Consider the following 56,669-nt stretch of genomic DNA (forward strand, 5'->3'; position numbering starts at 1 on the left):
AGATGCATATGATGAATATGAGATAACTTTTTATCAAGAAAAAAATTTAAATAGAAAAACAAAATACGTTGGATAATAGCGGTTTTTGAAATTGGTTTATTTGTCTTAATTTAAAGTTTGTTAGTATTTTTGATTTTCTGTGTTTAACTGAAAGTTTTTGGCTAATAAATCCCCAACTACTTAAACCCTCAAAACATTAACAAATTAAGATTTATTTTCTCATGCTAAACTTAATTCAGTATCTATTTAAAATATCTTTTTAAAAGAAAAATTAAAATTATTCTTTAATACTTTTCTCAATCTCCTTAAAATAACTCACCAATTCAGTTTTTTGAGCTTCCGATAAAACAGCTTCTTTATGAATGATTGTATAACTTGAAAGAGGCATTTCTCCTTTTTCAATTAATTCATAACATTCTTCTAATTTATGTGCTTGTTTTTTCGGTGTGTAAGTTCCAAATTCAGAAAAATTCAGATGTTTTTTTCCGTCTTCAATATGGTCTTTTAAATACCAACCGATAGGTTGAATATTAGAATACCAAGGATAAACACTTTTATTAGAGTGGCAATCATAGCAAGCTGCTTTCATAGTTGAAGCAATTTCTGTTGGTGGATTGTGTATGGTCAAAAAATCTTGATTGATATCCGTTTCTGGATTAGTTTTGTCAATTTGGAAAAACTGTAAGACAACTAAAACAACTAAAAGAGCAATAAGAATTTTTTTCATGACTTTGACTTTAAATATTTAATTAAAAGTACAACTTTTTTGACCAAATTAAGAATAGGATTTCAATTTTAAGCGCATCTTAAGGTTTCTTCCATTTTTCATAACCCAAAATTCCTTTTCGAATTTCTTTTTGCCAATTCGTGCCAAATTCTTTATTTAGTTGGTCAAATACTTGTGCATTTAGTTTTTCATATTTTTCCATATTTGCAGGTGCTAAACAGCCAAAATCATGGAATTGTATGTTATATTTTTTTGCAAAAGCTATATCTTCTTTAGTGATTACAGATGCAATTCCACCAAGAACATAAATAGTTGGGGTTTCATTAATAACTAAATCAGCATTTATAACTTCTTGAGCTGATGAATTTATTCCTAAAAATAGAATTAAAAAGGTGTAAATTATGTTTTTCATCTTATTTGTGTTTCTGATTACTGCCAACTGAATTCTGCCAACTAAATTTTCTGTCTTTCCAAATTCTATCAAACACAATTGTTAACGGTGACATGAATAATAAAACCCATACTGGTGCAGCATAAAAATGATTAAAAGTAGTTAAATAGAAAGCAGTTATAGCTAAAATTAAAGCAAATACAATTCTTCCTTTTTTGTTATTTGGAGTTGTCATTGGATCGGTTATCATAAAAAAAGTAAACAACATTAGAGTTCCATTAGTCATTTGATGCAACCAAAAATCTATTGGCCAACCTAAATATAAGATGTTTCTAATGAACAGCAAGCTTCCAAATGTTCCGATGAAAGTTAATGCTATGTCAATTCGTGAGACTTTTTTAATGACTAAAAAACCAAGAGAACCAACTATAAATAAATAAATAATATTGCTTCCCCATTGTCCTGGTGAAATCCATGCGTGATGTGTTAATAAAATAGTTCCAACAACTCCAATATTTGCTGGATTGAAAATGTGCTTTCCGTTGTATTTGATTAAAAATTTGGATCCAATGGCTATGAAAGTCGCAAATAAAACCCATTCTAAAGCATCAACTTTTAGCAATAAACATAACCCTAAAGAAGTAATCAAGGCACTTTTCCAAGAACTATAATTCTTGTTTGTAAAGTGCGTAAATACTAATTGAAAAAATAAACAAGAAGTTATCGTAATTCCAATTTGAACTAAATATTCTTTTGGAAAATCATTAGCAAACAAAACCATAACCAAGAAGCTTCCCAAAAATAGAATTTGAAAATGTCGAGCATCACTTAGTAAGGATAATGTACTAGTTTTAGGAAGTTCTATGGCTTTTGTATTCATGGCTTTAGAATAAGAAGTTTTTGATAACAGCTAGTTTTGGTAATAACGTTTTTCTTTTATAAATCAAGAATGTAATCATTGCTAAACCAGAAATTAATAGCAAGGTTGGTAATGTTTTGTTAGGTTTGTTTCCTTTTGAAAAGAAAAATAATCCTCCTTTTTTAGTTTCACTTTTTGTGGTTTTATAGCCTAATTTTGCTCTAATTTCATTAGTGTAATCTTCATAATTATCAATGTCCCAGTTGGTTAAATTAGCTAAAGTTTCCAATTCATTTTCTCTTCTGTTTAAAACATTATTGTAATAGTTTCTGCCTTCAGAGCAAGTATTCATGTCTACATTTACACTATGTTGCATGATATATCTTCCTTGAAAAGATTGTTGGTCCATTGTTTCTTGAAATTGCAAATCCATTGGAAAATTTTCTCTATCATAACGTACATGCAAACGCGTGAAGAATAAATTTCCTTCATAATCACTTCCTTGATAACCTTGTGGTGTTCTGTAATTGGCAAAGAAAACTCCAGCGTCTTTTAACTCAGCATAACTTGGTGGAGTAGTGGAACAAGGATCACATTTTTGGTAATTTTGAGAACTCAAATCCCAAGCATATTCGGTGAAAACAGCATTTTTTCCATATTTTTTATATTGTTTAGTGAACATGTCTTTGTAAAATTCCTGAAACTTTGGTTTCATAAATGTTGGAATATTCTTATCTGTTGGAATTTTTACTGTTCTATAATTGGTACTTTCTACTCTTCCGTTTTTGGTAAAAGCATAGATGATTAAATCTTGTGCACCATTTGCATTTGCCATTCCTAAACGAATAGGTAACATAAACCTCTCACTTTCAAACGAAATTTGGATGGGACTTAATTCATTTCGGCCTAATTTTTTCATTTCTGCTAAATTGACTTTCACCACAAAGAAGTTCATTTTAGATTTGATGTAAGGTTCCAATACTTCTTCCGCTTTTGCTGGAATTTTATAGTCATTTTGAAGCAACCAAGTTTTTAAACCTGCCGATTCTTTTGCGGATAAAATAAGAATGTCATATTCACCAACAATGTATTTTGCTTCGATGGTAACTCCTAATTCTTTATCTTTTTTTTGTTCTGCTCTGCTAGAATTAAATGCAACACTTTTCATGACAACCATTTCATCATACATAACTCTTGGCTGGCAAGGATGTTCGTCATAATATTCTACTAATCTTGGTTCAGAATATCTATTCAGTTTGTTGAAAATGTCTTTTTTTACCACTTTGATGTCGTTTTCTTTTAATACTGTTGGTACAGGAATTACAATAGCAAAATCTTTCACATCACCTTTAAAATCGCTATTCATGGTAACTGTGTTTTTATTTCCATCTCGCACAAGAATTACTTCTGAAGCCTGATTGAAAATTTTGTTGTCACCTGTGGAAACATAAAACCCACAGAACGATTGTAGTAATGGTAACATTGTAAATGCTATCAAAACAAGGATTACTTTCTTTTTCATGATTTATTTTATTTGATTTCTGTCATGCTGAACTCGTTTCAGCATCTTTTTAGTTAAAATTTGAATGAGTTTATCTTGGCTAACACAATTAAGTGTTTGCAATTATTGATTTTACTATTTATTGAGATTTACTTTTTAACGGAAATAATGACTACACCATTTTTACCTTTATCACCATAAATGTATTTGGCTTCTTCGGGCAAATAGACTTTAATGGAATCTATTTTTTGATTGGTTAAAGGGGCATATTTGCTGGTTGGTTTTTCACCAAAGAGTGATTCTTCTGAAAATTCTTCTCCATTGATGATGTAAATTGGATTTTTCAATTCAACCATTTCTTCCATTTCATCTGAACTTAAATCTTCTCTTTTTTTATTGGATAATTTACCATCAATAAGCACTAAATCATCATTTTTAGTGGTTTGCACATAAGATGAACTGAGTTTTTCTTCTGCTTTTTTATACTTCATATTAGAACTACGAGCAGCATATATTTTTCCTTTGCTTGGGTAAAAAACATTATTTGAACTTGCAGAATTATAATATCCTTTATCAACCGCTTCTTTTTTACTCATTAATTGAACGTCAGCTTTTATTTCATCGGCAGCAAAAGATGTTTTAGCAGATTCCGAAATTTTATAGTCGTTTTTAATTATTGCAGGAACATCATCATGACTTTCGTCTTTTGATTCAGAAATAATGGCTTTAGGTTCTGTTGTATTTGCTTGAATATCTGATGTATTTACAAAAGTTTCAACTTCAGGTGAAACTTCTATGGTCTCTATTTTCTCTTCATCAAGTTTGTTTTCAATATTGTCTTGAACTTTCTCAGTTGTTGGTTCAATATTCATTTTAGGTTCAATAGGTTCAGTTAATTCTTTTTGTGTATTGAACAATTGAATTCCAACTGTAAAAAATAACAAGAAAGAAGCTGCAATGGCTAATTTTTTCCATAAGTCGCTTTTCTTTTTGATTATTTTGGTGTCGAGTTTTTCTTCTACACGATTCCACACTTTATCCATCCCAGGGAAAAATGTTTCTTCGGTTTTATTAGAAGCGTTTTTTATTTTTTGATATATTTTTTCTTCGTTTTTCATCTTGTGCTGAATTTATTTCAGTATTATTTAGCTTTTTGGTAGTAAAAAGTATTTACTAACTCCTTCAATTTTGTTTTAGCAACGTTTAATTGTGATTTGGATGTTCCCTCTGATATTTTGAGTTGTTCAGCAATTTCTTTATGTGAAAAACCTTCAATAACAAATAGATTAAAAATCGTTCGGCAACCTTCTGGAATTTTCTCCACTAGTTTCAACAAATCTTCTTCTTCTAAATCCGTTACTTCATCTGTAAAAGGCTGTGATTGCATATTGGTATCTTCCAAATAAAGATTGAAATTCAAATTCTTTTTTAATTGCAACAAACATTGATTTACAGCAATTTTTCTGGCCCAACCTTCAAAGGCTTTATTTTCTTTTAATTGATCAATTTTTGTAAAGATGATGTAAAAAACATCGGCCAATACTTCTTCAATTTCTTCTTCTTTTTTGAGATAGCGTTTGCAAGTATAATACAACTTGGTTGCCATCTGTTCATATACTAAACGTTGGGCTTCTCGTTGATTTTTTTTGCAGGCTATGATTATTTTTTCATCCATCATAAAAGGTTGCTTTCTTATAAGAGCATAAAAAGTTATAAAAGGTTGGAATGGAATTAAATTATTTTCAAAAAAAAGCTTATCGATAATGATAAGCTTTATAAAGGTAATGATTTCAGTGGTTTATTGTTTAATAAATTTTATTTTTTGAGTTTGATTAATAATGGCAAAATAAATTCCATCATTCAATTGACTGACATCTTCATTTACTTCAAGTGTTGCATTAATATCTTTTTGTAAAATAATTCTACCAGATAAATCAACAATTCTTAAAGATGTAATTTCAGATTGACTTTTTATGTTTAATTTAGATGAAGTTGGATTTGGATATACAGAAAAGAGTGTATTATTAAAAGATTGATTGCTTAAAGTTGCACTTCCCCAGTTTGAAGAACTTCCTGTAAGGTTAAAATTTGTTAGCGTTCCATTTGCTAAATTCATTTCATCATTTAAAGTTGTTAAACCTGTATTATTTCCATAAGGAACACCTTGATTGAATTTATAATATACTTTTAAATTTGTTTCACTTTGAGGATTTGCAATTTCACCATTGTTTGACATGATAGCACTAATTTCTGTTGCAGAAAGCGCTTTATTCCATAGACTTGTTTCATCAATGTAGCCATTGTGATACCAATTATAAGCTTGATATGGTATTAAGCCTATTTTAAAAGTTGATGCATTAGAAGCAGGAACTGATCCAGCTGCAGCTACATTTCCTACTTGATTAGTTCCTGAATATAATTTTAAAGTCGAGCCATCGTATACTAAGAAAAAATGATTCCATTGGTTTAAAACCAATCCATTATAATTAATAGAATAAGCTGTTCCACTAGAATTTCTAAATCTTGCTTCAACTTCGGTTGAACTAAGTTGAATTAAATAAAAATCAAAGTTCGTTTCGTTTCTGTATCCAGCAAAACCATCAAAATTAGGAAATCCAGTAGAATTTAATTTTGGGTAAACTTTGCATGACAGAGTTATAGCAGTCGAATTGGCTAAAATATTTCCAGAATTTGCAACATTAACATAATCATTAGATCCGTCAAAGTCTAAATAGTTGTCTTGAGAAAAAGAATAATTGAAACCAATTAATAATAAGGAAAGGAGTAATTTTTTTATCATAATATTATAGTTTAGAATAGTTTACGATAAAATTATAATAATTAATCTTTCATTTAACAAAATTGCTTCATTATTTTTTAAATTTTAACAATTAAAAGTTTTATTCTTTAAAAACCATGTCAATACACATCACTGATGCTAAAATCAATGGCCTTACAATATCATTTTCAGGAACATGATTGAAAATTTCTAATACATAATTGTCAGCACTTGTAAAGAATTCTTTTCCAATTCCAGCCCATTTTTTAGAAACATGTGCTAACTCTCTATTTTCTTTCATAAATTTAAAATCCTAACCAGTCCATTTTCCTTGCAGCGTACATAAATGTCTGTCGTTAGCATCATGAATTTCAAATTTTCCACCAAAAGAAAAGAATTTTTGTTTAAAAACACCAATTAGTCTTTCATTTTCGTCAAAAATTTCTACATCAGAACGAAATAAGGTAACTCCTCTTTTTACAGAAATTATCTTTTTCCCTTGATTATCTGAAATTACTACATGAAAAGGAGTCATTCTCTTATAATCTGTAAATCGGAAAAGTTTAGTAAAAAAACCTAGATTTGGTTCTCTGCATGTCATGAGTTGTGAACCATTATCAGGATTGAAAATATCAAAGTTATTGGATGCTTTGAACATACCGATATGTTCTTTAATAAGATATAGGTTTCGATTTAGGATTGGATTCATATAGTGATGATTAATTTGTAAATATTTGATTCTAAAAGGTCAGTGTCATTATCTTCGCACAATAAAAATTCTAATTGTTTTTCAGTTTCCTTAAATAATGTGATGCCTTCAAATTTATGTTCATTTGTTATTAAAATTGTTTCTTCAACTGAAAGAGTATCCAATTTCATTTTTCCGAAGAAAGTTCCTAATATTTCTCCATCATCATAAGTTGAGGTTGTGTTCTCCACTGAAGCCAAAAAGTAAATGGTTTCCTCTACTAAAATGGCATCAGTAAAAGAAGCTTGGATATTGTTTATTTTGGGTAACTCAATTTTTTTAAATTGGATTTCAATTTCTTTGTCTTTATTTACAATAAAAATCCCATTTGAAGCATTTTTTGCATTTCCTCTTTGAAATAAGTAAAACGTTTTATTAAAATTAAAAACACCTTCAATATTTAACTCATCATCTTCTATTTGAAACTGAGACTTCAATTTAGTATATAGTTTAGATAAATCTTTTTCTTTTATATTTTTTTTTGATAAATGATAAGTTTTTAATGATGCTCTTTGTTTTGTAGAGCCAGAACCAAATAGGTATAGTTTGTTTCCTTCAAAAGTTATTGATTCAAAATCAGGTTTGTCTTTTTTGAGTATATTTTCAGCAGGATCTTCAACTAAAGCAATTTTATTTAATTCATTGGACTCTATTTTGTATTCATATAAATAAGAACTATTATCTGAAACTATATAAAGTAAATCATTATGATATAAAAGTCCAGAAGCAGAACCAATACCGATAATTTGAAAAAACAGTTGCAGTTGAAATTTTTCCATACTTTTACAAAACACTTTATTTAAGTAACAAATATAAATGTAATTATTATGAAAACGTTGAAATCGGATGACTTTAAAGTAAAGGATATTATTAAATTAAGAGAAATTCCAACTTTAATAAACGTAGAAACTTCTGAAAAGAAGAAAGAAAAAGAATTACAAAAAGTGCGTGAAAAGTTGAGCAAATTACAAGACAAAATGTACGCTCATAACAAATACGGTGTTTTGATTTGCTTACAAGGAATGGACACTGCCGGAAAAGATAGTTTAATTCGTGAGGTTTTTAAAGAGTTCAATGCACGTGGAGTAGTGGTTCACAGTTTTAAAACACCTTCATCCAATGAATTGGAACATGATTTTTTGTGGAGACATTATTTGGCTTTACCTGAAAAAGGAAAATTTTCTGTTTTCAATAGAACACACTATGAAAATGTTTTAATTACAAGAGTTCATCCTAATTATATCCTAAATGAAAATATTCCTAATATTGAAAAAGCAGAAGATATTTCTGATGAATTTTGGGCTAACCGTTTTGAAAGTATCAATGCATTTGAAAAACATTTAGCCAAAAATGGTGTAATTATTATGAAATTCTTTTTGCATTTGAGTAAAGAAGAACAACGTCAACGATTACTTAGAAGATTAGAAACCGAAAAACACAATTGGAAATTTTCTCCTGGTGATTTGAAAGAGAGAGAATTGTGGGATAAATACCAAGAATGCTATGAAGATATTATGAATAAAACATCAAAAGAACACGCACCTTGGTTCATTGTACCAGCTGATAATAAGGAAACAGCAAGATACATTGTTGCAAAAACCATGTTAGATGAATTGAATAAATACGAATTTCATTATCCAGAATTAGAAGAAGAAGTAAAAGATAATATAAAGATGTATCATGATAAATTAAGTACAGAAAAATAGGTTATAGGCAATGGGTTATAGGTAATGGGTAAATTAGTTTTCCAACTGCCTTTTACCTAAAACCTATTACTAAAAAAAAACTATCTTTGCCGCTTTAAAATTACCAATGAATTTATCAACTTACACCAAAGAGTTTTCTTATAATTTGAAGTTGGCCTATCCTATTATATTAGGAATGTTAGGCCATACGGTTGTTGGTATTGTAGACAATGTGATGGTTGGAAAATTGGGTCCTGATGAGTTGGCTGCTGTTTCTTTAGGAAATAGTTTTGTATTTATTGCCATGTCACTTGGAATTGGATTTTCAACAGCCATAACACCTTTAGTAGCAGAAGCTGACGGCAAACACAGTGTAGAAGATGGAAGAAGTGCTTTTCATCATGGGTTGTATTTATGTACGATTTTAGGAGTAGCATTATTTACTTTGATTTTCTTTTCAAAACCTATAATTGCATATATGGGACAACCTGCTCATGTTGTGGAATTGGCAAAACCTTATTTAGATATTGTTGCTTTTTCATTAATTCCATTGATAATGTTTCAAGCTTATAAGCAGTTTGCTGATGGAATGAGTGAGACCAAATATTCCATGTGGGCAACTATTTTAGCGAATTTTGTCAATGTTTTTCTAAATTATTTATTGATTTATGGTGTTTGGTTTTTTCCAAAAATGGGAATTGTTGGTGCTGCCATTGGAACTATAGCTTCACGATTTGTGATGTTAGGTTACATGCATTATATGATGAACTTAAAAGAAAAATTTCATCCTTTTTTCAAAGGTTTTGATTTAAAGAAAATTAAGAGAGAAGTCAATATTAAAATAATAAAATTAGGAACACCTTCTGCTTTTCAAATGTTTTTTGAAGTAGCACTTTTCACAGGAGCAATATGGCTTTCAGGAAGTTTAGGAACTACAAGTCAAGCCGCAAACCAAATTGCCTTGAGTTTAGCTTCCTTTACCTTCATGTTTGCCATGGGATTGAGTGTTGCAGCCATGATTAGAGTTGGAAATCAAAAAGGATTAAACGATTATAAAAAGCTTAGAATTGTAGCTATGTCTATATTTTTATTGGCTATTTTATTGGAAATCGCATTTGCTTTATTTTTTATAGTTTTTCATAATTATTTACCAGCTTTATTTGTTGATATGGGTAATCTCACAGATTTGGCTAAAAACACTGAAGTTGTTAAAATTGCGGGACAATTATTGTTGGTTGCAGCTGTTTTTCAAATTTCAGATGGGTTACAAGTAGTAGTTTTAGGAGCTTTGAGAGGTTTACAAGACGTAAAGATTCCTATGTATATGACTTTTATTTCTTATTGGATTATTGGTTTTCCTATTTCTATCTATTTAGGAATTTTTACCGAATTAAAAGCAACCGGAATTTGGATTGGATTATTAGCAGGATTAACGGCAGCAGCTATATTTTTGTATCTTCGCTTTAATCACATGACTAAAAAATTAATTGAAAACTATAAATCATAAACGATAAACATATAACATTTTAAACAATGGAAAGACCAAAATTTATATTAGGAGACAACACAGATTTTCCAGATGACATTTTTATAGTTCATTTAGATTATCCAAGATTTTTAATCAATTTAAAAGATGATGAGGTTGAGTTTTTGGAAGAAATTGATGATGAAGACGAGCGTGAATTAGAATCAGAAATGGAGCATCTAATCACGCTTGCAGGAGAATTTTATGATAGAGAAATGGAAAAATATGAAGAATAAGTTACCTTTTAAGGAACATAAATTTTATTTTTAATAGCATAAAGAACTAATCCTATTCTATTTTTTACATTTAGTTTTGCAAATAAATTATCTCTATATCCATCTATTGTTTTTGGACTTAGACACATTTTGTCAGCAACTTCTTTATAGGTCAATTCAGTACAAATAAGTTTTAAGAATTCTATTTCATTTTCTTTTAAAGCAATTTCTTCTTGGGTTTTTCCTGTTACTGAGTTCATCAATGCATCAGTTACAATATTAGAATGATACACACCTGTTTCAATTATTTTTAATAAGGCAATTTCAAGCGTTTGTTTATCAACATCTTTAAGCAAATAGCCTTTTGCACCTGCTCTTATCATTTTAAGAATAGTATTTTCATCTTCTTCCACGGTTAAAGCCAATACAGCTACATCAGGGTGGTTTTCAGTAATCCATTTAGTGGTTTCAATACCATTCATAATTGGCATATTAATGTCCATAAGAACAATTTGAGGGATGTTTCCTTTTACTTTAAATTTTTCTACTAATTCAGTACCGTTTTTACATAAATAACTGACTTCAAAGGATTCAAATTTATCAACTATGCCAGCAATTGCTTGAGATAGTAAGGTATGGTCTTCAACAAGAACTACTGAATGTTTTTTCATTATTTACTTTATATTATGAACAATTTCTAATTGTGTTCCTTTATTAATTTCTGATTTAATTGTAACTTCAGTATCAATTAAGCTACCTCTTTTTTTCATATTACCTAAGCCAATTCCGTTCATAGAATCTTGAGTAGAATCAAATCCAATTCCGTTGTCAATTACTGATATAATTAAAATATCTTTTGAAAAACTCATTTTTACATCTAATTTTGAAGCTCTTGAATGTTTAATTGTATTGGAAAAAAACTCTTGAAGAATTCTAAAAATAATGATTTCAGCTTTTGGATCTAAATTTCTATATTCTCCTTCAATTAAAAATGTGGATTCAATATAATTCAAACGATTAAATCGATCAACTTCCAATTGAATGGCTTGATTTAATTTAATATTTGTAATAAAATCTGGATTGATGACTTTTGACAAAGCTCTAACTTCATTTAAAATTCTTGATAAATTGTCATTGACTTCTTTGATGTTTTCTGGGTTATCAGCAACACTCTGAAGTTGTATTTTGGCTAAAGTTAATAATTGACCAATATTATCATGAAGCTCCCAACTGATATTTCTTAGGGTTTGTTCGCGTATTTCAACTTGAGATTCGGCAATTTCTTTCTCGTATTGCTGTTGGGATTCTATTTGTTTCATCAACAATACATTTTTCTTTTTCTGAAAAATTATAAATAGAAAAACCATAATAACACAAACGCTAAATAAAACAATGATTGCTAAAAATAGTCCCGCTGTTCCTTGCTGCTCCATATAAAACCAGAAATTATTATTATATTGTAAATGAATACCAGTAAAAAATTCACCATATAAATATAAGGAATAGTAGGTGAAGTTTTATAATAATTTCTAATAACATTAAAAGGAATATTTGGAAGATACATTAATAACAAACCAATACTAATCCAAAAAACCATCATTTTATTAACATGAATGATTTTATCGGAATTTAAAATTTCATATAAATAGATTAATATTGATGTTATTATTACAGCAGCACCAATAATGTAAGTATTAGAAAAATAATCTGTAAAAAAATCATCAATAAAAACTAAATTAATCAAATAGCATAAGTAATAAAAGGCTAATAAAATTGAAATTATTTGCCTGTTTTTAAGACTTTTGATAGCGTTTTTAAATAATAATGCATAAAAAGTAAAAGAAATAACTTGGAAAATATTATAAAAGAAAACATTATAAACAGAGATATTTTTACTGTAATATCTAGCAGTAAAATCGTTAATAACAATATACCAAAGCAGAAATAAAAAGTATTTTAAATACGTATCTTTATACTTATAATAACACAATGACCCTGCAATCGCTGTGACTATTTGAAAATAAGTAAAAAAGTCTTTTAAATCTGCTAAAGGTATATTTTTAATTTCCATTAATGTATATTTTTATTCTACAGGAGGAGGTGTTAGCTGAAATTCATTTAAAATTAAACTAGTTTTTTCAGTTTCATCTATTTTTGGATTCGTTGGACGTGAGTCTTTTTTACACAAAAGACCATCAATCGCTTTAAATTTTCCAATTAACTTGTTCTTTCCTGAAGGCTCAATATAAAAAGGAATGTTCCTTAAATTTGGATATTCTCTTCCCCATTCATTTGGTTCAACTTCCATTGTTGGTGCAAAAAAGAATGTTTCTCTATTTTTATAAGCTTCTGATTTGCTACTGTTTTTTAATGAGTCTGGATAAGCGGCAAAGTAAACCCTTATACCAGATATTTTTTTATCATTTAATCGTTCTACTTCCTCTAAATATGCAATATATTGTTTCAATGAATCTAATTCTATAAATGCAAATAATGTTGGATCATATTCTCTTTCTGGAATTGAAAAGTTTTCTTTAATTAATTTGCCTATTGTATCTTGATAAGTATCTTTCATTTCAACAGCTTGTTCAACTGAAATTATTTGAGAAGGTTCTTTAATACTTCCTAAATTTTCTTCAGCACTCTCTGGTTTACAAGAATTTAAATAAAGGAGCGTTGAAAAAAGAATCACTGTTGCAATAGTTCTAATTTTCATCATCGTAATTTTGTTTTGGTTGTGTTAACAAATTTAATTTAATTGTATTTAATTAATAAGGGAAAAACACCCTTTTTTGCGAGGTGTTTTTTCTTTTGTTTAAAAGGTTTTTTTCCTACTAGTTTTTATTATAAGAGCCTCATATTTGTACTATATATTTTGAATATATAGGTTAGTTAAGTTTGTTTTGGATAGAAAGCCTCAGTGATATCATGACTTCATTGAGGTTTTTTATATTTTAAAATACTTATCTAACAAATTCTTAGCTGCAGCAAAAGGTGATAATTCATTATTTTGCACAGCTTTTTTTTGTTCATCTAATAATTTTAAAATTTCTGGATGACTGTAAAAATTGTTTTTTAACTGCTCGTTTATAGTTTCTATCATCCAAAATTGATTTTGATCTTGTCTTTTCTTTTCAAAAAAGTGATTTTCTTTAACCAAAGTAAAATAGTCAGAAATAATCGACCAAATAGCATCAATACCTGTTTTTTCGTAAGCACTACAAGTAGTTACTTTTGGATTCCAACCACTATTTTTTGCAGGAAATAAATGCAAAGCTCTGTTGAACTCTGTTTTAGCTAATTTAGCTTTCGAAATATTATCACCATCGGCTTTGTTGATTACAATAGTATCAGCCATTTCCATGATACCACGTTTTATTCCTTGTAATTCATCACCAGCACCAGCAATTTTTAAAAGTAAAAAGAAATCAACCATACTGTGAACAGCTGTTTCACTTTGTCCAACACCTACAGTTTCAATAATTATAGTATCAAAACCACAGGCTTCACATAAAATAATGCTTTCACGCGTTTTTCTTGCAACACCACCAAGACTATCTCCAGAAGCACTTGGACGAATAAAAGCATTTTCATTTTTAACCAATTCTTCCATTCGAGTTTTGTCACCTAAAATACTTCCGTGACTTATGGAACTACTTGGATCAACTGCTAAAACGGCCACTTTTTTACCTATTGAAGTTAAGTAAGTTCCAAAAGCTTCAATAAAAGTACTTTTTCCAACACCAGGAACTCCAGTTATTCCTATTCGAACCGATTTATTAGCAAAAGGCAAACAACCATTGATAACTTCATTGGCACGTTCTAAATGTTCAGGATTGGTGTTTTCAACAAGTGTAATAGCTCTGCTTAATGCAATTTTGTCTCCTTTTTTAATGGCTTCAATCAATTCACTAGCAGAAGGAATTACTTTTCTTTTTTGTTGAATTCTTTTGGCAACAGCATTGCTTAATGAATCGGGTTGATTCACTCCGTTAACTTCTGATAATGCTGATTTTTTATGTTGATTTTCCAAAAATAGTCTCTTTGTGTAAATGTACAATTTTTTTGAAAAAAAAGAACTTTCCATTACATAATCAAATAATGCTTTTAACTTTGTAATTCATATAAATCTAATGGATAATCTACTTTTAATTTTCATCTGTTTATTAATAGGTGTCTCTTTTCAATATGCAAAATCTTTTCCTAAGAATATGCATGTTGTTTTAAATCAGTTTGTTATTTATGTTTCTTTGCCAGGATTAACCTTATATTATATTCCAAAAATTGAAATTTCAACCGCTTTATTATATCCATTAGGAATAGCTTGGTTGGGTTTTGGGCTCTCTTTTTTATTTTTTTATAGTTTAGGAAAATATCTAGGTTGGTCAAAAAAACTAATTGGTTGTTTGATTTTAACAGCTGGTTTAGGAAATACTTCTTTTGTTGGGTTTCCAATAATTGAAGCTTTGTATGGTTCAAAAGGTATTGAAACTGCTATTGTGATAGATCAACCAGGAACATTTGTGGTGATGGCAACTTTAGGAATTATTGTAGCAACATTATTCTCTAGAGAAGCATTAAGTCCAAACGCAATTGTAAAGAAAATTCTATTTTTTCCACCTTTTATTGCTTTCGTAGTTGCGGTATTATTGAATATTTTTAATGTCGATTTTCCTGTTGATTTTCAATCTGTTTTTCAAAGAATAGGTAGCACCGTAACTCCAATTGCCTTAATTGCTGTTGGATTACAATTGAAAATTGAAAGAAAAAGTAAACATTGGAGTTTTCTTGGTATAGGTTTACTATTTAAATTAATGGTTACACCTGTTTTTTTCTTTATTTTGTATAAGAAAATATTAGGAGCATCAGGTTTAATGATTGATGTATCAATTATTGAGTCAGCTATGGCACCAATGATAACAGGAGCAATTTTAGCTTCAACTTATGGACTAAAACCAAAACTAAGTAGTATGATGGTTGGAATTGGAATTCCTTTATCGTTTATAACTATAGCTTTTTGGTATTGGATTTTATTAAATTTTTAAAACAACAAAAATGGAATTAAAGAAAAATATATACGATTTATTAAAAAACATTGTTGGTGAATCTTACATTTTTACTGACGAAGAAACAAGAAATCATTACGGTCATGATGAAACAGAAGATTATGTTTTTCCACCAAGTGTAGTTTTAAAACCAGCTAATGCAAAAGAGATTTCCGAAATTCTCAAAGTAGCTAATGAATTTTATATTCCTGTTACTCCAATTGGTGCAAGAACTGGACTAAGTGGTGGTGCATTATGTGTACAAAAAGGAATTGGTCTTTCGATGGAACGATTGAATAAAATCATTGAAATTGACGAAAAAAATCTTCAAGTTACGGTTGAACCAGCTGTGATTACTCAAGTTTTACGTGAAACTGTTTTAGAGAAAAACCTATCTTATCCAGTAGATCCAAGCAGTCAAGGAAGTTGTTGGATTGGTGGAAACGTAGCCGAAAATGCTGGTGGAGCAAGAGCTTTAAAATATGGAGTAACCAAAGATTATGTTTTAAATTTAGAAGTCGTTTTACCTAATGGAGAGATTATTTGGACAGGAGCAAACACGTTAAAAAACTCAACAGGTTATAATCTAACACAGTTAATGGTTGGAAGTGAAGGAACACTTGGAGTGATCACTAAAATTGTTTTAAAACTCATTCCTGCCAATAAACATAATGTATTATTGTTAGTTCCTTTTTATAAATCTACACAAGCTTGTGAAGCCGTTTCTGCTATTTTTAGAGCTGGAATTGTGCCAAGTGCTTTAGAGTTTATGGAACGAGATGCTTTAGAATGGACCATGAGATATGTTGATGGAGTCAGTGTTCCAATTAAAGATAAAATTCAAGCTCATTTATTGATTGAAGTGGATGGAAATTATCCTGAAATATTAATGCAAGAAGCCGAAAAAATCCTAGAAGTTGTAGAAAATTACGAAATTGATGAGGTTTTGTTTGCAGATTCAGAAGAACAAAAGAATGCTTTATGGAAAATGAGAAGAGCTGTTGGTGAAGCAGTAAAATCCAATTCTATTTATAAAGAAGAAGATACAGTTGTTCCAAGATATGAATTGCCAGCTTTGTTAAATGGCATAAAAGCAATAGGCATTAAATATGGGTTTCAATCGGTTTGTTATGGTCATGCTGGTGATGGAAACTTACATGTAAACATCATCAAAGGAGATTTGTCTGATGAAAAATGGAACAAAGAAGTACCAAAAGGAATCAGAGAAATTTTTGAATTAACTGTTGCTCTAAAAGGAACACTTTCTGGTGAACACGGAATTGGTTATGTTCAAAAAAATTACATGGACATAGCTTTTTCAAAATCACATTTAGAATTAATGGAAAGCATTAAACGTGTTTTTGATGCCAATCATATTTTAAATCCTGGGAAGATTTTTCCAGATGAAGAAGTTTAATTAAGATGAAATTTTTAGAATTTATTTTAGCTATTATCTTAATTTACTTTGGAATACTACTAATCAATTATTACCAAAGATTAAAAAAAGAAAATAAAATAGGAGGTTTGTCTTTTAAACTTCAAACGGCTGGTATTGGTTTTATTATTATAGGAGTAACTTTGATAATTAGACTATTTGTGTTTTTAGTTGAATTACAAAAAGGTTGATTTAATTCATTGTATTTAAATACTCTCTCAAAATTTGAAGTTCTTGGTCTTCTTCCTTAATTGTAAGAGAATAATCTTTAATAATAGCTTGTGTTAAGTTTTCGGCTTCAGAAATTTTAGTATTTCTGTGTTGAATTTTCTTAGTCAATCGAGCAATGTATAATAAGACAATTCCTAGAATAAATCCTAAAATGGCCATAAATTGAAACTTATTCTTATCGTTATTTTGTATAGAATCTCCAATAGATTTATCAATATTCTGAACCAATAAAACTGATTTTGAACTGGCAGAATTATTTGCAATTTGTTCCACTGAAACTTGCAAAGACGAACCCGTTTCTTGTTGGAAATTTGATTTGTAGTCTTGAATAATTTCGTTTTTTACAACTTCATCTTTCACTATAATTTGTGGAAAAAAGAAAAACAACACAGAACCAATAATTAAGATTATCCCCAAAATAAGTGTCACAAATCGTTTGGTTGACAAATAAGCACTACCAAACCAGCGACCAATTTTTGAACCAGACAATTCGTTATCTAAATTTGTTAAAAGATTCATTCGTTCTTTCAATACAATTTGACGATTTGATTTTTCTTCAATGAATTTTTGTAAGTCTAGTTTATTCATTTTAAATTGAATTTAGTTTAAAATTTCTGAATGAAAGTATATTCAAATATAAAAAATCCCCAACTACTTTTAGCAATTGAGGAATATTTTTTAATTTAAAGGTACTTTATTAACCTTTAATCTATACTTTTTGTTCTTTATTGAAATAAACTAAGTAATAATACATTTGTTTTTCTTCATCCCAACCTTTTTCAACGAATTTTTGAGCTGAATCAGAATTTACGAAATCCAATTTAATTTGAACGTTGGTGTCTAAATGAATGGTGTTTTTTAGCTTCTTACGAACATCAGTTACAGCTGCATTGGCAATTGGAAAATCAGTTACATCTTCAATGCTATACTTTTCACCTTTATCTACTTTATAGTTTTTAAATTCTGGAATAAATTCAGGGTTTTCCATTACTTCATTTAAGAAAGCTGTTTCTTCAAAAGCATCATTTTTTGCAAAGTGATTGATGGCTCTATTCATAAACAAAACTTCTTGTTGCTTGTCTTCTGCTGGTAAAACAACATCTTTAGCAAAATCTTGACAGAATTTTAAATATTTCTTAGTCATGAAGTTTTCATCTTGAAAAGCATCTACTGATAAGAAATGTTCTAACCAATAACGAGCATCATATCTATTACTATCAACAGTCAATATTTTATAGCCTTCTTCTTTTTTATAATTGAAAATGATACAACCTTTATCTAACTTATTTAAGTTGATTCCTTGTTGTAAAATCATTTCAAGATTACTACCGTTTTCTTCAAACTGTAAGAAATCTGTTTGTATTTCACTTTTGAAAACTCCAATGGCATCCACCACATTATTATCAATCGATACATTTGATAAATAGGCTACATAAACCTCACCGTTTTTAATATGAGGATGATTAGATTGCTCAAATAAGTGTTTTGTTATTTTTTTAGACACATTATGTACTTCACTTGGATTGGTGAAAATCTCAGTAGCTAAGTTGAACATATCGTTGTATTCTAAATCAACTTCATGAGCAAATTGAAAATAATTTTCTTCTTTTTCACGAAAAGGTTTAAAGAAATATTCTTTTAATAAAGGCATAATTTCATCGTTCAAACCATAAGGGTTTTCAGATAAGAAAAGAGCTTCGTTACGGCTTTTATTTCCCACTCTATGAATGGAAAGATTGTCTATATGTGCGTTGAAAAGGTTTATCATTTGTTTGTTTAGAAAATAGATGAAGGAAGAAAGATAAAAGACACTTTCTTAAGTCTATTTTATTTTTAATTAATTATTTCTTTGTTCTTGCTTCTTGTTTCTTTGTTCTGAAAGGATTAATTCCAATTTTCTTCAAAACCAAAATCTTCAAAGCTATCATCACCTTCAAACATATCTAAATCGTCTTCGTCATAATCATCTTCATCCATTCCACCTTCAGCCTCAAATAATTTATCTTCAGCTTCTAAAGGAACTTCACCTTGAGAGAACAACAAAGCAGGATAAATTAATCCTTCTTCTTTTTCATCTTCTACAACGGCTAATTCTACATAGAATGTCCACATGTTTAAGAAATCATAAACATAAATAATTTTTGTATGGTGTTTGTCCAAATTATCCTCAAGAATAAATTCATTCATGGTTCTCACTTCACCTTCGATTTCTCCAGTATCAAATAAAGGAATTTCAAATTCTTGATTCCATTCATCATCACACATATAAAAGGAAGCCATTTCAGTTCCATCAAAACCAAAAGCGTTCGTTATTGCGTTGTGTAAATCTTCTAAAGTGTCTGTTTGTTCTATAGCAATATCTCTAAAAATATCTTCTTTAGTATCTAATATAGCTCTAAATTTATAAATCATTTGTTTGAAATTTTATGAATTGCAAAAGTAAGTATTATTTAAGAAAGTACTTTTGTCAAAAATGGATTTGTTGATAAGATTTTAGATTTTTGTCTTTGCTATGCTATCATGAATTTCATCAACTTTCATAAGAGCAGCACTGCTATACCAAAGTGTCAATTCAGCTTCAAGAAAATTTCCTTTTACGGCAGGATCGGTTTTAACCCATTCTTCAGCTTCTTCGATTGTTGAACAATTAAAAATAAAAATACCTCTATAATTTCTCTCATTTTTAAAAAAAGGTCCAGCCATAACTAATTTGTTTTCTTCTACAAGTTTATTCATGTTTTTCATGTGACCTTCAAAAGCAATTTTCTTTTCATTTTCAGTTGCATCGTTGTTATTTCCCGATTTTAATAGACAAAATACATATGTTTTCATGCCATAGTCATCAGCTCCAAGTTCTTTGGCAAGTTTTTCATCAAACTTTGATTCTGTTTGAGCAAATCCATTGGATACAAACAATAGGGTTAGAAGTAAAGCTAGTTTTTTCATGTTGATTTTATTTTTGAGTAATACATTTTCTGATTATTGTTGTAAAAGTACTAATCAAAAATTATAATTAGAAAAAACTTAATTTTATTTATTAAAAAGTAAAGCCAATTTTAATTCCACCCCATTTAGCAGAGTCTCCACTTTCAAATTCTCGAGTAATTGCTGAACGAGAATATTCAAAATATAAGGTTCTTGTTTTTAAAACGATTCCATAATTATGTTGAGCCGTAAAACGTTCAATGGAAGATGCTGAAATAGTATAAGGACTTTTTCTGTTAAACAAACCACCTTGAAGCGTTGCATCATAACCAATAACATTAACAACAGGTTGTGTGTAAAAATAGAGTTGAAATTTATTTTTGTTGGAATTAGAAGTGAAAGGTGAATTTATAAGTCCTATTGTAGCATTTAACCCAAAAGAAGCATTTGTATAAAGTGTTCCAACTTTTAAATTAGTGTCAGATTGTAATGAAAATATGTTTTTAAAACGAATTAATTGCTTTTCTAAACCTATTTCATAATTTAAAACTACATCATTTTTTATTTGATTTCTCCAACCTTGAGGAATGGTATTTCCGGTTGCTTCATGAATGGCAACTTGCATTTCTTTTCCAAATGCTCCTGGACCAATTATTCCCAAATTAAAAGAAGAATAACCTCTATATTTCTTTTCAATATTGGTAGAAATCACAAAGCTTTTTAGCATAATCGCTGCCGCAAAAGGCCTGTCACTATACTGAATTTCTATACTTTTATAGTTATTGGGTGTAAATCCAATGTGTTCAATCGATAATCCAAACTTATTTTCAGTGTTTTCAGGAATGTAAAATAAATAATTCACAGGATTTTTTTCTAGAAAAGGTGAAACTAATTCAAAATTATAACCTTGAGTATAATTCTTATCGGTTGAACTAAAATAGTCATTATCATAGTTAAACCTAAAATAACTATCGCTTTTAATATCTCTAAATGAAGCCATATTGTTTATCTTTTGTGCCAATAAACAATTAGGAATAATAAGTAATAATAGGAGTTTTATAGTATTTGTTTTCATATCATTATTTACGAGAATATACTGTTTTAAGTTTTCCAATATGTCATATTTACAATTCATCCTAAAAAATCAACAGTTCAGAAAAGGTAAATTTTTATTGGAAAGTATTTGCTTCAATTTTGCTTCATCAAACGAACTAATAGTAAAAAGATGAAAACAATTTTGACTTTATTAATCACATGTATAACTTTTGTAAGTTTTTCTCAAACTACTTTAAAAGGAAAAATTATAGATGAACAAAAAAATCCAATTATTGGTGCCAATGTATTTTTAAAAGGAACTTATGATGGAACTATTTCCGATGAAAATGGTGACTTTTCTTTTGAAACAAAAGCAACAGGAAGCCAAATTCTACAATTGAGTTTTTTATCTTATGAAACTTCAAAAATTGAAATCACTATTGAAAATTACAAACCTAAGACCTATATTTTAAAAGATGATTTAAACACTTTAGATGCAGTTGTTGTTTCTGCAGGAACTTTTAAAGCAGGTGATAATAGTAAAGTTACGGCTTTAAAACCATTAGATATTGTTACAACAGCTGGTTCAGCAGGAAATATAATTGGAGCTTTACAAACATTACCAGGAACACAAACTGTTGGAGAAAGCGGTCGTTTGTTTGTTCGTGGTGGAGAATCTAATGAAACACAAACTTATATTGACGGAATTCGTGTGGCTCAACCTTATGGAGCAACAGCTAACAATGTGCCAACAAGAGGACGTTTTTCTCCTTTTTTGTTCGATGGAATTACATTTTCAACAGGTGGTTATAGTGCAGAATATGGTAATGCTTTGTCAAGTGTACTTTTAATGAATACAATTGATGAACCTTTACAAAATGAAACAGATATTTCAATAATGACTGTTGGAGCTGGTTTAGGTAAAACTAAGAAATGGGAAAATAGTTCATTGACTTTTAACACAAGTTACATCAATTTAGCTCCTTATCAAGCGATAATTCCTCAAAATTTTGATTGGAACAAACCCGTTGAAGCTTTTTCAGGAGAAAGTATTTTTAGAACAAAGATTAAAAAAGGATTGTTAAAAGTATATGCAGCATTTGATAAAACTAATTTCGATATCAATCAAGAAGATGTCAATTTTGAAGATAAGATAAGAGTTGATGTAACGAATAATAATTTTTATTTAAACTCTTCTTTCGTTGGATATATAGCTGAAAACACTAAGCTTCAAACTGGTTTAAGCTATGGTTACAGTCAGAATAAAATTGATATTGCGAATGATAAAGTTGGGAATAACGAAAGAAGTTTGCATTATAAATTAAAATTCACACAATTTTTGACTAACAGAATAAAATTAAATTTTGGAGGTGATTATTTTCATACCAATTTTGATGAGTCTTTTCAAGCAAATCAAGCTAATAGTTTCTTTTCAGGATATGATAATAACTTGGGAGCAATGTTTGCCGAAAGCGAAATTTTCTTTTCAAAAAAACTTGCCATGAATGTTGGTTTAAGAGGTTCAAATGCTTCCATTGTTGGTGATTTTGTAATTGAACCAAGAATTTCAATGGCTTATAAAATCGCAGACAACAATCAAGTTTCATTGGCTTATGGAACCTTTAACCAAACTCCAAATCAAAGTTATTTGAAATATACTTCTAACTTAAATTACGAAAACACTTCGCATTACATTTTGAATTATATGTACAACAAAGATAAAAGAATGTTTAGAGCTGAAGCTTATTACAAAGATTATAATGATTTAGTAAAATATAGTACTTCAACAGCTCAATTTAATAGTAACTACACCAATAGTGGTTATGGTTTTGCTAAAGGAATTGACTTGTTTTGGAGAGATAATAAATCCATCAAGAATTTAGATTACTGGGTTTCATATTCTATCATTGATTCCAAAAGAGATTATAAAAATTATGAAACTAGTGTTACACCAAGTTTTATTGCAAAACATAATTTTTCATTAGTAACAAAATATTGGGTTGATAAATTAAAATCACAAATTAGTGGAACTTATTCTTATAATTCAGGAAGACCTTATGACAATCCGAATTCAGTTAAATTCATGAATGAGAAAACCAAATCGTATCATAACTTGAGTTTCAGTTGGGCTTATTTGCTATCACAACAAAAGATACTTTTTGTTTCTGTGTCAAATGCTTTAGGAACAAATAATGTTTTTGGATACAATTATGCCAATTCACCTGATGCAAACGGACAATTTAAAAGTCAAGCTATCACACAACCAGCTAGTAGATTCATTTTTGTTGGATTTTTCTGGACCATTAGTGATAATAAGAAAACGAATAATTTGGATAATTTATAGTGAAGTGACTAGTGATTAGTGAAGAGTAATTAGTAGTTTTTAAATGGCTAATTACTCTTCACTAATTACTAATCACTTAAAAAAATACAATTCATCCTTAAAAAACAACAGTTCGGTTAGAACATTTTTCAAATCGTAATAATCTGGTGCAACTTTGTACTATCAAAAAAGAAATACTAACTTTAAAATTTAATATCATGACAAAAATTATCACATTCATCGTAATTTTAGTTTCAGGAATCGTTTCTTCACAAACTAATTATGAAACAGGAATGGCAAAAGGTTTAAGTCTTTGGTCAGAAGGAAAGAACACAGAAGCCGTAGCAACATTTGAAAGAATTGCTTCAGCAGAATCAAAAGAATGGTTGCCAAACTATTATGTAGCTCTTATTGATGCTTTGTCTTCTTATGAAACACAAGATAAAGAAAAAGTAAAATCGTTACTAGAATCGGCTCAAAACGCTTTAGATATTGAATTAAAAAAGGATAGCCAAAATGCAGAATTATTAGTAGTTCAGGGTTTAATTTACACGAGTTGGATTATAGCTGATCCAATGACAAATGGAATGAGATATTCTGGAATGGCAACAGGAGTTTACGCAAAAGCAGAAAAATTAGCTCCAGAAAATCCAAGAGTTGTTTTCTTAAAAGCAGAATTTGAAATGGGTTCAGCTAAATATTTTGGACAAGATACAACTCCAATGTGTGAACAAATAGCAAAATCAATACCTTTGTTTGAGAACTTTGTTCCAGCAACACCTTTTCATCCAAATTGGGGTTTAGAAAGAGCTAAAGAAGTTTCGGCTAATTGCAATTAAAAGTATAAAAAATGAACAAGTATATAAAAGAATTTCCAAGAGCTACTTACATCTCATTAACTGTTTTTGTTGCCTTATTGGTTTTAAGAATTATTAGTGGTGTAACGATAAGGTTTAATGAAAATTTAGCATGGAATTTTTTCATAACAATGCTTTATGGGTATTCTTTATATTATGCTAATTCGTTTGTATTCATGTATTTGGATGGAGTTTTTAAGGAAAATAGGTTTGACAAAAGAAGAGTTTTAATTGGATTTGTACTTTCATTTTTTATTTCAATTTTCGTTATCTTTTTAATGCGAATTGTTGAAGATGTTTTAATAGAAAAAACACCTTTTAATGAGTTTCTAATGCAAGAGAAAGCTTCAAATTATATAGTTGCAATTATCATAACATTTATTGTTACTTTAGGAATTCATGCTTTTTATTTCTACAAAGCTTTTCAAGAAAATAGAGTTAAAGAACAAAAAATTATTGCAGGAACAGCTTCTGCCAAATTTGAAAGTTTAAAAAACCAGATTGATCCACATTTTTTATTCAATAGTTTAAATGTTTTAAGCTCGTTGATTGAAGAAAATCCTGAAAACGCACAAAAATTCACTACTTCATTGTCTAAAATTTACAGATATGTTTTAGAACAAAAAGATAAAGAATTGGTTACTGTTGCAGAAGAATTGGCTTTCGCAAAAACGTATATGAACTTATTAAAAATGCGTTTTGAAGATAGTATTTCTTATGAAGTGCCTTTAGATTTTGATGATGAAGATGCAAAAGTAGTTCCGTTATCACTGCAATTGCTTTTAGAAAACACTATTAAACATAATATTGTTAGTGAAAAGAAACCTTTACACATTAAAATTACAATTAAGAATAACGAATTAATAGTAGAAAATAACAAACAAAAAAAGGAAGTTTTACAAGATAGAAGAGGAGTTGGATTGCAAAACATTGTAAATAGATATGCTATTCTATCTAAAAGAAATGTAACTGTAGAAGATACTGATGAATATTTCAGAATTTCACTTCCAATTTTAACAAAACAAGTATCAATTATGGAAACAACATACGATTACAACGAACAAACAGCTTATGAAAGAGCTAAAAAAAGAGTAGAACAATTAAAAGGTTTTTATGGCAATTTAATATCTTATTGCTGTGTCATTCCAATTCTCATCATAATTAACTTAAGTACAACTAGTTTTCAGTGGTTTTGGTTTCCAATGTTAGGTTGGGGAATGGGATTAACTTTTCATGGCTTAGAAACTTTTGGATATGGAAAAAATTGGGAAGAAAAGAAAATTCGTGAAATTTTAGAAAAGGAAAATAAAGAGCAAACAAAGTGGAATTAGTTATGGAAACGAATAATGAACAGAAACGCTATGAGAAAGCTCAAAAAAGAGTTAAAGAAATAAAAGGATTTTATAGACATTTATTAGTTTATTCCATAGTGATGATAGCAATAATATATATAAATCTTAGATATACACCTGAAGTTTTATGGTTCATTTGGACAGGTTTAGGCTCTGGAATACCATTACTCTTTCACGGAATAAAAGTTTTTAAAGGCATTCCTTTTTTTACTTCAGATTGGGAAGAAAAAAAAGTTAAAGAGTTTATGGAGCAAGAAAAAATAAATGAAAATAAATATAAATAAGATGAGTTTAGAAGATAGAATACAGCGAAGAATGGAAAGAAGAGGATATAGTGATCCTTCCTCGTCAAACCCAGACGAAATAAAGTATAAAGAAGCAGTAAGACGAGTAAAAAGAATCAAAGGATTTTATACTCATGCTCTGATTTATGTAGTAATTAATACAATGATAGTGATTATCAATGTTCAAAATCTTGGAGAGGGAGAAAGTTATTTTCAATGGCATAATTTTATAACAGCTTTCTTTTGGGGAATTGGTTTATTAGCTCATGGATTATCTGTTTTTTTACCAGGAATGATTTTAGGTAGTGATTGGGAAGAAAGAAAAATTAGAGAATTAATGGAAAAAGAACAATCTAATCGAAGCAAGTGGAAATAGATTGTATTGAATAATGAAAAAATACTTACCAATAATTTTAGCACTTTCAATTGTTAAACTGTTAATTCATCTTATTGGAAATCAAAATTATGGTTTTCATAGAGATGAATTATTACACCTTTCGGTAGGAAAACATTTAGATTGGGGGTTTATGGAGTTTCCACCTTTTATTGCCTTAATTGCTAAGATTTCACATTCTATATTTGGTTACTCCTTATTTGGAATGCGATTGTTTCCCACTTTTGCTGGAATAGGAATTTTGGTTTTATCCTGTTTAATTGCAATTGAAATAGGAGGAAAGAAGAAAACTGTACTTTTAACAGGAGTGTTAATTCTTATATTTAATGCATTTTATAGAAATCACTTATTATTTCAACCAGTTGCTTTTGATCAATTCTTTTGGACATTAAGTTTCTATTATTTAGTTCGATATATAAAGACACATGCTAATAAATATATAGTACTTATTGGAATTAGTTTAGCAATAGGCTTTATGAATAAATATACAATTGCAATCTTATTGATTAGTATTTTTGTTAGTCTAATAGCAACCGAAAGAGAAAAAGTAATAAAAAATAAATGGTTTTATATATCAGGAATCATTTCATTAATTATAGTGTTACCCAATTTAATTTGGCAAATCCAACATGATTTTCCTGTTTTAAAACATTTTCAAAAACTGAATGAAAACCAATTAGACGCTATTGGTAAATTTGATTTTGTTCTAGGGCAAATAGCATCACCATTTACTTTTATTATTGCTTTAATAGGATTATTTGCCTTGTTTTTTGATTCAGAAATAAAAAAGTACAAAAGTATTGGAATTACCTTTATATTGGTGTTCTTTTTACTATGGTTTTTGAAATCGAAAAGCTATTATTTTTATGCAATTTATCCAGTTATGTTTGCTTTTGGAGCGTTTAAAGTGCAAAAAATGTTGAGAAATAAAAATGTTTTATTTTATTCAATTATTTCTTTTTTAGTCTTGATTTCGTTTTATTTTATTCCAAAAGATATACCAGTTTTATCAATTGAAGATTATGTAGCTTATCAAAAAATTCAACCCGAAAAAGATGGAAGATATAAACTAACAAGTGATTATGCAGACATGTTTGGTTGGGATGAGCAAGTAAAGTTAATCGATAGTATTTATACATCTCTACCAAAAGAAGATAAGGAGAAATGTGTTCTTTTAGCCGAAAATTATGGAGAAGCAGGTGCATTGACTATTATTGGAGAAAAATATAATTTACCCAAACCGGTTTGTAGTCATGGAAGTTTTTGGTTATGGGGAACAGGTAAAACTTCAGGTGAAATAGGGATAACTATAGGGCTTGAAAAAGAAGTTGTTGAAAAAGCATTTGAAGATTTTCAATTAGTAAAAATTATTCATCATAAATATGCCATTGATGAAGAAAATAATATATCCGTTTATCTTTGTAAAAAACCTAGAATTAAATTGAAAGATATATGGCCTTCGTTAGAAAGCCATATATTTGATTAATATATATTAGAATGAATATCATTATAATTGAAGACGAAAAACCAGCGGCAAGATTATTGCAACGAAAAGTTGAAAAATTAGGATTGGAAATAAATACTCTTTTGCATTCTGTAGAAGAATCAATAGAATGGTTTCAAAACAATAATCATCCTGATTTGATATTTTTGGACATCCAACTTTCGGATGGATTATCGTTTGAAATTTTTGAGCAAATTGACATCAAAAGTGCAGTCATTTTTACTACTGCTTATGATGAATATGCACTGCGAGCTTTTAAGTTAAATAGCATCGATTATTTGTTAAAACCTATTGACGAAGTTGACTTGGAAATAGCAGTAAATAAGTTCAAAAATCAAGTCCAAAAAAACACGGTTTCAAACTTAGATTTTGAGATGATTAAAAAGATGATTTTAGGAACTGAAACCAAAGAATATAAAAAAAGATTTTCTGTAAAAATCGGTCAACAACTAAAAGTGATTTCTATCGATGAGGTTGAATGTTTTTATAGTGAAAACAAGGGAACTTATTTGCACACTTTTGAAAATCGAAATTATCTTTTAGATACAACTTTAGAGCAAATAGAAGAGGAGTTAAATCCAAAAGATTTTTATCGTGTTAGTCGAAAATTTATTGTTCCCTTGAAAGCAATTAAGGAAATTCAAGTGTATAGTAATTCAAGATTAAAAGTCATTTTACCATCTTATAAAGAGGAAGAAGTTATAGTTTCTAGAGAAAAAGTTTCTGATTTCAAGACGTGGATTGGTTAAAATTTTACGTTCAATTATTTGTTTATGTAATATTATTTAATATATTGAAAATAAATTATTTAAAAACATACTATAAGAATTATCTATAGTGATTTTAAGCTTGAATAAAGCGTTTTCTTATGCCAATAAAAACAAATACCACAAAAGTAAATGCAATAAAAAAAGGAACGATAAATTCAATCAAATTTAAAGGTAACATTATGGCAATAATCAACAATTGAAATCCTAATCCAAAAATAGATAATAAGGTCATAAACCAATTTGGAAACGTTTTTACCTTGTAAGCATCCTTATCTAAAAAGTGAATTATTTTATCAAAAGTTCCATAAACAAGGATGTAAATTTTGAATAAAATATCAACTGATTTTTGACTTTCTCCAGGTAAAGCTTTTGGAGATTTATACTCAAAAATCTTACTTGTTGCATCACCACCAACCGATTTATTTCTCAAAATCACATAGTAATAATTGTATAAAGTACCTTGTAATTGTATGCCAAAAAAGGCTAAAATTGTATACCAAAAAGAAGTATTTGAAACGTAACAAATTGCCATAAAAAACATAAAATTTAAGACAATATCAAAGACACTATCAAGGTATCTTCCAGTGTAAGAAGGAGTGTTTTTTAAACGTGCTAATTCTCCATCAGCTGCATCAATAATTGATTTTAAAATAATGAATAATCCAGCTATAAAATAGTGATGATTTAGGATGCAATAAATCGCAATTATTCCTGAAATTCCAAAAAGTAGTGTAACGTGAATTGGAGTGAATTTGGTGTTTTTCAATTGCAAAGCAAAAGCTTTTCCAAAAGGTCTTCCATAGTCAGAAAAATCAATAAATTTATCTTTTTCGGCAAGTTTAGACATGCAAAATAATCAAAGAAATGCGACAATATAGTCAGATAGTAAATATACTATTTTATTTTGATAAACGATGTAAGACAAAAGTCATTGCTGTTAAAAGCAAAAAAGCCATCAATTGATGTGTTAAACCTAACCACATTGGAACATGGAAAAGTAAGGTAAAAACACCAAGAATAAATTGAAGAAATACAAAACTTAATAATACTTTTAAACCTCTATTTTGAGTAGTGTTTAACTTGATTTGTCTTGCTTTATAATATAAAAAAGCGATTAGAGCTACTACAACATAAGCAAAAGTTCTATGTACAAACTGCACACCACTTTTTCCTTCTACTAAGTTTTTAAATAGAGTAGATTGCTCAATAAAAACACTATCATGAATAAATTGTCCGTCACTCATCAAAGGCCAATGATTGTGGACTAAACCAGCATTTAAACCAGCTACAAATCCACCATAAATAATTTGGATGATTAAAGCTACTAAAGCAATTCTAGCAATTGTTTTTAGAGATTTATAAACTTCATTTTTTTCAGGATAAATCAAATCTAAAGCAACCCAAAGTGTGTAAGCAAAAGTGATAAAGGCAAAAGTCAAATGTAAAGCCAATCTAAAGTGACTTACATCAGGATTGTCAATTAATCCACTTTTAACCATAAACCAACCTAAAAATCCTTGAAAGGCACCCATTGCTAAGAGAATCAAGCATTTTTTAATGGTATGACTGTCTAATTTTTTCTTGATTAAAAAATATAGAAATGGAATGATAAAAACAACACCAATAATTCGTCCAATAAAACGGTGAAACCATTCCCAAAAATAAATGAATTTATAATCTGAAAGTGTAAAATCGTTATGAATATTGATTTTTTGGTATTCGGGAAACTTCTTGTATTCTTCAAAAGCATCAACCCATTTTTCTTCACTCAACGGTGGAAAAGTATCCGTAACCAAATGCCAATCGGTCATGGATAATCCTGAGTTGGTTAAACGAGTAATTCCTCCAACCATTACCATGATGAATAGTAACACACATCCTGAAAGTAACCAAATTATAACGGGTTTGTTGTTTTTCATTTTGATTTTTTACAAAAATAATTCTATAATTTTAAATTCTAAAGCACACAAATGTTAAATCAAAAGTTAAACTTTTTTCAATCCCATTTTTTCTGCTTTTTTCAAAACAAATTCATGAGCAGCTTCATATTCATTAGGAATTTCCCCTTCTAAAATAGCTTCTTTAACGGCTTCTTTTAAAACACCAATTTCTCTTGAAGGCTTTAGATTGAAAATTTCCATAATTTCTTCACCTGAAATTGGAGGTTGAAATTGCCTCACATGATCACGTTCTTCAACTTCAACTATTTTTTGACGTACAATGTCGAAATTATTGTGGTATTTCTTAAACTTATGAGGGTTTTTAGTAGTAATGTCAGCTTCACAAAGTGTCATCAAATTTTCAACATCTTCACCAGCATCAAAAATCAATCGTCGAACAGCTGAATCAGTAACAATATCTTCTGATAAAACTATGGGACGAGAACTCATCATCACCATTTTTTGTACAAACTTCATTTTTTGGTTTTGTGGCATATGTAATCTAATAAAGATTCTCTTTACCATTTTTCCACCTAAAAATTCATGTCCGTGAAAAGTCCAACCGTTCTTTTTACTGAATTTTTTTGTGGGAGCTTTTCCAATGTCGTGTAACAATGCAGCCCAACGCAACCAAACATCATCTGTATTTGGACAAATATTATCCACAACTTCTAACGTGTGATAAAAGTTGTTTTTGTGAGTATGACCTTCAATTTCTTCAACATTATTTAAGGCTGTAAGTTCAGGTAAAATTATATCTAAAAGTCCAGTTTTGTATAAAAGTAAAAATCCTATTGAAGGTTTATCTGTCAAGAGAATTTTATTTAATTCATCTACAATTCGTTCACCAGAAATTATTGAAATTCGTTCTTTGTTTCTAGAAATTGCTTTTAAAGATTCAGCTTCGATTTCAAAATTTAGTTGCGTTGCAAAACGAATCGCTCGCATCATTCGCAAAGGATCATCTGAATAAGTAACATCTGGATTTAAAGGTGTTTTGATTGTTTTTGATTCTAAATCAGTCACACCATTAAATGGATCAACTAAATCACCATAATTGTTTTCATTCAAAGAAAAAGCTAATGCATTTATTGTAAAATCACGTCTTTCTTGGTCATCTTGTAAAGTGCCAATCTCAACTTTAGGATTTCTACTTTCTGTTTGGTAACTCTCTTTTCGAGCACCCACAAATTCGATGTCAGTATCTTTATAACGAAGCATTGCGGTTCCATAGTTTTTAAAAACTTGGACTTTTGGTTTATTAGGAAGTAACTCTGAAACTTTAAGAGCTAAATCAATTCCGCTACCAACAGCAACAACGTCGATATCTTTCTTTAGAGGTCGATTTAAAAGAAAATCACGGACAAAGCCACCAATTACATAAGTTTCAACATTAAGTTCTTGACTTGCCTTTGCAATAATTTTAAAAATTGGGTTATTTAGAGCTTTTGTGTAATTCATATCTAAATTTGAAAATTTGAAAATCATTTTATTTGAAAATTATTTATTCAATCTTCAAATCTTCAAATCTTCAAATTAATATTATTTACGAATAATCTTTACTTGACTATCTAATCCTAATTTTATAATAGTTGAAGGATTTTTGCAAATTTTTTCGTGGTGCAAATTTACTACATAGTCCACACCTTTTATAATTTCTGGGTCAATTTCTTTAAAAGATTTTGGAGTAAACATACCAGAAATATTTGCAGAAGTAGAAACCAAAGGTCTTTTCATACGTTCCATTAGCTTAAAACAAAAGGGTTCTTTTACGATTCTAATGGCTAAAGTATCGTCTTGTGCAACTAAATTTTTGGCAACATTTCGAGGTTTATCCAAAATTAGAGTAGTTGGTTTTTCAGATAAATCTAAAATTTCCCAAGCTACTTCTGGTATATCTTTAAAAACATTGTAAACCATTTTTTCAGAATTCATTAAGCAAATCATACTCTTACTTTCCTCGCGTCTTTTGAGAGCATAGATTTTGGCAACAGCTTCTTCGTTGGTTGCATCACAGCCAATTCCCCAAACAGTGTCTGTTGGGTATAAAATTATTCCACCTTCTTTGATTACTTCGTAAGCTTTTTGTATTTCTGTGTTCATTGATTATAGTATGTTGTGAAATAAATTTATAAGTTTAACTTTGACTTAAATTAAATACAAAGATAATAGTAATGAATCTAAAAAAAAACATAGAAAAATTTAAGCAATTGTTTTTTGAAAAATTTAAATTGAATAAAGAAATTCATGTTTTTTGGTGGTCACCAAATAGAGAAGATGGATTAGAAAATTATGGTGATATTTTAAATTATTATTTGGTTTCAAAACTGTCAAATAAAAAAATAATTCATCTTGAAGATACTACTGAAAATGAATACAATAAATATTTAAGTCATTATTTTGTTGTAGGTAGTATTTTACAGTTTGTAAATTCAAACTCTAGGGTTTGGGGTAGTGGAATAATTTCAAGTAATGAGGATGTTGAAAACTGTAAGGTTTTTGCAGTAAGAGGACCAAGAACAAGAAAAAGATTGCTTGAATTGAATATTAAAACACCTGAAGTTTATGGTGATCCTGCTATTCTTGTTCCAAATCTGATTAAAGAAAATACTATTAAAAAATATGAATTAGGTATAATTCCTCATTATGTTGATTTTGAGTATGTAGAAAATATTTTTAGGAATGATAACAATATCAAAGTAATAAAATTATTGACATCTAATATTGAAGAAACAACAAAAGAAATTACATTATGTAAAAAAATTATTTCCTCTTCTTTACATGGAGTTGTTGTTCCACAAGCTTACAATATTCCCTCTCTTTGGGTTAAATTTTCCGATAAATTGCATGGTGATGATGTTAAATTTTTTGATTATTTTGAATCTTTAGGAATAGAATATAAAGAAATTATATACCTTAAAGAACATGAAGTCAATTATGACTATTTAATTAATTTATTTCTGAATAATAATAAAATTACCTTGCCAGAAAGAAAGCTTTTAAAGTATAGAAAAAAGGAATTGATTAAAAATTGTCCTTTTATAGCTAAGAAAGTTAAGAAGAAATTATTAAAAGATATTAAAAATGAATGAGATTATGATAAGTATTATTATACCAACATATAACCAAGTTGAATATATAGTTTCCACCTTAGAATCAGTGAGTAAACAAAGCTATGAAAAATGGGAATGTTTAATTATTGATGATGGTTCTAATGATAATACTGAAGAAGTTATACACCAGATAATTAAAAATGATTCACGTTTTAAATATTTTAAAAAATCAAATGGTGGTGCAAGTTCTGCCAGAAATTATGGTATTAATATAGCAAAAGGAGAATATATACAGTTTTTAGATTCTGATGATTGTCTTCATGAAGATAAACTAATTAAAAGTATTGATGCATTTAAAGAAAATAAAACTTCTGATATTATAATTTCAAACTTTAATATGTTCAATGATTCAATTTATAATCTTTTGCCACCCTATTGTAGCTTAGAAAACAAAGTGTTTGATTTTAATTCGATTCTTTTAGATTGGGATGTTACTTATACAATTCCATTACATTGTGCGATGTTTAAAAAAACCTTATTCAAAGAAGTTAGGTTTGATGAGTCAATTCAATCTAAAGAAGATTGGATTATGTGGGTTACAATCTTTCAAAATGGAGCAAGAGCTACCTTTCTAAATCAATCATTGGCATTTTACAGGTATAACAATAATGGAAATCATACCAATGATGATGATAACTTTATTAAGGCAAATATGATTGTTTATAAGTTAATCACTGAAGAAAGTAAAATTAAACTATTTGAAAAAAACTTAAAAGATTTAAAAGATAAATTAGCTGTTTTAAAAAAATGTCAAAGCGATTACGAGTACTTAGATTCAGAAAACCATAATTTACATGAAAAATTAAAAACTAGTACAGTAAAAAAAGTTTATAAAAAGCTAAAGAATTTTTTTAAATAATTTTTGCTTAGAAAGATTAATTAAAGACATTTATTTTTTTTGCTAACAAGCTATCTGATATTATTTCAGTAAACTCAAAACTTAAGTGATTACTATCATAAGTCATTGGAGCATTTTGAGCTGTAAAAATAACACAATCTTTGATGTTGTTTGAACTGTTTTTACATAATAAATCTTTTTTACTAATATACCTGTAAAGTCCTTTAGATTTAAGTTTTAGTTCATTTTCAAATAAGGCTAAACTTTTAACATCATCATTAGTTAAGCTTTTAGCTAAATTGGGATGGTTAACTAAATCATCATTTAGAATTATATAATTACCAAAAACAATAATTTGAGCATCAGTTTTCTTTTTTAACTCTTTGATATAATTAACTAAATTGTCAGGTTTATACCAATCAAACATAACATTGATAACAATATATTCATAACCTGATAAATCTAATGTTATAATTTTATCCATTAAAGCATAACAATTGTTTTTTATTTCAACTGGGTGGTTGTCAATTAATCCTAAATCTGATTTAATCATTGGTGGGCAACCTCCTTCTGTTAACATTCTAAAATCATAATTTGGATAAGCAAGTTTTAAGAAATTAAGTGCATCTGGTGCATGACTGTCTCCAAGTATTAAAACTTGTTCTTTATGATTTGTTTTTTCTAAAGCTATATCATTTAAAAACGGCTCATTACAAAATTTAAACCTCAATTGTTTTCCTTCTTCAATTTGTTTTAAGCTATAATTAGTTGTGTTTTTAGTATTGAAAATTAATGAGCCAAATTTAAGTATTAATAAATTGACTGTTAATATCATTGCTATTGTTGCAACAATATAAATAATTGTTTTTGAGTTTTTTGAGTTTTTTTTGGTTTCTCTAAAAGGAGTTTCAACAAACTTATAAATAAGGAATCCTATAAAGGTTGAAGCAATAAATAAAATTGATTGGTCTATTAAATCTAATTCTGGAGCATATAAGAACTTATAAAATACTATAAATGGCCAATGAATTAGATATAATGAATAGGAAATTTTACCAAACCATCTTATAAGTTGGTTGTTATAAATTAAACTTACATATTTTGATTGTCCAGTATTGTGAATTAAAATAGCAGAAAAAAGGCAAGGTAATAAAGCATTAACACCAGGAAAATCTACATTGTTATTATAAAAATAGCTAAGAAAAATTAATCCAACAATACTAATAAAAGAGAGTATTTCTTTAACAAATAATTTAAATTCAAATTTCTTTACCCAGAATAGTAAGGTTCCCATAAGAAATTCGAAAACTCGAAACGGTGTTAAGAAAAATGCAGCAGAACTATTAATGGTTAAATAATACTCACAGTAAATTAAACTAATAATGCCAATAGCAGTTAATACTAAAATCCTATAAATGTTCTTCTTAATTTTTAAAGTAAAAAATAATAGAAAAGGCCAAATTAAATAGAATTGTTCTTCAACAGACAGCGACCATGTATGAAGTAATGGTTTTAAATGAGCACCTGAATCAAAATAACCAGATTCATTGAAAAAGAATATATTTGAAAAAGATAATATTGATGCAGTTGCTGATTTTAAAGATTTTTCTAATAAATGTAAAGGAAAAATAAAATATCCCATTATCATAGTCAAGACTACCACAAATAGCATTGCAGGCATCAACCTTTTCATTCTTCTCAGATAAAAATCTTTAAACGAAAAGGTATTACTATCAATTTTATTAATTAGTATTGTGCTAATTAAGTAACCACTAATTACAAAAAAAACATCAACACCTATATATCCTCCTTTGAAAAATGAATTGTCAAGGTGAAATAGTAAAACTAATAAAACAGCAATTCCACGTAGTCCATCAATATGTGGAAAATATTTTTTTTGCGACATTTATTTGTATTTAGTTTTTTATGTTTTAAATCTAATTATTGGCAATGAAATTAAAAATTTTCATGAATTACATCATTTACTTTTTCAACAGAAAAAGGATACAAGCTTTTTTCTGAATTTAGAGAAAGTTTATTCCAAATGACTTCATCAGTGTATAATTTTAGAATTGAATTAGCAAAATCTGTAGGTTGATCTGCAATTAAAACATTTTCTTCATCTTTTAAAAACATTCCTTCTGCTCCAATGGTAGTTGTTACAACAGGTAGGTAGTATTCAAAAGCTTGTCCAATTTTTCCTTTAACACCAGCTCCAATTAATAATGGAGCCACCATTAATTTTGCATTATTAAATAGTGGTTCAATATCAGAAACAAAACCATGGAAAATGAATCTTTCATCAGTAATATTTTTAACAACAGTGTTTATATTACCAATAATATTTACTTTCATTTTTGGATATGATTTCCACACAATTGGCATTATATTATTGTATAAAAAATGAATAGCATCAACGTTTGGATGATGTGTTGAACCTATGAAAAGAATGTCATTTCTGCGGTCAAACGGATTTATTTCATTTTGCTTTACTTTAGGATAATGAATATTAGATATTGTAATTAGTTGTTTTTCATCACAAAATGTTTTCATAAATTCTTTTTCATCATCAGAAATAGTAATTGTATAATCAGATACTTTTGCGGCTTCTAGTTCTATTTTTTTGTAGGCTAAATAGTTTTTAAAATTACTTTTATCCTCTTTGTTGATTTCAGATGCTCTTTTAAATCTTAAATGATGAATGTCAACCATATCATATATGAATTTTGCATTTGAAAAAAGAGGCTTTATTTTTTCATAATAATTTTTAAAACTATTTGGACCATAAATCCAAACATAGTTGGCATTTGCACAATATTTAGAAATGAAATATTTATAATCTTTGTATTGTAAATGTTCATAAAAAATATTAATTCCCATTCTTTGATAAACTTCTAAATAGGCTTGCCAAATGAATATGTCTTTGGAAACAAAAGCTACATTGTATCCTTTTTCAACAAATACATTCATAATTTCTTTCAATCTATTTGAGCCTGAATCTCTATCAAATTCTGGAACAGTATCATTTATAAATAAAATAGATTTATTATTGTTAATCTCTAAAATTCTATCTTCAACACATTCAGCCTGAATACTATTTATTTGTTGATTCCATTTGTCATAAAACTTTTTTTGATTCGTTTTAAATAAAATTTCTTTTCTATTATTACTTTCTTGGTTTTGTTTAGACTTATCGTTGTATGTAATTCCATTAAAATGTAAAACCTTTGAGAAAGGAGTATAGTAAATATTTTTATTTTGATTGTATTTCAAATCAAAACATAAATCAGTTTCCTCAAAATAAGCTGGGGCAAATTGTTCATCAAAAAGGTTTATATCTCCATTGTCTTTGTGTTTTTTAAACAATAAACTACAACCTGAACAATAATCCACTTTTCTAATGTAATTGACTTCTGGATAAAAAGGTTTTCTATTTCTTACAATTTGATGAATAGTAAAATCTTTCATAAAAACACAACCAGCTTCTTGTAATGTTTGATCAGGATTTAATAACATAGAACCAACAGCACCAACATTCTTATGGTTCTCAAATACGTAAAAAAGTTCATCTAGGAAGTTTTCATAAACTTCTGTGTCATTATTTAATAAATAAATATACTCACCTTTTGAAGCGTTTATTCCTTTATTAATATTTTTTAAAAAGCCTAAATTGATTTCATTTTTAATAATATTAATTCCAGAAGCATTTGTGAAATCATATTTTTCTGAACTATTATCGTCAATTAATATAATTTCATATGGATAATTATCCGTTAAATTTTTATGTAAATATTGAAGACAATTCCAAGTATAAATTTCTTGATTATAAAATGGAATGATTATAGAAACTTTTGGATTTTCAGAACTTTTAAAGGAGATAGGTGATCTATCAATACTCTTAAGTTCTTTAGGTTGTATGTTTTTTAGTTTATCTTCAAGTTGTTTAACTTTTCTTCTTCTTCTAAAAAAAAGGCTTATTTTTTTTTTCAACTTCATAACTATATTTTTATTAATGTTTCTTTTAAAATTTCCCTAGAAAATGGTTTTAAACTATCTTCTGAATGGCTTTGAAGTTTTAGCCAAAGTTCTTTATTTTCATAAAGGCTGATTATTTCATTAGCAAAATCTTCAGCATTATCAGCTATTAAGGCATTTTCGTTGTGTTTTAAAAACATTCCTTCAGCACCAATTTTTGTAGTAACTAAAGGTAAATAATATTCAAAAGATTGCCCAATTTTTCCTTTAACACCAGCACCATATCGCAAAGGAGCAATCATAAATTTTGCAGAATTAAAGAATGATTCAATTTCTGGAACATAGCCATGAAAGACCATGTTTGGATGATTAATATCGGTAATTTCTTTATCTAAATTACCAATAATATCTACTTTTAGATTAGGAATTTTTTCCCAAACTAATGGCATTATTTTTTCATTTAAAAAATGTAAAGCATCAATGTTTGGAGTATGAGCTGAACCAATAAACAAAACATTTTTTCTGTTTTCAAAAGAAAGTGTTTTTTGTAAATCAATTTTTGGATAGTGAATGTTAGAAATGGTGATAATTTTATTTTTGTCTATATAAGACGACATTATCTCTTTCTCTTGTTCAGATATAGCAATAATTAAATCCGTTTTTTTTGCTAAATTAGTTTCAATTTTAAAATATTTTTTATATCTCTTTCTGAGTGAAATTCTTTTTGGGTCTAATTCAATTGCTCTTTTATATCTTAAAAAGTGAATGTCTACCATATCATAGATTGTCTTTGATTTTGGTACTATTTTAATGAAATTTTTAAAATGTTTTTTTAAGGAATTTGGACCATAAAACCAAACATAATCAATATTAAAGCTTGATTTCAAAAAAGAAATTGTTTTCTTTTTATTTTTTAATTCGGAAAATAATATAACGTTTTGATCTTTAAAAAAGCGCGTATAATTTTCGTCATCATCAGATGTATTATAGCATAAAATACAATTATAATTTATTTCTAAATAAGCAAGAATGATTTCTTTTAATCTATTAGATCCAGAATCTCTATCAAAAGTAGGGATTGAACCTGAGATAATTATAACAGTTTTTTGACTTGGGTTATATTTTTCACTGTTTTCAAGTGAGTTAAAATCAAAATGAGTTTCTTTATTAAAAAGCTTTTTAAAAAGATTCATAAAAAAATTATTTATTGTTTTGCTTATGTTTTAATGAATCTGTTAACCTTCCTCCTCTAAATAAGATTTTAAATAAATACCAATATTCAGGTTTTCTAATGCTCTTTAAAAAATACTTTACTTGTAAAAATAATAATATAATTCTATAGTTAATATACCCATAATGTTTCCTTATAACATACAACAACGAAACTTTTAATTCTGTTTTGATTTCAATTGATTTCGGAGTACTCGCACCATGAAAATGTATAAATTTAGCTTCTGGAATTAAATATGCGTATTTTTTAATTTTTGCTAAACGAAGACATAAATCAGTTTCTTCCTGATATAAGAAAATATTAGTATCAAAACCTCCAACATTCCAAAAATCTTCTGATTTTACCACCATAAAACTTCCAGAAACAAATTGACCACGTTTAGGTGCAGTATACTCAACTTTTCTGTTTGGGTATTTATTAGGATTTAAGCTTTCTAAAAAATAGCGTCCAAATAATTCCTTCATTGGAGATGAAAAATGATCTAAAGTTGGCAATAACTTTCCATTTTCTTTATAGCTTTGAGGTCCACAAATTCCATATTCTTCATTCTCCTTCATTTCGTTGATAATGATTGAAAAACAATCGTTTAGAAGTAAAGAATCATTATTTACGAATGCATAATATGTAGCATCAGAAAATTGACAACCTATCATGTTTCCTCCACCAAAACCTACATTTATATGGTTTTTTAAAAAAGAAATTTTTGGGTTGTTTAATTCATTTATATAACTTTCAAGTTTGTTGACATCTTCTTTCTTTGAATGATTGTCAACAATCTTTATGTTATAATTTAAATTTTTAGAAGTGTGCTCAAAAATGCTTTCTATACATTTAATGGTATAGTTACTAGTATTATAATTAATAATAACAATAGTTAAATCTAGCATTTTTTGTTTGTTTTTTGTTTAATTCTCTTTTGTAACTGCAATTTATTTTATATATTTTTACAAAAAATTATCGTAGGCAAAGTAACAAATAATTTTATGAAAATACTACATATATCTGGTGCAAAAGGTTGGGGAGGAAATGAGCAACAGATTATCTATATAGTGCCACAGCTAAACGAATTAAATGTAGAAAATATTGTTTATGGTATAAATAATTCCGTTTTGCAAGACGAATGTAATAAAGTTAATATTCCATTTGTTAGTTGTAAAAAAAGAAAACTCAACAAGTATTCTAATTATAAGCATTTAGCCACAACTATTAAACATCATAAGCCTGACATTGTTCATTTGCACACAAGTGATTCCTTAATGTTTTTTTTAATGTCAAACTTGATTTATAGATTTAATGTAAAATTAGTTTTTTCAAAAAAAGGAGTTGGTGTAAGTGGTAGTATTTTAAGTAAACTTAAATATAATAGTAAGCGACTAGACTCTATTATTTGTGTTTCAAAGATGGTTCAAGATTCTTTTGGACAAACATTAAATAAAATGACATTAAGTAAAACAGTAGTAATAAATGATAGTGTTTCCTTAAATATTTTAAATGAATCAAGTAAAATAAGTATTAGAAAATTATATAATATTCCTAATGAAAAGTTTATTGTTGGAAATATTGCCAATCATACAAATGCTAAAGATTTATTTACTTTAATTGATGTTTTAGCTGAATTAAAACACAATTTAAAAAGAGATGACATTGTTTTTATTCAAGTAGGTGAATTTTCAAAAAAAACAGATACTCTAAAACAATATGCTATTGAAAAAAAAGTCTTTAAGGATATTGTTTTTATGGATAAAATTAAAAATGCATCATCTCTGAACAGTCAGTTTGATTGTTTTTTATTGACTTCTCAGCGTGAAGGTGGTCCAACATCTTTATTAGAAGCTATGTTGATTGGTGTTCCAGTGGTTTCCACTAAAGTTGGTGTTGTATCGGATATTATAATTGATGGTGAAAATGGATTCATTTCAGAAATAAAAGACAGTAAATCTTTAGCAGAAAAAACGGTTCAATTACTTGATAATAGAGATTTACAAAATAAATTCTCTGAAAAAGGGAAGGCAATAATGAGAGAACAATTCACAGCAAAATACATTGCTCAAAAAACCTTAGAAGAATATCAAAAATTAGTAGCTGTAAGTTAATTATAAATACTGATTTATTCCTTTTTCAATAAAAGTTATCTTCTTTTCTGTAGTTTCTTTTTCAATAGCATTATTGATTTCAAGATTGTTTTTATCTTGTTCTTTATGATAAATATGATAAGCAATAGCTGTCTGTTTCAATCTTTTTCCTTTGATGCCAATATTGTGTAACCGTTGAATCATTTCTGAATCATCAATTCCCCAACCCACTAATCCTTCATTAAAACCGTTGATTTTAATAAAATCTTCTTTCCAAAATGACATGTTGCAACCTCTCAATTTTCTTGAACGTTCTTCGTGAGTTTTAGCAAATCTCATAAATAATGGAAATCGAACAGTTCTTGTTCTTTTTTTAATTCCATTCGCAAAAAAACCAAAGTTGATTATTTTTTTATCAAAAATAGTTTTCAAAATATCTTTTTGAATATTTACTCTTGAACCAAATAAATAAAGTCCTTTTTCAGCATAAGTCAAATGATCTTTAACAAAATCTTTGTGCATGATAATGTCACCATCAATTTCAATGATGTAATCATATTTGGCTTTAGCTATTGCCTTATTCATGATTTTTGGCTTCTGATTTCCATTGTCTTCATGCCAAATATGAATCAACGGAACAGGAAAATCTGCTTGAAATTTTTCAATCAATTTTGTAGTTTCTTCTCTTGAACCATCATCAGCAATTAATACTTCATCGGGCAAAATGCTTTGATTTTTTATACTTAACAATAAAAGTTCTAAAGCTTCGGGCCAATTATAAGTTGGAGTTACAAGGGATGATTTTGGTAATAAACTCATTTTTTGATTTATTTTTTGGTAAAAATACCTAAAATATTGGTTTAATTAAATTGTATGCATAATTTTGAAAAAAAAATAATGGTGTACAAACTAAACGATGCCTTTTTAGAGAAGAAAAAACAAATTGAAAATTTTATCAAGAATTTCGACAATTCAGGTAAAATTTTCATAAAAGGAAACAGAAATACCATTAAACTTTTTGAATTAGATAACTTGACTTTAAATATTAAATCTTTTAAAGAACCAAACATAATCAATAAAATTGCTTACAGATATTTTAGAAAATCTAAAGCAAAACGTTCGTTTGAATATGCCAATTTTCTTTTAGAAAATAACATTGGAACACCAAAACCAGTTGCTTATTTTGAAAATACTTCATTTCTTGGATTGAAAGATAGTTATTACGTAAGTGAACATTTGCAATGTGATTTAACGTATCGTGAATTGGTGGAAACGGATTATCCTGATGCGGAAAATATTTTACGTCAGTTTACGCAATTCACGTTTTCCATGCATGAAAAGGGAATTGAATTTTTAGATCATTCACCAGGAAATACCTTGATTATCAAAAGACCAGAAGGGAAATATGATTTTTATTTGGTAGATTTAAATAGAATGAAATTTCATAACAAAATGGATTTTGAAACTCGTATGAAAAACTTATCTAAAATTACTCCAAAAGAAGATATGGTTGCCATTATGAGTAGCGAATATGCTAAACTTTCTGAAATTGATGAGGCTAAAGTTTTTGCAACCATGTGGAATCTTACCAAAGATTTTCAATATCGTTTTTACCGAAAAAAAAGGATAAAAAAGAGGTTAAAGTTTTGGAAAAAATAGTAATTTTCCAATCTTAATAGTTTTCATGAAGGTATCCGTAATTATTACTACTTACAATTCAGAAGAATGGCTATCAAAAGTTCTCGAAGGTTATTGTAATCAAACCGAGAATGATTTTGAAGTTGTTGTTGCTGATGATGGTTCTACTTCAAAAACTAAAGATGTTATAGATTCTTTTCAAAGTAAATTTAAATTTCCAATTGTACATGTTTGGCAAGAAGATAATGGTTTTCAAAAATGTAAAATTCTAAACAAAGCCATTCTCAAAACTAATTCAGATTATTTATTATTTACAGATGGAGATTGCATTCCAAGAAAAGATTTTGTGCAGCAACATTTAAAATTTCAGGAAAAAGGATATTTTCTTTCTGGTGGTTATTTCAAATTGCCCATGGAAACTTCAAATACTATTTCATTCGAAGATATTAAATTGCAAAACTGTTTTTCAACTTCGTGGTTAATCAAAAATGGAGTAAAAAAGAGTTTTAAGTTGACAAAACTGACTCACAACAAATTCTTTGCTATTTTCATGAATTGGATTACTCCAACCAAGAAAACCTTTAACGGTCACAACACTTCTTGTTTTAAAAGTGATTTAATTGCAGTAAATGGTTTCAACGAAGAAATGCAATATGGTGGTTTAGACAGAGAAGTAGGTGAACGTTTATTTAATTTTGGAATTTTGGCAAAACAAATTCGTTATCAAGCTATTTGTTTGCATTTAGATCACAAAAGAGGTTATGCCACCAAAGAAACTTGGGAGAAAAACTTTGCTATTAGAGCTTACAATAAAAAGCATAATATAACTGCTATTGAAAAGGGAATTTCTCAGTATTTATAGTTAACGTTTGTCATCCTGAACTTGTTTCAGGAACTTATTAAAGATAAACATGATGCTGAATCGAGTTCAGCATGACAAGAATTAACCAATCTCTTTGAAAAACTCATCCAATTTCTCTTTAATCAATTCAATTGGATATTCTTCAAAGTATTTAAACGTATGTTCTTTGATGAATTTTTCATCATGTTCCGCATAAATTTCAGGTTTCAAATCTTTTAAATGAATGGAGATGTTCTTTTCATCTTCAAAAATCTGCCAAGTTTCCTTATCCACACTTGGAGAAAATAAAGAAAATGTTGGAACAAATAATGCTTTTGCCATATTTACAGAACCACCTTCATTGCCAATCAAAGCATTGCATTGTGATAATAATCCTAAAAATTCACGAAGACTTTTTCCATAAATGTCAAAGAAAATGGATTTTTGTGTTTTTTCATTACATAAATTATAAAGTTTTAAAGCATCTTCTTTTTGGTTTGGAATATAATTGAATAATAATGAAGCATTTGTTTTTTCAACCGTGTAATCTAACAATTCAGCCATTTTTTCTAAAGGATAGGTTTTGTACCACTCACTTCCCAAAATGCCAATCATAAATAAAGGTTTGTTTTGTGGAATGTTAGCTTCTAAAATAGTTTTTTTGGCAGCTTCAATTTCTGAATTGGAAAGAAAAATTTTGGATTTAAAATCAGTGATTTCTTCTTTGATTAAAGGTTTTAACAAAGCTAATCTGTTTTCAATGGCTAAACCATAATTACTTTTTGTACCATTTGGTAATCGTTTGATGTTGTGATTATAAAATATTTTTGAATAGCCTTTCTCATAGGATATTTTATAATTTGCACCAGAAAAAAAGGTAATTAAATTGGTTTCTAATTTACTGTAGGCATCAATAACCACATCATATTTCTGACTTCTAATTTTAAAAATGAATTTAAATAACGAAAGATAGTTTTTTCTAACTTTTTGTTCTAAAACTATTATGTTAGAAATCGCTTTGTTTTCTTTTAAAACATCCACACAATTGGCATAGCACATATAATCAATTGTTGCATTTGGGTAATGATCTTTAAGACTATTGGCTAATATTGAACTGGTTAAAACATCTCCAATTCGTTTTTGTTGTATGATTAAAATTTTCATTTTTCTAAATTAAAGTGCTAAAGTACATAAGTAAACTGAAAGTTAAAAACTTTAAATAAAAACAGTATTTTTGTGCTTATAAAATTCAAAATATGGCAATCAGCGGTTTAGTTATTACATTTAATGAAGAAAAAAACATTGGAAAATGCATCGATGCTTTGTTCAAAGTATGTGATGAAGTTATCATTGTTGATTCATTGAGTAAAGATAAAACGGTTGAAATAGCTGAATCCAAAGGAGCAAAAGTTATATCTCAACCTTTTTTAGGTGATGGACCACAACGAACTCACGGTTTACCTTATTGCAAAAATGACTGGATTTTAAATTTGGATGCAGATGAATTTTTAGATAAAGATGCTGAAAAATTCATTTTAGATGAAAAATATTTAATTGGGAATTATGATGCTTTTTCGTTTCGAGTAAAGAATTTTTTAGGTGATGAATTAATCGATTTTTCGGGTTGGTATCCAGATCATAAAGTTCGTTTTTTTAATAAAAAATCCGCAAAGCCATCTGAAGCAAAAGTGCATCAATCAATTGTAGCGACTAACGAAAAACGTATTTCAGTTCATATTTTACATTATGGTTGGGATTCATTCGAACAAATTGTTGCAAAGAAAAATCAATATTCAACTTGGCATGCCCAACAACTTTTTGAACAAGGAAAAAGAGTAGGAGCAGCCAAACCTGTAATTAATGGATTAACAGCTTTTATAAGATGTTATTTCTTAAAAAAAGGAATTTTCAATGGAATTGATGGAATTACAATTGCGTTAATTCAAGGTTTCTTTTCACACATGAAATATGCGAAATTGCTAAAATTACAACGTCAAGAAAAATTAATGAACCGTTAATTGGTTATTGATTATCCTTTCATTAAACGATTGTACATAAGCTTTTATAAAACGTTCCATAGTTGCAGCTTTTTCTTTTTCTGTGGAAATTAAATTGGTTTTCATCAATTCATCGTTTTTAAAATTATACAAAGCCAAAGCTTTTTTACCATCAAATGCCAAATAATAGTCACCTTGAATATAATGGTAAATATTGTCTAAATAGTAAACCACAAAATCTTTTTCTGATTGATAAGACTTTCCAAAAGTTATCATATTGGTTTTGATATGCAATAAATCAATTAGTGAAGGCATTATATCAATTTGTTGCACATTTCTATAACTTATACCACCAAAAGTTGGATTTCCTGGATTATAAAATAAAATAGGAATTCTAAATTTTCCAACATTTGTTTTGAACTTTTCTTCCGTTGGTTCAGAAGAAGTATGATCTGCAGTAATTACAAAAATGGTGTTTTGAAACCAATCTTGTTGACTAGCTGTTTTAAAGAATTGTTTCAAAGCATAATCAGAGTAAGCTATGCTTTCTTGAATTTTAGTTGTTCCTTTTGGAAATTTTCCTTTATATTTTTCTGGAATTTTATAAGGATTATGAGAAGAAATACTAAAAATAGATGTAAAAAAGGGCTGTTTGAAACTCGACATTTTTCGGCAATAAAACTGAAAAAATTCTTCGTCAAAAATACCCCATTTCCCATCAAAAGCTTCAGGGCCATCGTATTCGTTTTTACCATAATAAGTATCAAAACCAGCTACTTTGCAATATTGATCAAAGTTTTGACTTCCATTAAATGCTCCATGAAAAAAAGAAGTATTGTAACCGTTGTCTTTTAAAATTTTGGGTAAACCATAAATTTCATTAATTGAATAACTTGAAGTAATTAAGGATGAACTCATCAAACTTGGAATACTTGAAAGTGTTGAAGGAACAGCATCAATTGATAATTTTCCATTAGCAAAACCATTTTCAAAAAACAACGATTTTGTAATTAAAGAATCTAAAAAAGGAGTCTGTCCACGTTGAATATTTTCTCTTCCAAAACTCTCTAAAATGATTACAACAACATTTTGTTTAGTTTGTCTTTCTGAAGGATTTGTTGCAACAACTGGATTGAAAATTGAATTTAATTCAGCCTCTGCAAAATATTTAGGAGATTCAAGAGTTTCTTTTTTACCGATAGTTTTTAGAATGCAAAAAGGAGTATTTAATACCAAAGCAGAATGACTTATTGAACCATAATTTACTGCATCAACAACTTTTAAAGGTTTTTTTTGGAAACCACCGCGACCTAATAAAAATACAAATCCAATTAAAAATAGGAAAAGACCGATTTGTTTAACCACTAAATAGTTGACTTTTTCTTCAGAAAATACAAGTTTAATATTTGGAATTGTTTTCCAAAATGCAAAAGCTAAAACAAGAGCAATAACAGGTAAAAACCAAAATTCAGTTAAAAAAGAAAGAATTAAACCTCCAATTTCATTTTCCATTCCAGAGGCAGTTATCATTCCAAACGAACTTCTTCTTCCGGTGAATTTATAATATTCAAAATCTACAAAATTGGTCAAAATAAAAACCAAATTCACCACATAAAATGCGATTTTCAAGCCTTTTTGATAACCTGATTTATATTTAAATTTTCCAGGGATAAAATGTAGAATTGCAAAGATGATATTGATGTAAGCTATGGCAGATAGGTCAAAATGTAAACCACCTAAAAATGTTTTTAATGTCAATCCGTTAAACGCGTTTCTATTAAAAAACAAAAATAAAAGACGACACAATTGATAGATTATAACTATCAATAAAAAGCGTTTAAAAAACAGAATTATACTTTGAAAGTAATTTCTCATGGATGAAATATTTCGGCAAATGTATGAAATGCTAAAATATTTACAATTTATTTACTTTGAAAATAAAAATTCCAAATTCCAATCTCGATTAAATTGGAATTTGGAATTTTATAAATTGGATTTTATTTTTAAACTGCTACATCATATTCGCGTAAAGCATCATTCAATGAAGTTTTTAAATCCGTTGATGGTTTACGTTTTCCAATGATTAATGCACAAGGCACTTGATAGTCACCAGCTGCAAATTTCTTAGTATAACTTCCTGGAATCACTACACATCTTGCAGGGACAACTCCTTTATATTCAATAGGTTCATCACCAGTAACATCTATAATTTTTGTAGAACCAGTCAAAACAACGTTTGCACCCAAAACAGCTTCCTTTTCTACACGAACACCTTCAACCACAATACATCTTGAACCAATAAAAGCACCATCTTCAATGATTACTGGAGCAGCTTGTAATGGTTCTAAAACACCACCAATTCCAACACCACCAGAAAGATGTACATTTTTACCAATTTGAGCACAACTTCCCACAGTTGCCCATGTATCAACCATAGTACCTTCGTCTACATAAGCACCAATATTTACATAACTTGGCATCATAATTACACCTTTAGAAATATAAGCACCATAACGAGCCACAGCTGGAGGAACCACACGAATGCCTTTTTCAGCATAATTGCGTTTTAATTCCATTTTATCGTGATATTCAAAAATACCTGTTTCCCAAGTTTCCATTTTTTGAATTGGGAAATACATAACTACTGCTTTTTTAACCCATTCGTTAACTTGCCAACCGTTATTAGATGGTTCAGCTACTCTAAGTTTTCCGTTATCTAATAATTCAATAACTTCTCTAATGGCATTTGTAGTTTCAGTTTCTTGTAATAAAGCACGGTTTTCCCAAGCTTGTTCTATAATTGTTTGTAAGTTTTGCATGGTTTAAAATTTTCACAAAGATAGTATTTTATAAACTTTTGGAATTATTTTTGATTGTTTAATAATTGATTAATTTTACAAAATATTGTTAAAAATAAATACCACAAATATGAAAAAGAGTATAGTTCTTGCCTTAATGATAACTTTAAGTTTTGCTTCGTGTAAGAAAGAAGCAGAAAAGGATAATGACGAAGTAGCAGTTGATTCAACAGCTGTTGAAATGGTTTCAGATGACCACAATGCTATGAATAGTTTAGATTATCAAGGAACCTATGTTGGAAGTTTGCCTTGTGCAGATTGTGAGTCGATAGAAACTACTTTAATTTTAACAGACGACAGTTACATTAAGGAAACTATTTATAAAGGAAAGTCAAAAGAGATTTTTAATGAAAGCGGAAATATTGAATGGAATAAAGAAGGAAATACAATAACTTTAGTTGGATTAAATGCTCCTAATCAATATTTTGTTGGTGAAAATGTTCTATTTCATTTAGATGTAAATGGAAAAAAAATTGAAGGTGATTTGGCTTCCAAATATCAATTGAAAAAAGAATTAAAATCAGTTGATAAAATAACCTTGAAAAATTCTAAATGGAAATTGATTAAGCTTAACGGCAAAGATGTTGAAAATTCGAATCAAGATAAACTGAAAGGAATAACTTTTAATCCAGATGGAAGAATGACCGCTTTTGCAGGATGTAATAGTATGGGTGGAGATTATGAAATAAATGAAGAGATGAACAAAATTAAATTTTCGAAAGTATTCTCAACTGAAATGGCTTGTGTAGATATGACAACTGAAAAAGAGTTAGCAAAGGTTTTAGAAATTGCGGATAACTATTATTACGATGGAAATTTATTAAAGTTAAACAAAGGAAAAATGGCTACTTTAGCAGAGTTTGTTATTATTAAATAAAGAATATGCCTAGAATTCTCTCCATAGATTACGGAATTAAACGAACAGGAATTGCAGTTACTGATGAAATGCAAATCATTGCTTCAGGATTAACAACAGTTCCTTCTGAAACTTTGATTACTTTTTTGAAAGATTACTTTTCCAAAGAAAAGGTAGAAAAAGTCATTATAGGTGAGCCTAAACAAATGAATGGAACTCCATCAGAAAGTGCTGCCATAATTGAAAAGTTTATTAAGACCTTCACTATGACTTTTCCAACAATGCCTTTGGATAGAGTAGACGAGCGATTTACTTCAAAAATGGCTTTTCAAACAATGATTGATAGTGGTTTAAAGAAAAAACAACGTCAAAATAAAGCTTTAATTGATGAAATTGCCGCTACAATTATGTTGCAAGATTATATGAACAGAAAATAGGTAATTGGTAAAGGGTTATGGGTAATTGGTTTAAACGGTTTAACAAATAAATTAATTAACTTTTTATACTCAAATCAAAATACTATTTTTGCACCCTATTTGAATTCTGAATTCAAAACTCTAAATTTCAAAAAAATGATATTACCTATATATGGCTACGGTGAAGCCGTTTTAAGAAAAAAATGCGAAGAGATTTCTAAAGATTATCCAAATCTTAAAGAAATAATTGCCAATATGTATGAAACCATGAACAACGCTCATGGTGTTGGATTAGCAGCACCACAAGTTGGAATGCCAATTCGTATTTTTATTGTTGACACGGAACCTTTTGCTGATAGTGATGATGTGTCTAAAGAAGAAGCTGCACAATTAAAAAAATTCAAACAAACTTTTATCAACGCAAAAATTCTTAAAGAAGAGGGAACAAAATGGATTTTTAACGAAGGATGTTTGAGTATTCCAGATGTTAGAGAGGATGTTTTGCGTCATGATACTATTACAATTGAATATTTTGATGAGGATTTCAATAAGAAAACTGAAGTTTACAATGGTTTAATTGCTCGTGTAATTCAGCACGAATATGACCATATCGAAGGAATTTTGTTTACGGATCATGTATCTTCTTTAAAAAAGAAATTGATTTCAAAAAAGCTAAAAAACATTATGGAAGGCAAAGCTTTTCCTGATTATAGAATGAAATTTTTCAGCAAAAAAGGAAGATAATTTTAGTGTTCAATTTTCGGTTACGAATGTTCAGTAAAAAAAGTTAAACTTTACACTTTCAACTTTGAACTTTCGACTTTAAAATATATATTTGCCACCCATTAATTATAAAAAAGAATGAGTTTACAAAAAATATTAGCTATTTCTGGAAAGCCAGGTTTATATGAATTAAAAGTTCAAACAAGAACAGGATTCGTTGCTGAATCGTTATTAGACGGAAAAAAAATCACAGTAGGTTTAAGAGCAAACGTAAGTTTACTTTCAGAAATTGCTGTTTATACATACAACGAAGAAGTTCGTTTAGCAGAAGTTTTAAAAGCAATTGCTGAAAAAGAAAACGAAGGACCAGCTATTTCTCACAAGGAAGATGATGCTAAATTAAAAGCTTATTTCAGAGAAGTGTTACCAGAGTTTGATGAAGATAGAGTTTATACTTCTGATATCAAAAAAGTATTGAATTGGTACAACTTATTACAACCAAAAGGTTTAGTAACAATTGAAGCTTTAACAGAAAAAGAGCCAGAAACAGAAAAACAAGAAGAAGCTTCAGAATAAGTTTTACTTGAATAAATATATAAAAAAGTCCAAATGAACGTTTGGACTTTTTTTATGATGTTATTTAATGATTATAAGTGTCAAATAAATATTGTAAAGTATCTGGAATGTTGTTGGCTTGCATTTTAGGATAAATAATTTGAGTATTCAGCCAATTTTCAATGATTTGACCAAAATCATCTCCAACATCTTTAAGCGTTGGAACACCTAATTGTTTTAAAGCAGCAGCATTACATTCTTGTTCGTAATGTTCTTTTATTGGAATAGAAAGCACTTTTTTGCCTAAAAACAAAGCTTCAGCTGGAGTTTCAAATCCACCACCAGTAATAATTCCTTCGCAATTGATTAAGCTATTGTTGAATTGTTTTTGTCCAACCGGAAAATAAGTAATGTTTCCAATAGTATGTATTTGTTTTACAGTATCTAAAAACCAATGAAATTCAACATCAACAACCGATTTAAAAGCTTTTTCTAAACAATCTTTATCAAATGAAGGTAAGTAAACTGTGATATGTTTTAGGTTTTTTGGAACAGCATTTACAATTTCATCTTTTATAATTGGAGGATGAATAAAAGAATCATATTGATCAAAATGCAATCCAATATTTTTAGGAGCTGGAGCATAATTTTTGAAAATAAATTCACCCATTAGACTTCTTTTTTCTGGTCTTGGAGTATTTGAAGAAACAAAACTCGCTTGATGTCCAAATTGAACCGAATGTACTTTTTGCAACTTACAAGCTAAAGCTGTGATAGAATCAAAATCATTGATAATCACATCATAATTTTTTAAAGGTAATGATTTAGCGTCTTTATAAATCTGATTGGGTTTGATGTTTTTTACTATATCCCAATAATCTAATCCACCACATTTGCTGTAATATAAACTACAACCTTTACTTTTATATTTTACGGGTAAATCGGTTTGAAGACTAGAATTGTTTCCACTTAAGAAAAAATCTACAGTTCCAAATTTTTGCAAATAGGGATAAATTTGCATGGCTCTACTGATGTGACCATTTCCGGTTGCCTGAATGGCATAAAATATTTTCATACATACATTTAACACAACAAAAATAGATTCATTATGTTGTGTTAATGTATTTTAAGTGTTATTTGATTATTAATATAAAGAAACTCTATAAGTAGTATTTTTATTTAGCTTTTCTTTTTAAAATTAGAGAACTAATAAGTGTAACAACTAATCCAACAGGTAAAATTTCCATATAAGTCATCATAGCATTAAAGAAAGGATTTTGATACATTTTTGCAAAACTTGCCATTTCTTCTACTTGTTTATCAATTTCTATTTGTGTTGCTCCACTTGCTTTTAATTCTTCAAGCATATGAGTTGAATATTTTTCAATAAAATCAGGAATAAAGAAAAAATAATCAATAAGCCAAGCTACAACATATATAGTCGAAGCAATAAGAACAATCATAATACCAATTTTAAAAGCTTTTCCGAAACTTATGATTCCACCATTATACTTGTCTCTGTAATTTTTTATGCCAACAAAAACAAGTGAAAAAGCAATAAGCATAGAAGCATACCCAATAAGCATACTAGTTTCAAAATCAACGTTTCCTTCACAGTGACTCATGTAATTAACACTTAAAAGCATTAAAGAAGAAACTATAATTCCAGCGATAATTCCGTAGATTAAAACATTTTTTGTACCCATAGTTTTTTATTTTTTTTAATTTGTACAAATATGAAAAAGTAAGTGAAAATTCCACTCATACTTTCGGCTATTTTTTTAATTTTACATTTAATTAGTACTTAAGTATGATTTGTTTTAGGGAACGAGTTGTAATTTTTTTGCCTTTTCAACTGCTTGTATCCTTCTTTTTACATTTAGCTTAGTAAAAAGATTTTGATTATGTGTTTTTACTGTACTTAATGAAACAAAAATTTTTTCAGCAATTTCTTGATTGCTATAACCTTGTGCTAATAAACCCAATATTTCTAATTCTCGCTTACTAATCTCAAGTTCATTAATAATGGTGTTATTTAGAATAAATATTTCATCATTCTTAATGTAAATTTCTTTTTCAACTACTAAAGTTTCAACTTTTGGTTTTGACAGTTTTAAAGCAAGCCAAATACCTAATACAGTAAAAATTAAAGCAATTGAACCAATATAAATTTCAAAAGAGTGATCGATAATTATAAAACGAAGTTCTAACCATTTGAGAAGAAATAGTAAAAAAGCTAAACTAATACCATAAAATATGGCTGCTTTATTTTTTAATAGAAAATTTTTGTAATAGGTCATATATCAAATATAATAAATTCTTAAAATAAAAATTAGAGTTTAGTTTTAAAATTTAAATCTAACTCGCTTCTAAAAATATTTCCATAATTTTACAATATCAAGTTCAAGGACAATTTCAAGAGCAAAAAATCAACAAGAAAATGAATAACAGAGAAAACCAATTACAAGCTTTCGGCCGATTATTAGATATCATGGATGATTTGCGTGAAAAATGTCCTTGGGATAAAAAGCAAACTTTAGAAAGTCTTCGTCATTTAACCATTGAAGAAACCTATGAATTGGGTGATGCCATTTTGGATAATGACATGCAAGAAATTAAAAAAGAGTTGGGTGATTTGTTGTTGCACATTGTTTTTTATGCTAAAATAGGAAGCGAAACAAAAGACTTTGATATAGGAGATGTAGCCAATTCTATTTGTGATAAGTTGATTGAAAGACATCCACATATTTATGGTGATGTAGTTGTGGAAGATGAAGAAGATGTCAAACGCAATTGGGAAAAATTAAAACTAAAAGAAGGTAGAAAATCAGTTTTAGAAGGAGTTCCTAAAAGTTTACCAGCTTTGGTAAAAGCCAGTCGTATTCAAGATAAAGTAAAAGGTGTTGGATTTGATTGGGAAGAAAGCCATCAAGTTTGGGATAAAGTGCAAGAAGAACTTAATGAGTTGCAAGAAGAAGTCAAAGTTGACAATCAAGACAAAATGGAAGCAGAATTTGGAGATGTTTTGTTCTCGATGATCAATTATGCTAGATTTCTAAAAATTAATCCAGAAGACGCTTTAGAACGTACGAATAAGAAATTCATGAAACGTTTTATGTATTTGGAAAGTAAAGCAGGTGAATTGGGTAAAAATTTATCGGATATGTCTTTAGCTGAAATGGATGTTTTTTGGGAAGAAGCAAAGAGGTTGTAGTGTAGAGTTTATTAAAGGTAAATTAGAGAAATTAGGGAAAAGAGATAAGGGATAAGTTGATAGAAAGTAGTTTGCAGTTCAACAATTTAACAATTAAGCAGTTTAACAAATAGAAAAAATGTATTACGCAGTAATTTTCACTTCAGAACGAACAGCAATAGAAGAAGGTTATGCTGAAATGGCTGTTTTGATGGAAGAATTAGCCAAGAAGCAGGAAGGTTTTCTGGGTGTTGAATCAGCAAGAAGTGAAATAGGAATTACGGTTTCGTATTGGAAAGATTTGGAATCCATAAAAAAATGGAAACAAAATTTAGAACATCTTGTAGCTCAAGAAAAGGGAAGAAGTGATTGGTATAAATCTTATACAACCCGAATTTGTTTAGTGGAAAGAGAATATAGTTTTAAAAAATAAAAAATCCCGAATGAATCGGGATTTTAACTTTACATATCTCTAAGTCTGGATAGTTTTTCTTTCCAAAGCTTTAAATCTTCTTTGTGTCTGTCGATACTTTTATGCACTTCTTTTATAAATGGATTTTCACCTTTTGAACTTGAAGTGATGAATTGAATGTTGTTTTCTAATTGGAAAATTTCACCTTGAACTTCATCAATTTTCTTCCGCAAGAAGAAAGCTTCTTTTTCTAAAGCTCTGTCATCATTGTTCTCAGCTAGATGTTCTAAACGATTATCAAATTTCATCAATTCAGTATCTTTTTTAGACAAGCTTAATTTTTCGAATAATGCATCTAAGACTTTATTGAATTTTCCTTCAATGTGCCTTTTGTTAAAAGGAACTCTCCCAAAAGATTTCCATTTTTCAATGTTGGCTTTTATAGCATCTAAATCTTTTTTGTGCTCTCCAGTTAATTCAAATGATTTTATTTCTTCTAAGAAGTTTTTCTTATTTTCATAAGCTTCAATTTCTTCTTTGTTTTCTTCATTTTGAACTTTGTGTAATCTATCAAAATATTCATTACAAGCAGATTTGAATTCTTTCCAAATTGAATCAGAATGTTTTCTTGGTACATGTCCAATTTTTTTCCATTCCTCTTGAATTTGCTTCATTATTGGAGTTGTAGCTTTAAAGTCTTCACTATCTTTTAGTGATTTTGCTTTTTCAACCAAAGCCATTTTTTTATTCAAATTGTCTTGTTGGTCGTGCTTGATTTCTTTATAAAAAGCATTTTTGTTTTTATTGAAATCACGAACAGCAGTTTTAAATTTTGCCCAAGTTTCTTCATTTAATTCAGCAGGTACTTTTCCAGCTTTGAAAAAAGTTTCGCGTAAAGCTTCCATTTTTTTCATTTGGTTTTGCCAACCTTTATGACCAGAAACTTCTTCAGTACCTAAGGCATTAATTTGAGCTATAATTTCTTGCTTAGCTTTGTAATGTTCCATTTCACGTTCACGAGCATTTGCATTTAAAGCTTCACGTTTATCGTGCATTTGTTTAGTGATTTCACTAAATTCATTCCAAACAGCTTCTCTGTGTTCTCTGTCTACTGGTCCAACTTCCTCTTTCCAAACTCTGTGTAATAACTGCAATTCTCTAAAAGCTTTCATTACGTCTGGTTCAGCTAATAAATCTTTAGCACGAACAATCAGTTGTTGTTTTTGTTCTAAATTATTTTTAAAATCTTGATCTCTAGCTTCCTTATCTAAATGAATTAAATCATAAAAACGCTCTACATGAAAATGATAATTGTTCCAAAGAATGTTGTATTTATCTCTTGGGATTGAACCAGCATTGTTCCAACGTTCTCTTATTTCGTTCATTTTTTTGAACATATCACCAATACTTTCATCTGTAGAATCTA

62 protein-coding genes (2 of these 62 only partly in view) are annotated in these 56,669 nt (G+C 28.4%); 26 read left to right on the forward strand and 36 right to left on the reverse strand.

What is annotated here, in order from left to right; genetic code table 11:
- Positions 1–76, forward strand: the final stretch of a protein-coding gene (locus tag ACFO3U_RS06700) for a hypothetical protein (protein WP_379739573.1). The gene continues 425 nt to the left of window position 1, outside the view; 76 of the gene's 501 nt are visible here — the last part of the coding sequence; its start codon lies beyond the left edge, outside the window; its stop codon occupies positions 74–76.
- Between the two features lie 201 nt (positions 77–277).
- On the opposite strand, the gene ACFO3U_RS06705 is transcribed toward ACFO3U_RS06700, so the two are convergent.
- The 10 genes from ACFO3U_RS06705 to ACFO3U_RS06750 all read right to left on the reverse strand — a co-directional run bounded on the left by ACFO3U_RS06705 (position 278) and on the right by ACFO3U_RS06750 (position 7,784).
- Entirely contained in the window at positions 278–727 is a 450-nt protein-coding gene (locus tag ACFO3U_RS06705; RefSeq protein ID WP_379739576.1) for a heme-binding domain-containing protein, read from the reverse strand.
- 79 nt (positions 728–806) lie between these two features.
- Entirely contained in the window at positions 807–1,139 is a 333-nt protein-coding gene (locus ACFO3U_RS06710; RefSeq protein ID WP_379739579.1) for an FEKKY domain-containing protein, read from the reverse strand.
- Between the two features lies 1 nt (position 1,140).
- The gene (locus tag ACFO3U_RS06715) at positions 1,141–1,998 is read right to left on the reverse strand and encodes an RnfABCDGE type electron transport complex subunit D (protein ID WP_379739582.1); all 858 of its coding nucleotides are present in this window, start codon (positions 1,996–1,998) and stop codon (positions 1,141–1,143) included.
- Between the two features lie 4 nt (positions 1,999–2,002).
- Positions 2,003–3,499, reverse strand: coding sequence for a DUF2330 domain-containing protein (locus tag ACFO3U_RS06720; protein WP_379739585.1), 1,497 nt, complete (start codon positions 3,497–3,499; stop codon positions 2,003–2,005).
- Positions 3,500–3,627: 128 nt separating this feature from the next.
- Complete coding sequence (locus tag ACFO3U_RS06725) at positions 3,628–4,596, reverse strand: hypothetical protein (protein ID WP_379739588.1); 969 nt, start codon at positions 4,594–4,596, stop codon at positions 3,628–3,630.
- Positions 4,597–4,619: 23 nt separating this feature from the next.
- Complete coding sequence (locus tag ACFO3U_RS06730) at positions 4,620–5,153, reverse strand: RNA polymerase sigma factor (protein WP_379739591.1); 534 nt, start codon at positions 5,151–5,153, stop codon at positions 4,620–4,622.
- Positions 5,154–5,276: 123 nt separating this feature from the next.
- Positions 5,277–6,278, reverse strand: coding sequence for a LamG domain-containing protein (locus tag ACFO3U_RS06735; RefSeq protein ID WP_379739594.1), 1,002 nt, complete (start codon positions 6,276–6,278; stop codon positions 5,277–5,279).
- Positions 6,279–6,378: 100 nt separating this feature from the next.
- Positions 6,379–6,558 carry a phospholipid scramblase-related protein gene (locus ACFO3U_RS06740; protein WP_379739596.1) on the reverse strand — a complete coding sequence of 60 codons (180 nt, stop codon included), beginning with the start codon at positions 6,556–6,558 and terminating at the stop codon, positions 6,379–6,381.
- A gap of 12 nt (positions 6,559–6,570) precedes the next feature.
- Positions 6,571–6,966 carry an LURP-one-related/scramblase family protein gene (locus tag ACFO3U_RS06745; protein ID WP_379739599.1) on the reverse strand — a complete coding sequence of 132 codons (396 nt, stop codon included), beginning with the start codon at positions 6,964–6,966 and terminating at the stop codon, positions 6,571–6,573.
- Entirely contained in the window at positions 6,963–7,784 is an 822-nt protein-coding gene (locus ACFO3U_RS06750) for a DUF6929 family protein (RefSeq protein WP_379739602.1), read from the reverse strand. Before ACFO3U_RS06750 ends, ACFO3U_RS06745 begins: the two co-directional genes overlap by 4 nt.
- Positions 7,785–7,832: 48 nt before the next feature.
- Between ACFO3U_RS06750 and ACFO3U_RS06755 the strand changes: the two genes are divergently transcribed.
- The 3 genes from ACFO3U_RS06755 (at position 7,833) to ACFO3U_RS06765 (ending at position 10,451) form a co-directional block, all read left to right on the forward strand.
- Positions 7,833–8,711 carry a PPK2 family polyphosphate kinase gene (locus ACFO3U_RS06755; RefSeq protein WP_379739605.1) on the forward strand — a complete coding sequence of 293 codons (879 nt, stop codon included), beginning with the start codon at positions 7,833–7,835 and terminating at the stop codon, positions 8,709–8,711.
- A 106-nt stretch (positions 8,712–8,817) separates the two neighbouring features.
- Positions 8,818–10,197, forward strand: coding sequence for an MATE family efflux transporter (locus tag ACFO3U_RS06760; RefSeq protein WP_379739608.1), 1,380 nt, complete (start codon positions 8,818–8,820; stop codon positions 10,195–10,197).
- 26 nt (positions 10,198–10,223) lie between these two features.
- On the forward strand, positions 10,224–10,451 hold the full coding sequence (locus tag ACFO3U_RS06765) for a hypothetical protein (RefSeq protein WP_338378562.1): 228 nt from the start codon (positions 10,224–10,226) through the stop codon (positions 10,449–10,451).
- Between the two features lie 8 nt (positions 10,452–10,459).
- Here ACFO3U_RS06765 and ACFO3U_RS06770 read toward each other — a convergent pair whose 3' ends face one another.
- From ACFO3U_RS06770 to meaB, 5 genes are all read right to left on the reverse strand, one after another.
- On the reverse strand, positions 10,460–11,101 hold the full coding sequence (locus tag ACFO3U_RS06770; RefSeq protein ID WP_379739612.1) for a response regulator: 642 nt from the start codon (positions 11,099–11,101) through the stop codon (positions 10,460–10,462).
- 3 nt (positions 11,102–11,104) lie between these two features.
- On the reverse strand, positions 11,105–11,749 hold the full coding sequence (locus tag ACFO3U_RS06775; RefSeq protein ID WP_379739615.1) for a sensor histidine kinase: 645 nt from the start codon (positions 11,747–11,749) through the stop codon (positions 11,105–11,107).
- Between the two features lie 80 nt (positions 11,750–11,829).
- The gene (locus ACFO3U_RS06780; RefSeq protein ID WP_379739618.1) at positions 11,830–12,501 is read right to left on the reverse strand and encodes a hypothetical protein; all 672 of its coding nucleotides are present in this window, start codon (positions 12,499–12,501) and stop codon (positions 11,830–11,832) included.
- Between the two features lie 12 nt (positions 12,502–12,513).
- On the reverse strand, positions 12,514–13,149 hold the full coding sequence (locus tag ACFO3U_RS06785; protein WP_379739621.1) for a hypothetical protein: 636 nt from the start codon (positions 13,147–13,149) through the stop codon (positions 12,514–12,516).
- A gap of 228 nt (positions 13,150–13,377) precedes the next feature.
- The gene (gene meaB / locus ACFO3U_RS06790; protein ID WP_379739623.1) at positions 13,378–14,463 is read right to left on the reverse strand and encodes a methylmalonyl Co-A mutase-associated GTPase MeaB; all 1,086 of its coding nucleotides are present in this window, start codon (positions 14,461–14,463) and stop codon (positions 13,378–13,380) included.
- Positions 14,464–14,563: 100 nt separating this feature from the next.
- Between meaB and ACFO3U_RS06795 the strand changes: the two genes are divergently transcribed.
- From ACFO3U_RS06795 to ACFO3U_RS06805, 3 genes are read left to right on the forward strand one after another with little or no spacing between them, the layout of a single operon-like run.
- On the forward strand, positions 14,564–15,475 hold the full coding sequence (locus tag ACFO3U_RS06795) for an AEC family transporter (protein ID WP_379739625.1): 912 nt from the start codon (positions 14,564–14,566) through the stop codon (positions 15,473–15,475).
- A gap of 10 nt (positions 15,476–15,485) precedes the next feature.
- Complete coding sequence (locus ACFO3U_RS06800; RefSeq protein WP_379739627.1) at positions 15,486–16,892, forward strand: FAD-binding oxidoreductase; 1,407 nt, start codon at positions 15,486–15,488, stop codon at positions 16,890–16,892.
- Positions 16,893–16,897: 5 nt separating this feature from the next.
- Positions 16,898–17,101, forward strand: a complete 204-nt coding sequence (locus tag ACFO3U_RS06805) for a hypothetical protein (protein ID WP_379739629.1) — start codon at positions 16,898–16,900, stop codon at positions 17,099–17,101.
- A gap of 1 nt (position 17,102) precedes the next feature.
- On the opposite strand, the gene ACFO3U_RS06810 is transcribed toward ACFO3U_RS06805, so the two are convergent.
- From ACFO3U_RS06810 to ACFO3U_RS06830, 5 genes are all read right to left on the reverse strand, one after another.
- Positions 17,103–17,729 carry a hypothetical protein gene (locus ACFO3U_RS06810; RefSeq protein ID WP_379739631.1) on the reverse strand — a complete coding sequence of 209 codons (627 nt, stop codon included), beginning with the start codon at positions 17,727–17,729 and terminating at the stop codon, positions 17,103–17,105.
- A gap of 121 nt (positions 17,730–17,850) precedes the next feature.
- Positions 17,851–18,909, reverse strand: a complete 1,059-nt coding sequence (locus tag ACFO3U_RS06815; protein WP_379739634.1) for a nucleoid-associated protein — start codon at positions 18,907–18,909, stop codon at positions 17,851–17,853.
- 116 nt (positions 18,910–19,025) lie between these two features.
- Complete coding sequence (locus tag ACFO3U_RS06820; protein ID WP_379739637.1) at positions 19,026–19,553, reverse strand: IS1096 element passenger TnpR family protein; 528 nt, start codon at positions 19,551–19,553, stop codon at positions 19,026–19,028.
- An 81-nt stretch (positions 19,554–19,634) separates the two neighbouring features.
- Positions 19,635–20,087, reverse strand: coding sequence for a YciI family protein (locus ACFO3U_RS06825; protein WP_379739640.1), 453 nt, complete (start codon positions 20,085–20,087; stop codon positions 19,635–19,637).
- Positions 20,088–20,178: 91 nt separating this feature from the next.
- Positions 20,179–21,141 carry a lipid A deacylase LpxR family protein gene (locus ACFO3U_RS06830; RefSeq protein ID WP_379739642.1) on the reverse strand — a complete coding sequence of 321 codons (963 nt, stop codon included), beginning with the start codon at positions 21,139–21,141 and terminating at the stop codon, positions 20,179–20,181.
- 150 nt (positions 21,142–21,291) lie between these two features.
- Here ACFO3U_RS06830 and ACFO3U_RS06835 point away from each other — a divergent pair, with 150 nt between their 5' ends.
- The 7 genes from ACFO3U_RS06835 to ACFO3U_RS06865 all read left to right on the forward strand — a co-directional run bounded on the left by ACFO3U_RS06835 (position 21,292) and on the right by ACFO3U_RS06865 (position 28,564).
- The gene (locus ACFO3U_RS06835) at positions 21,292–23,445 is read left to right on the forward strand and encodes a TonB-dependent receptor (RefSeq protein WP_379739646.1); all 2,154 of its coding nucleotides are present in this window, start codon (positions 21,292–21,294) and stop codon (positions 23,443–23,445) included.
- A 197-nt stretch (positions 23,446–23,642) separates the two neighbouring features.
- Positions 23,643–24,263 (forward strand): hypothetical protein, encoded by a 621-nt coding sequence (locus ACFO3U_RS06840; RefSeq protein ID WP_379739649.1) that lies wholly within the window; start codon positions 23,643–23,645, stop codon positions 24,261–24,263.
- A gap of 11 nt (positions 24,264–24,274) precedes the next feature.
- Positions 24,275–25,612, forward strand: coding sequence for a 2TM domain-containing protein (locus ACFO3U_RS06845; protein WP_379739651.1), 1,338 nt, complete (start codon positions 24,275–24,277; stop codon positions 25,610–25,612).
- A 2-nt stretch (positions 25,613–25,614) separates the two neighbouring features.
- Positions 25,615–25,917, forward strand: coding sequence for a 2TM domain-containing protein (locus ACFO3U_RS06850; RefSeq protein ID WP_379739654.1), 303 nt, complete (start codon positions 25,615–25,617; stop codon positions 25,915–25,917).
- Positions 25,898–26,293, forward strand: coding sequence for a 2TM domain-containing protein (locus ACFO3U_RS06855; RefSeq protein ID WP_379739657.1), 396 nt, complete (start codon positions 25,898–25,900; stop codon positions 26,291–26,293). The genes ACFO3U_RS06850 and ACFO3U_RS06855 overlap by 20 nt, the downstream gene beginning before the upstream one ends.
- Positions 26,294–26,306: 13 nt before the next feature.
- Positions 26,307–27,797 carry an ArnT family glycosyltransferase gene (locus tag ACFO3U_RS06860; RefSeq protein ID WP_379739659.1) on the forward strand — a complete coding sequence of 497 codons (1,491 nt, stop codon included), beginning with the start codon at positions 26,307–26,309 and terminating at the stop codon, positions 27,795–27,797.
- A gap of 11 nt (positions 27,798–27,808) precedes the next feature.
- Complete coding sequence (locus ACFO3U_RS06865) at positions 27,809–28,564, forward strand: LytR/AlgR family response regulator transcription factor (protein ID WP_379739662.1); 756 nt, start codon at positions 27,809–27,811, stop codon at positions 28,562–28,564.
- Between the two features lie 94 nt (positions 28,565–28,658).
- Here ACFO3U_RS06865 and ACFO3U_RS06870 read toward each other — a convergent pair whose 3' ends face one another.
- From ACFO3U_RS06870 to ACFO3U_RS06885, 4 genes are all read right to left on the reverse strand, one after another.
- Positions 28,659–29,432, reverse strand: a complete 774-nt coding sequence (locus tag ACFO3U_RS06870) for a CDP-alcohol phosphatidyltransferase family protein (protein WP_379739665.1) — start codon at positions 29,430–29,432, stop codon at positions 28,659–28,661.
- Positions 29,433–29,484: 52 nt separating this feature from the next.
- Complete coding sequence (locus ACFO3U_RS06875) at positions 29,485–30,504, reverse strand: COX15/CtaA family protein (protein ID WP_379739668.1); 1,020 nt, start codon at positions 30,502–30,504, stop codon at positions 29,485–29,487.
- Positions 30,505–30,570: 66 nt separating this feature from the next.
- Positions 30,571–31,986 (reverse strand): CCA tRNA nucleotidyltransferase, encoded by a 1,416-nt coding sequence (locus tag ACFO3U_RS06880; RefSeq protein WP_379739911.1) that lies wholly within the window; start codon positions 31,984–31,986, stop codon positions 30,571–30,573.
- An 81-nt stretch (positions 31,987–32,067) separates the two neighbouring features.
- On the reverse strand, positions 32,068–32,628 hold the full coding sequence (locus ACFO3U_RS06885) for an L-threonylcarbamoyladenylate synthase (RefSeq protein ID WP_379739671.1): 561 nt from the start codon (positions 32,626–32,628) through the stop codon (positions 32,068–32,070).
- 71 nt (positions 32,629–32,699) lie between these two features.
- On the opposite strand from ACFO3U_RS06885, the gene ACFO3U_RS06890 reads away from it, so the two are divergent.
- Positions 32,700–33,617, forward strand: a complete 918-nt coding sequence (locus tag ACFO3U_RS06890; protein ID WP_379739674.1) for a polysaccharide pyruvyl transferase family protein — start codon at positions 32,700–32,702, stop codon at positions 33,615–33,617.
- Positions 33,610–34,497 (forward strand): glycosyltransferase family 2 protein, encoded by an 888-nt coding sequence (locus ACFO3U_RS06895; RefSeq protein ID WP_379739677.1) that lies wholly within the window; start codon positions 33,610–33,612, stop codon positions 34,495–34,497. Before ACFO3U_RS06890 ends, ACFO3U_RS06895 begins: the two co-directional genes overlap by 8 nt.
- Before the next feature lie 16 nt (positions 34,498–34,513).
- Here ACFO3U_RS06895 and ACFO3U_RS06900 read toward each other — a convergent pair whose 3' ends face one another.
- From ACFO3U_RS06900 to ACFO3U_RS06915, 4 genes are read right to left on the reverse strand one after another with little or no spacing between them, the layout of a single operon-like run.
- The gene (locus tag ACFO3U_RS06900; RefSeq protein ID WP_379739680.1) at positions 34,514–36,382 is read right to left on the reverse strand and encodes an acyltransferase family protein; all 1,869 of its coding nucleotides are present in this window, start codon (positions 36,380–36,382) and stop codon (positions 34,514–34,516) included.
- Positions 36,383–36,432: 50 nt separating this feature from the next.
- Entirely contained in the window at positions 36,433–38,472 is a 2,040-nt protein-coding gene (locus ACFO3U_RS06905) for a glycosyltransferase (RefSeq protein WP_379739683.1), read from the reverse strand.
- A gap of 2 nt (positions 38,473–38,474) precedes the next feature.
- Complete coding sequence (locus ACFO3U_RS06910; protein ID WP_379739686.1) at positions 38,475–39,644, reverse strand: glycosyltransferase; 1,170 nt, start codon at positions 39,642–39,644, stop codon at positions 38,475–38,477.
- 7 nt (positions 39,645–39,651) lie between these two features.
- On the reverse strand, positions 39,652–40,569 hold the full coding sequence (locus tag ACFO3U_RS06915; RefSeq protein ID WP_379739689.1) for a glycosyltransferase family 2 protein: 918 nt from the start codon (positions 40,567–40,569) through the stop codon (positions 39,652–39,654).
- A 96-nt stretch (positions 40,570–40,665) separates the two neighbouring features.
- Here ACFO3U_RS06915 and ACFO3U_RS06920 point away from each other — a divergent pair, with 96 nt between their 5' ends.
- On the forward strand, positions 40,666–41,775 hold the full coding sequence (locus ACFO3U_RS06920) for a glycosyltransferase family 4 protein (RefSeq protein ID WP_379739692.1): 1,110 nt from the start codon (positions 40,666–40,668) through the stop codon (positions 41,773–41,775).
- Here the strand turns inward: ACFO3U_RS06920 and ACFO3U_RS06925 are convergent, their stop codons facing one another.
- Positions 41,776–42,573, reverse strand: a complete 798-nt coding sequence (locus ACFO3U_RS06925; protein WP_379739695.1) for a glycosyltransferase family 2 protein — start codon at positions 42,571–42,573, stop codon at positions 41,776–41,778.
- Between the two features lie 54 nt (positions 42,574–42,627).
- Here ACFO3U_RS06925 and ACFO3U_RS06930 point away from each other — a divergent pair, with 54 nt between their 5' ends.
- Together ACFO3U_RS06930 and ACFO3U_RS06935 are read left to right on the forward strand one after the other, a co-directional pair.
- Positions 42,628–43,413, forward strand: a complete 786-nt coding sequence (locus ACFO3U_RS06930) for a Kdo domain containing protein (protein ID WP_379739698.1) — start codon at positions 42,628–42,630, stop codon at positions 43,411–43,413.
- A 25-nt stretch (positions 43,414–43,438) separates the two neighbouring features.
- Positions 43,439–44,254 (forward strand): glycosyltransferase, encoded by an 816-nt coding sequence (locus tag ACFO3U_RS06935; RefSeq protein WP_379739701.1) that lies wholly within the window; start codon positions 43,439–43,441, stop codon positions 44,252–44,254.
- 81 nt (positions 44,255–44,335) lie between these two features.
- Here the strand turns inward: ACFO3U_RS06935 and ACFO3U_RS06940 are convergent, their stop codons facing one another.
- Positions 44,336–45,397 (reverse strand): glycosyltransferase family 9 protein, encoded by a 1,062-nt coding sequence (locus ACFO3U_RS06940; RefSeq protein ID WP_379739705.1) that lies wholly within the window; start codon positions 45,395–45,397, stop codon positions 44,336–44,338.
- A 92-nt stretch (positions 45,398–45,489) separates the two neighbouring features.
- Between ACFO3U_RS06940 and ACFO3U_RS06945 the strand changes: the two genes are divergently transcribed.
- Positions 45,490–46,251: a glycosyltransferase family 2 protein gene (locus ACFO3U_RS06945; RefSeq protein WP_379739708.1), complete on the forward strand. Its 762-nt coding sequence runs from the start codon at positions 45,490–45,492 to the stop codon at positions 46,249–46,251.
- Here ACFO3U_RS06945 and ACFO3U_RS06950 read toward each other — a convergent pair.
- Together ACFO3U_RS06950 and ACFO3U_RS06955 are read right to left on the reverse strand one after the other, a co-directional pair.
- A complete protein-coding gene (locus ACFO3U_RS06950) occupies positions 46,237–48,057 on the reverse strand; it encodes an LTA synthase family protein (RefSeq protein WP_379739711.1) in 1,821 nt (606 codons plus the stop codon). The two genes, ACFO3U_RS06945 and ACFO3U_RS06950, sit on opposite strands and share 15 nt — an antisense overlap.
- A 176-nt stretch (positions 48,058–48,233) precedes the next feature.
- The gene (locus ACFO3U_RS06955; RefSeq protein WP_379739714.1) at positions 48,234–49,049 is read right to left on the reverse strand and encodes a 2,3,4,5-tetrahydropyridine-2,6-dicarboxylate N-succinyltransferase; all 816 of its coding nucleotides are present in this window, start codon (positions 49,047–49,049) and stop codon (positions 48,234–48,236) included.
- 109 nt (positions 49,050–49,158) lie between these two features.
- On the opposite strand from ACFO3U_RS06955, the gene ACFO3U_RS06960 reads away from it, so the two are divergent.
- The 4 genes from ACFO3U_RS06960 (at position 49,159) to ACFO3U_RS06975 (ending at position 51,659) form a co-directional block, all read left to right on the forward strand.
- Positions 49,159–49,965 (forward strand): copper resistance protein NlpE N-terminal domain-containing protein, encoded by an 807-nt coding sequence (locus tag ACFO3U_RS06960; protein WP_379739717.1) that lies wholly within the window; start codon positions 49,159–49,161, stop codon positions 49,963–49,965.
- A gap of 5 nt (positions 49,966–49,970) precedes the next feature.
- Complete coding sequence (ruvX, locus tag ACFO3U_RS06965; protein WP_379739720.1) at positions 49,971–50,381, forward strand: Holliday junction resolvase RuvX; 411 nt, start codon at positions 49,971–49,973, stop codon at positions 50,379–50,381.
- Between the two features lie 135 nt (positions 50,382–50,516).
- Positions 50,517–51,104 (forward strand): peptide deformylase, encoded by a 588-nt coding sequence (gene def / locus ACFO3U_RS06970; protein WP_379739723.1) that lies wholly within the window; start codon positions 50,517–50,519, stop codon positions 51,102–51,104.
- A 117-nt stretch (positions 51,105–51,221) separates the two neighbouring features.
- Positions 51,222–51,659, forward strand: a complete 438-nt coding sequence (locus tag ACFO3U_RS06975; RefSeq protein WP_379739727.1) for a DUF5606 family protein — start codon at positions 51,222–51,224, stop codon at positions 51,657–51,659.
- A gap of 64 nt (positions 51,660–51,723) precedes the next feature.
- Here the strand turns inward: ACFO3U_RS06975 and ACFO3U_RS06980 are convergent, their stop codons facing one another.
- The 3 genes from ACFO3U_RS06980 to ACFO3U_RS06990 form a co-directional block, all read right to left on the reverse strand.
- Positions 51,724–52,713, reverse strand: coding sequence for a glycosyltransferase family protein (locus tag ACFO3U_RS06980; protein ID WP_379739730.1), 990 nt, complete (start codon positions 52,711–52,713; stop codon positions 51,724–51,726).
- 100 nt (positions 52,714–52,813) lie between these two features.
- Entirely contained in the window at positions 52,814–53,344 is a 531-nt protein-coding gene (locus tag ACFO3U_RS06985; RefSeq protein WP_379739733.1) for a DUF4199 domain-containing protein, read from the reverse strand.
- A 114-nt stretch (positions 53,345–53,458) separates the two neighbouring features.
- Positions 53,459–53,938: a response regulator transcription factor gene (locus ACFO3U_RS06990; protein WP_379739736.1), complete on the reverse strand. Its 480-nt coding sequence runs from the start codon at positions 53,936–53,938 to the stop codon at positions 53,459–53,461.
- Between the two features lie 140 nt (positions 53,939–54,078).
- On the opposite strand from ACFO3U_RS06990, the gene mazG reads away from it, so the two are divergent.
- Both mazG and ACFO3U_RS07000 read left to right on the forward strand, forming a co-directional pair.
- On the forward strand, positions 54,079–54,852 hold the full coding sequence (gene mazG / locus ACFO3U_RS06995; RefSeq protein WP_379739739.1) for a nucleoside triphosphate pyrophosphohydrolase: 774 nt from the start codon (positions 54,079–54,081) through the stop codon (positions 54,850–54,852).
- Between the two features lie 118 nt (positions 54,853–54,970).
- Positions 54,971–55,264 carry an antibiotic biosynthesis monooxygenase family protein gene (locus tag ACFO3U_RS07000; RefSeq protein ID WP_379739742.1) on the forward strand — a complete coding sequence of 98 codons (294 nt, stop codon included), beginning with the start codon at positions 54,971–54,973 and terminating at the stop codon, positions 55,262–55,264.
- Positions 55,265–55,293: 29 nt separating this feature from the next.
- On the opposite strand, the gene ACFO3U_RS07005 is transcribed toward ACFO3U_RS07000, so the two are convergent.
- Positions 55,294–56,669 carry the 3' portion of a DUF349 domain-containing protein gene (locus ACFO3U_RS07005; RefSeq protein ID WP_379739745.1) on the reverse strand. Its footprint extends 571 nt past the window's final position, so 1,376 of the gene's 1,947 nt are visible here — the last part of the coding sequence; the start codon falls outside the window, past its right edge; its stop codon occupies positions 55,294–55,296.

Source organism: Flavobacterium ponti, assembly GCF_042652765.1.
Lineage (GTDB): Bacteria > Bacteroidota > Bacteroidia > Flavobacteriales > Flavobacteriaceae > Flavobacterium > Flavobacterium ponti.

What these genes read in the sequence shown, in the direction of transcription:
- ACFO3U_RS06895 (WP_379739677.1), top strand. Translation starts at nt 33,610, where the DNA reads ATGAATGAGATTATGATAAGTATTATTATACCAACATATAACCAAGTT.
- ACFO3U_RS06750 (WP_379739602.1), bottom strand. Translation starts at nt 7,784, where the DNA reads ATGGAAAAATTTCAACTGCAACTGTTTTTTCAAATTATCGGTATTGGT.
- ACFO3U_RS06905 (WP_379739683.1), bottom strand. Translation starts at nt 38,472, where the DNA reads ATGAAGTTGAAAAAAAAAATAAGCCTTTTTTTTAGAAGAAGAAGAAAA.
- def (WP_379739723.1), top strand. Translation starts at nt 50,517, where the DNA reads ATGATATTACCTATATATGGCTACGGTGAAGCCGTTTTAAGAAAAAAA.
- ACFO3U_RS06765 (WP_338378562.1), top strand. Translation starts at nt 10,224, where the DNA reads ATGGAAAGACCAAAATTTATATTAGGAGACAACACAGATTTTCCAGAT.
- ACFO3U_RS06980 (WP_379739730.1), bottom strand. Translation starts at nt 52,713, where the DNA reads ATGAAAATATTTTATGCCATTCAGGCAACCGGAAATGGTCACATCAGT.
- ACFO3U_RS06870 (WP_379739665.1), bottom strand. Translation starts at nt 29,432, where the DNA reads ATGTCTAAACTTGCCGAAAAAGATAAATTTATTGATTTTTCTGACTAT.
- ACFO3U_RS06835 (WP_379739646.1), top strand. Translation starts at nt 21,292, where the DNA reads ATGAAAACAATTTTGACTTTATTAATCACATGTATAACTTTTGTAAGT.
- ACFO3U_RS06780 (WP_379739618.1), bottom strand. Translation starts at nt 12,501, where the DNA reads ATGGAAATTAAAAATATACCTTTAGCAGATTTAAAAGACTTTTTTACT.
- ACFO3U_RS06910 (WP_379739686.1), bottom strand. Translation starts at nt 39,644, where the DNA reads ATGAATCTTTTTAAAAAGCTTTTTAATAAAGAAACTCATTTTGATTTT.
- ACFO3U_RS06855 (WP_379739657.1), top strand. Translation starts at nt 25,898, where the DNA reads ATGAAAATAAATATAAATAAGATGAGTTTAGAAGATAGAATACAGCGA.
- ACFO3U_RS06730 (WP_379739591.1), bottom strand. Translation starts at nt 5,153, where the DNA reads ATGGATGAAAAAATAATCATAGCCTGCAAAAAAAATCAACGAGAAGCC.
- ACFO3U_RS06720 (WP_379739585.1), bottom strand. Translation starts at nt 3,499, where the DNA reads ATGAAAAAGAAAGTAATCCTTGTTTTGATAGCATTTACAATGTTACCA.
- ACFO3U_RS06775 (WP_379739615.1), bottom strand. Translation starts at nt 11,749, where the DNA reads ATGAAACAAATAGAATCCCAACAGCAATACGAGAAAGAAATTGCCGAA.
- ACFO3U_RS06875 (WP_379739668.1), bottom strand. Translation starts at nt 30,504, where the DNA reads ATGAAAAACAACAAACCCGTTATAATTTGGTTACTTTCAGGATGTGTG.
- ACFO3U_RS06945 (WP_379739708.1), top strand. Translation starts at nt 45,490, where the DNA reads ATGGCAATCAGCGGTTTAGTTATTACATTTAATGAAGAAAAAAACATT.
- ACFO3U_RS06710 (WP_379739579.1), bottom strand. Translation starts at nt 1,139, where the DNA reads ATGAAAAACATAATTTACACCTTTTTAATTCTATTTTTAGGAATAAAT.
- ACFO3U_RS06990 (WP_379739736.1), bottom strand. Translation starts at nt 53,938, where the DNA reads ATGACCTATTACAAAAATTTTCTATTAAAAAATAAAGCAGCCATATTT.
- ACFO3U_RS06725 (WP_379739588.1), bottom strand. Translation starts at nt 4,596, where the DNA reads ATGAAAAACGAAGAAAAAATATATCAAAAAATAAAAAACGCTTCTAAT.
- ACFO3U_RS06800 (WP_379739627.1), top strand. Translation starts at nt 15,486, where the DNA reads ATGGAATTAAAGAAAAATATATACGATTTATTAAAAAACATTGTTGGT.
- ACFO3U_RS06820 (WP_379739637.1), bottom strand. Translation starts at nt 19,553, where the DNA reads ATGATTTATAAATTTAGAGCTATATTAGATACTAAAGAAGATATTTTT.
- ACFO3U_RS06985 (WP_379739733.1), bottom strand. Translation starts at nt 53,344, where the DNA reads ATGGGTACAAAAAATGTTTTAATCTACGGAATTATCGCTGGAATTATA.
- ACFO3U_RS07000 (WP_379739742.1), top strand. Translation starts at nt 54,971, where the DNA reads ATGTATTACGCAGTAATTTTCACTTCAGAACGAACAGCAATAGAAGAA.
- ACFO3U_RS06825 (WP_379739640.1), bottom strand. Translation starts at nt 20,087, where the DNA reads ATGAAAAAACTAGCTTTACTTCTAACCCTATTGTTTGTATCCAATGGA.
- ACFO3U_RS06785 (WP_379739621.1), bottom strand. Translation starts at nt 13,149, where the DNA reads ATGATGAAAATTAGAACTATTGCAACAGTGATTCTTTTTTCAACGCTC.
- ACFO3U_RS06930 (WP_379739698.1), top strand. Translation starts at nt 42,628, where the DNA reads ATGCATAATTTTGAAAAAAAAATAATGGTGTACAAACTAAACGATGCC.
- ACFO3U_RS06715 (WP_379739582.1), bottom strand. Translation starts at nt 1,998, where the DNA reads ATGAATACAAAAGCCATAGAACTTCCTAAAACTAGTACATTATCCTTA.
- ACFO3U_RS06740 (WP_379739596.1), bottom strand. Translation starts at nt 6,558, where the DNA reads ATGAAAGAAAATAGAGAGTTAGCACATGTTTCTAAAAAATGGGCTGGA.
- ACFO3U_RS06960 (WP_379739717.1), top strand. Translation starts at nt 49,159, where the DNA reads ATGAAAAAGAGTATAGTTCTTGCCTTAATGATAACTTTAAGTTTTGCT.
- ACFO3U_RS06805 (WP_379739629.1), top strand. Translation starts at nt 16,898, where the DNA reads ATGAAATTTTTAGAATTTATTTTAGCTATTATCTTAATTTACTTTGGA.
- ACFO3U_RS06890 (WP_379739674.1), top strand. Translation starts at nt 32,700, where the DNA reads ATGAATCTAAAAAAAAACATAGAAAAATTTAAGCAATTGTTTTTTGAA.
- ruvX (WP_379739720.1), top strand. Translation starts at nt 49,971, where the DNA reads ATGCCTAGAATTCTCTCCATAGATTACGGAATTAAACGAACAGGAATT.
- ACFO3U_RS06830 (WP_379739642.1), bottom strand. Translation starts at nt 21,141, where the DNA reads ATGAAAACAAATACTATAAAACTCCTATTATTACTTATTATTCCTAAT.
- ACFO3U_RS06880 (WP_379739911.1), bottom strand. Translation starts at nt 31,986, where the DNA reads ATGAATTACACAAAAGCTCTAAATAACCCAATTTTTAAAATTATTGCA.
- ACFO3U_RS06745 (WP_379739599.1), bottom strand. Translation starts at nt 6,966, where the DNA reads ATGAATCCAATCCTAAATCGAAACCTATATCTTATTAAAGAACATATC.
- ACFO3U_RS06975 (WP_379739727.1), top strand. Translation starts at nt 51,222, where the DNA reads ATGAGTTTACAAAAAATATTAGCTATTTCTGGAAAGCCAGGTTTATAT.
- ACFO3U_RS06840 (WP_379739649.1), top strand. Translation starts at nt 23,643, where the DNA reads ATGACAAAAATTATCACATTCATCGTAATTTTAGTTTCAGGAATCGTT.
- ACFO3U_RS06845 (WP_379739651.1), top strand. Translation starts at nt 24,275, where the DNA reads ATGAACAAGTATATAAAAGAATTTCCAAGAGCTACTTACATCTCATTA.
- ACFO3U_RS06935 (WP_379739701.1), top strand. Translation starts at nt 43,439, where the DNA reads ATGAAGGTATCCGTAATTATTACTACTTACAATTCAGAAGAATGGCTA.
- ACFO3U_RS06860 (WP_379739659.1), top strand. Translation starts at nt 26,307, where the DNA reads ATGAAAAAATACTTACCAATAATTTTAGCACTTTCAATTGTTAAACTG.
- ACFO3U_RS06760 (WP_379739608.1), top strand. Translation starts at nt 8,818, where the DNA reads ATGAATTTATCAACTTACACCAAAGAGTTTTCTTATAATTTGAAGTTG.
- ACFO3U_RS06705 (WP_379739576.1), bottom strand. Translation starts at nt 727, where the DNA reads ATGAAAAAAATTCTTATTGCTCTTTTAGTTGTTTTAGTTGTCTTACAG.
- ACFO3U_RS06795 (WP_379739625.1), top strand. Translation starts at nt 14,564, where the DNA reads ATGGATAATCTACTTTTAATTTTCATCTGTTTATTAATAGGTGTCTCT.
- ACFO3U_RS06850 (WP_379739654.1), top strand. Translation starts at nt 25,615, where the DNA reads ATGGAAACGAATAATGAACAGAAACGCTATGAGAAAGCTCAAAAAAGA.
- mazG (WP_379739739.1), top strand. Translation starts at nt 54,079, where the DNA reads ATGAATAACAGAGAAAACCAATTACAAGCTTTCGGCCGATTATTAGAT.
- ACFO3U_RS06900 (WP_379739680.1), bottom strand. Translation starts at nt 36,382, where the DNA reads ATGTCGCAAAAAAAATATTTTCCACATATTGATGGACTACGTGGAATT.
- ACFO3U_RS06920 (WP_379739692.1), top strand. Translation starts at nt 40,666, where the DNA reads ATGAAAATACTACATATATCTGGTGCAAAAGGTTGGGGAGGAAATGAG.
- ACFO3U_RS06915 (WP_379739689.1), bottom strand. Translation starts at nt 40,569, where the DNA reads ATGCTAGATTTAACTATTGTTATTATTAATTATAATACTAGTAACTAT.
- ACFO3U_RS06940 (WP_379739705.1), bottom strand. Translation starts at nt 45,397, where the DNA reads ATGAAAATTTTAATCATACAACAAAAACGAATTGGAGATGTTTTAACC.
- ACFO3U_RS06925 (WP_379739695.1), bottom strand. Translation starts at nt 42,573, where the DNA reads ATGAGTTTATTACCAAAATCATCCCTTGTAACTCCAACTTATAATTGG.
- ACFO3U_RS06885 (WP_379739671.1), bottom strand. Translation starts at nt 32,628, where the DNA reads ATGAACACAGAAATACAAAAAGCTTACGAAGTAATCAAAGAAGGTGGA.
- ACFO3U_RS06865 (WP_379739662.1), top strand. Translation starts at nt 27,809, where the DNA reads ATGAATATCATTATAATTGAAGACGAAAAACCAGCGGCAAGATTATTG.
- ACFO3U_RS06810 (WP_379739631.1), bottom strand. Translation starts at nt 17,729, where the DNA reads ATGAATAAACTAGACTTACAAAAATTCATTGAAGAAAAATCAAATCGT.
- ACFO3U_RS06735 (WP_379739594.1), bottom strand. Translation starts at nt 6,278, where the DNA reads ATGATAAAAAAATTACTCCTTTCCTTATTATTAATTGGTTTCAATTAT.
- ACFO3U_RS06755 (WP_379739605.1), top strand. Translation starts at nt 7,833, where the DNA reads ATGAAAACGTTGAAATCGGATGACTTTAAAGTAAAGGATATTATTAAA.
- ACFO3U_RS06770 (WP_379739612.1), bottom strand. Translation starts at nt 11,101, where the DNA reads ATGAAAAAACATTCAGTAGTTCTTGTTGAAGACCATACCTTACTATCT.
- ACFO3U_RS06815 (WP_379739634.1), bottom strand. Translation starts at nt 18,909, where the DNA reads ATGATAAACCTTTTCAACGCACATATAGACAATCTTTCCATTCATAGA.
- ACFO3U_RS06955 (WP_379739714.1), bottom strand. Translation starts at nt 49,049, where the DNA reads ATGCAAAACTTACAAACAATTATAGAACAAGCTTGGGAAAACCGTGCT.